Origin of the sequence: Vibrio sp. VP6 (genome assembly GCF_028823755.1) — a bacterium.
GTDB lineage: Bacteria > Pseudomonadota > Gammaproteobacteria > Enterobacterales > Vibrionaceae > Vibrio > Vibrio parahaemolyticus.
The window spans coordinates 1-57,671 of record NZ_JAPEID010000026.1 but is presented as its reverse complement, the minus strand read 5'-3'; the positions used below and the strand labels follow the sequence as shown (position 1 = coordinate 57,671).

Below are 57,671 nucleotides of genomic sequence, written 5' to 3'. Positions count from 1 at the left end.
CACTTATTGAATCAAGGCGTAGAAGAAGATCGGATTAGCCAATACTTTCAGCACTTAGCCAAGGCTCGTGCCGAAGTGATTGATGCCATCACCAAAACCACTCAAGAGTTGGCGCACAACAAAAACCAACTTGAGCTAGAGAAAGAGCAGATCGAAACCCTGCTCAAGCAGCAATCAGAAAAGCGTACCGCACTGGCCAGTACGCAGTCGAATCGTAAGCAAACGCTGAACAAAATTCAGAGCAGCATTAAAAACGACAAACGTTACCTTGCTGAGCTACAACGCAATGAAACCCGTCTAAAAGCCGAGATTGCAAAAGCCGCCAAACGAAATGCAGTACCAATGGACGGGCTCGGCAAACAGCGCGGCAAACTACCATGGCCACTCAAAGGCAGTGTGTTACATAACTTCGGTACGCGTCAAACCGGACAAGTAAACTGGAAAGGTATGGTACTTTCCGCTAACTATGGTCAACAAGTTAAAGCGGTTTACCCTGGCACAGTCGTATTTGCAGAGTATTTAAGAGGTTACGGTTTAGTGGTGCTGCTTGATCACGGTAAAGGTGACATGACGCTTTACGGCTACAATCAAGCGTTAACCAAAAAAGAAGGCGATAAAGTCACCGCAGGCGAAGTGATAGCACTCGCTGGTGATACAGGTGGTCAAGACCGACCATCACTGTATTTCGAAATCCGCCGTAATAGTGAAGCACAGAGCCCGAAATCTTGGTTAAAGCGCTGATTATCTAACTTATTTACTTGTAATAAAAACAAAGGAGCCACTCGGCTCCTTTGTTGTATTCATATTTTGGAAAATGCTATGCGTAGTACGTTTCGACCGCATCAATAAATGCATTCACATCTTCTTTGCGTAAGGCATTAATACCCGCAGCTGCCTCTCGCCCACCACCTGTCGGAAACTGCCCACACACGGCAACAGCACCTTGTTTATTGTTCAATGGTGCACGGAGTGAAACTGTGTAAGTACCATCTGCGTTTTCTGTGAGTACCGCATGCGCAGAGTCTGGATTTTGGTTTGCCAGCCAGTTGCCATACACACCGCTGATTCGACGTGATGCGGCCGTGTTTGGTAGCTCAAACAACTTCAATGTGTCGCTTTCATGTGTGGCTGGTACCGCTTGCGCGGCATCCATGTCTTGTTGGTAAGCCGATTGCAATTGATAGTAAGGCGAGGCTTTATCTTCAATGACTTCGAATGGCGAAATATATTGAACCAACGCTCGGTATAAATCCGCAGGATGGAAATGAAGATCGTCGACTTTCGAGCCATAACCGTTGTAGTTGATTAATGTACCGAGCTCTTTTAACTGCGCTTTTTGCTCGTTATTAAGTCCGGCTTGATCCGCCAGCGCATCCGCTTTAGCAATCAAGTTATCACCGTAAGCAGCGGTGATCGCCCAAGTATGAAAGCGTCCTTCCAGCAACTTATCGACAATCAAAGCGGTACACATATTAGCGTCAAGATCGATGTGGGCATCCAAATTACCGTGTTGAGGAATGTCACCAGCTTTGTGGTGATCGGCGTAAAACACGTGCACGCCTTGAGCCAATGCTTGCTCTAAACCAGCCATGTTCTTTTCCATCGAAATGTCTAACACAGTCAGCTCATCACCCGCTTGCACGTCCACTTTTTCCACCAGCTTAATATCGCGCTTTACGCCGGTAATTAATTGGGAATCGATAGGGTCAGCCAAACGCAGTTGTAGAAGTGCGATGATGCCGTCTGCATCACCATTGAAGATGTCGTAATTCATTGAGCGATAGTTCCTTTATCGAGAGTCAATCCCTTGAACTAATCGAGGGAGATAGTCGTCTTATTGTGCGTAGCAAGTATGACAAGTCAACTCAAGGCGCGACTCGAAAATGAGAGTGACTCTCGAAATATTGAAGCAAGTGACCGATCAGCCCTGCAGTGTGCTGACTGCTTCTTCCAACAGCTGTAGTTGCTCCAAACCTTGTTCAGTCGCGACAGGTTTCACAACATTCAGCATCTGCAGCATCCCCTGCTTCACCATTTGCTCGGTAATGCTGGTTTTCGATGCCATTGCAGATTGGTAAGCTAACCAACCACAAGCGATCAAATGCAGCGTGCACACCAGTGATTTCAACTGCTCTTCATTCACATCCAGCAACTTCAAAGAAACAAACTCCTGCATAATCGCAATGAGGTTGGCTTGCAGCTTCTCTTGCACATCGATGTACTGCTCGTGCAGCTGTTCATCTCGTGACAAGATTTCTGGTAGGTTTGCGTAGAAAAAGCGGTATTTCCACATCAAGGTAAAAATAGAGTCTAGGTAGCTCTTCAGCATAGTCAGGCTCTCTTGTGAGCCTTGAATAGGGGTAAATCTTTCTAAAAGTTCTGCTGAATAAAGCGCAAAGATCTCACGAACGATTTCTTGCTTATTGCGGAAGTGGTAATACAGATTACCAGGGCTAATTTCGATGTGATCGGCAATGTGATTGGTGGTGATGTTGCGCTCACCATGTTGGTTGAACAACTCCAGTGCCGCGTAGACGATTTTGTCGCGCGTTTTCATTGTTATCGTATTCCCTCTTCATTAACGAATCGAGTATAGCGACTTCACCAACCTAGGTCGATAGAGGCTCCAAATACGGTAACATAACAGACCAGTTAAGATGCCAATCGAGTTGGCGACAAGGTCTAACCAAGAGGTTTGTCTGCCGACATAGCCTTGTAGCCACTCAATGACGGCGCTAAATAGCAAAATACCCATCGCCACCGCCCAACGTTGACGCCAACGCCACACGCAAAAGCAACCTAAAAACGCAAAGCCGCTGTACGCCATGGCGTGCTGCATTTTGTCGAGGTACGCAATATTGCCCCAGTCTTGTAGTTCACCTGAACTCAGAGATAAAAAAGCGATCAATATGGCGTAGCTCAAGATGACGAAACGTGCAGCCGTCAAGTTCATTGGATGTCCTTATGCAATTGGAAATGGAAAGGCCGTGACTTGATCAATGTGGTCACAGCCTAGCGCCAGCATGATCAAACGATCGATACCCAGCGCAACCCCTGCACAGTCTGGCAACCCTGCTTCCAGTGCAGAAATCAGATGATAATCGATCGTCTGCGGTTTTAAACCCATTTCGATACGCTTTGCGTTATCTTGTTCAAAGCGCGCTAATTGCTCTTTCGGATTGTCCAGTTCATGGAATCCGTTCGCCAACTCTATCCCCTTAAAGTACACTTCAAAACGATCCGCGACGCGATGATCTTGAGGATTGATTTTTGCGAGCGCCGCCTGTGACGCAGGGAAGTCGTACACAAAAGCCGGCACATCCTGACCAATTTTGTTTTCTACTCCCACGCTAAATAACAGTTGCAGCAACGTATCGCGATCTTCTTCTGGCTCAGCAATGTCACTCAAGCCCAGCTTGCTTGCCGCCGCTTTCAGCTCAGTCATCGAGCCTTCTAGTGGACACACACCCAACACATCAATGAAGGCTTGTTGATACGTCATGCGCTGCGCTGCGCCACACTTCAATACCAGTTGCAACAGGTCATCCATTTCATCCATCAATTTATGATGGTCAAAGCCAACGCGATACCACTCCAACATCGTAAACTCGGGGTTGTGGTATCGACCATTTTCTTCGTTACGAAACGCTTTATTGATTTGATAAATACAACCACTGCCCGCTGCCAAAAGGCGCTTCATATGGAATTCTGGGCTGGTCATAAAGAACAGCTTACTGCCATCAGCGTAACCAGGGCCAACAAACTCGGTTTGAAAAGTATGCAAATGAATGTCCGTCACGGTCGCGTGGCTCATCGCTGGCGTGTCCACTTCCATCACCTGTCGCTCGGCAAAGAATTGACGAATGGCGGCGATTAACGTCGCACGTTGACGAAGTTGCTCAATGGAAGCGGTAGGTTGCCAGTTGGTTTGCATAATAAGTCTCTCAAAACTCTAATTTAGCGCGTAAAAAACCCATTCTACATGCTTTTCACGGTTCGACGAGAGGGGAATTTCCCTTCTCTATTTTCCCGCCACATTGTTTAAATTTGAAGCAAGCAATACTCGTGCTGCAGTACAAAAAACATTCGAAATAAAACCTATTATCAATGACAGTAATGTCGGGTAACACTCATTTAACATTCATGGATATGACGTTTGAGTTTCAAATGTTTCGTGCCGTGATAGCAGTCACATAACCTATAAATTCTATGCCCTTAAGTGCATTACCGAAGCAAAAACCCAATTACATCAATTTTTCTGCCATGTGGCTCATCTACACTAACCCTACTACTTTTGGGGAGTTCTTTTAAAAGAGCGCCTCGCAATCACAATAACAAGCGGATTTCCGCAATCACACACTGGAGGATAACTGTGCAAATTATCACCACAGATATCGCAGTCATCGGCGCAGGCGGCGCTGGTCTTCGTACTGCTATTGCAGCGGCTGAAGCAAACCCTGACTTAGAAGTCGCTCTGATTTCTAAAGTTTATCCAATGCGCTCCCACACGGTCGCTGCAGAGGGTGGCTCAGCAGCAGTTATCAAGGATGAAGATAGCTTAGACAACCACTTCAACGACACTGTTGGCGGTGGTGACTGGCTATGTGAACAGGATGTTGTTGAATACTTTGTAGAGAACGCGACTCGCGAAATGATCCAAATGGAGCAATGGGGTTGCCCATGGAGTCGTAAAGAGAACGGTGAAGTCAACGTACGCCGCTTTGGTGGTATGAAGGTTGAACGTACTTGGTTCGCTGCAGACAAAACTGGCTTCCACATGCTTCATACGCTATTCCAGACATCAATGAAGTACAGCAACATCAAACGTTTTGATGAGTACTTTGTGTTGGATCTGCTTGTTGATGAAGGCGAAGTTCAAGGTCTGATTGCTATTCACATGTCTGAAGGCGAGCTTGTTACTATCAAAGCAAAATCTGTTGTTCTAGCAACAGGTGGCGCGGGCCGTGTTTACCACTGTAACACCAACGGCGGTATCGTAACGGGCGATGGTATGGCAATGGCTTACCGTCACGGCGTTCCTCTACGTGATATGGAATTCGTTCAATACCACCCAACAGGTCTTCCTGGCACAGGTATCCTGATGACGGAAGGTTGTCGTGGTGAAGGCGGTATCATCGTTAACAAGAACGGCTACCGTTACCTACAAGATTACGGCATGGGCCCTGAAACTCCAGTTGGCCAACCGAAGAACAAATACATGGAACTGGGTCCTCGTGACAAAGTTTCTCAAGCTTTCTGGCACGAACAACAGAAAGGCAACACCATCAAACACCCACTGGGTGACGTGGTGCACCTAGACCTTCGCCACCTTGGTGAAGAGTACCTACAAGAGCGTCTACCGTTCATCTGTGAGCTAGCAAAAGCTTACGTAAACGTGGACCCTGCAAAAGAGCCGATTCCAATTCGTCCAACCGTTCACTACACCATGGGTGGTATTGAAACGGACGGCGGCTGTGAAACTCGCATTAAAGGCCTATTCGCGGTTGGTGAATGTGCGTCTGTTGGTCTTCACGGTGCAAACCGTCTAGGTTCTAACTCACTGGCTGAATTCGTGGTATTTGGCCGCGTAGCTGGTGAAAACGCAGTGAAACGTGCGGCAGAATTCAAAGGCTGGAACGACGCGGCAATTGACGCGCAAGTAAAAGCCGTTGAAGAACGCATCGCGAAACTGATGAACCAAGAAGGCGACGAAAACTGGGCAGAGATCCGCACAGAAATGGGTCACACCATGGAAGCGGGCTGTGGTATCTACCGCCAAGAAGATTTGATGCAAGCGACTATCGACAAAATCACTGAGTTGAAAGAACGCTACAAACGCATCAGCATCAAAGACAAAGGTAAAGTGTTCAACACAGACCTTCTATATGCAATCGAAGTGGGTTACGGCCTAGAAGTCGCTGAAGCGATGGTTCACTCTGCGATTCTACGTAAAGAATCTCGCGGCGCGCACCAACGTCTAGACGATGGTTGTACAGAGCGTGATGACGTGAACTTCCTAAAACACTCACTTGCTTTCTACAAACCAGATTCAGCACCAAGTATCGATTACAGCAATGTGACCATCACTAAGTCACAACCAAAAGCTCGTCTATACGGTGAAGCAGCAGAAAAAGCAGCGGCTGAAGAGAAGAACGCAGAGGAGCAAGCATAATGTCAGCAAATCGCATTCAAAAAGTAGACATCCTGCGTTACGACCCAGAAAAAGATGCAGAACCATACAAGCAAACATTCGAAGTACCATTCGATGAAACCATGTCTGTGCTTGACGCACTTGGCTACATCAAAGATCACCTAGACAAAGATCTGTCTTACCGTTGGTCTTGCCGTATGGCGATCTGTGGTTCTTGCGGCATCATGGTGAACAACGTACCGAAACTTGCTTGTAAGAGCTTCCTACGTGACTACCCAGACGGCGTGACTATCGAGCCTCTAGCAAACTTCCCAATCGAGAAAGACTTGATTGTTGATATGACACCGTTTATCGAACGTCTTGAAGCAATCAAACCATACATCATTGGTAACGACCGTAAACCAGAAGACGGTACGAACTTGCAAACGCCAGAACAGATGGCGAAATACAAGCAGTTCGCTGGCTGTATCAACTGTGGTCTGTGCTACGCAGCATGTCCTCAGTTTGGTCTAAACCCAGAGTTCATCGGTCCTGCGGCACTAACACTAGCGCACCGCTACAACCTAGACAGCCGTGACAACGGTAAAGATGAGCGTATGAAGCTTATCAACGGTGAAAACGGTGCTTGGGGTTGTACGTTTGTTGGTTACTGTTCTGAAGTTTGTCCGAAGAATGTTGACCCAGCAGCGGCAGTAAACCAAGGCAAAGTGGAGTCTTCTATGGACTTCGTGATTGCTATGTTGAAACCTCAGGAGGCATAAGGATGAGCAACCGTAAACCTTACGTTCGTGAAGTAAAACGCACTTGGTGGAAGAACCATCCTTTCTACCGCTTCTACATGCTACGTGAAGCGACTGTGCTTCCTTTGATCCTATTCACTCTGTTCCTAACTTTCGGTTTAGGTTGCTTGGTGAAAGGTCCTGAAGCTTGGCAAGGTTGGTTAGCGTTCATGGCGAACCCAATTGTAGTCGCAATCAACATCGTTGCACTGCTAGGTAGCCTATTCCACGCTCAAACTTTCTTCAGCATGATGCCACAAGTAATGCCAATTCGTTTGAAAGGCAAACCAGTGGACAAGAAAATCATCGTATTGACTCAGTGGGCCGCTGTTGCGTTCATCTCACTGATCGTTCTCATCGTGGTGTAAGGAGCTGAGCAATGAAACCGAATTATAGTGTAAACACATCACCAAAACGTTCTGATGAGCCAATCTGGTGGGGTCTGTTTGGTGCGGGCGGTACTTGGTTCGCGATGCTGACGCCAATCACTGTTCTTGTGCTAGGTATCTTGGTACCACTAGGCGTGATTGACGCAGAAGCGATGAGCTACGAGCGTGTCTCTGCATTCGCAACCAGCATCATCGGTGCGCTATTCATCATTGGCACGCTAGCATTGCCAATGTGGCATGCAATGCACCGTGTACACCACGGCATGCACGACCTTAAATTCCACACTGGTGTGATTGGTAAAGTAGCATGTTACGCATTTGCAGGCTTAATCACTGCACTAGCAGTTATCTTTATCTTCATGATTTAAGAGACTGACCCAAAAGAAAAAGCTGGCTCAATGCCAGCTTTTTTATTGCTTTGGGTTACCAATGATCTTTTTGCTTTTTAAGCTTTTGACCACCCATGATCTTATTGCTGTGTGACCTTCTTTGTTTGGTCCATAAGACCAAGAGCACCAAAGCCAGTAATCACATCTAAGTTCGTTTTCAAGCCCGTTTCGTCACTTCCACCGATGTAGTTTTGTGGCATCTGAACTTGGAAGTTTTGCAAGTTGTTGTACAACGAGTTCGCTACGTCTCGATTCAATTCCGCCAAGTAAACTTCACGGTTTGCTCCTAACGCCGCATACTTACCTTTTAGAACTTCAGATTCTGCGCGACCTTTCGCTAATATCGCTTTCGCTTCAAACTCTGCGGAAAGTGCGTTTGCTTTTTGAATCGCTAAGTTAGCCTCGGCAATTGCCAACTCTTTCTCTTTCTCAACTTCTGCAAGTCGTTTGGTTTTTTCCACTTCGACGATTTCACGTTCCGCGATTTGGCGCGCAACCTCGACCTCTTTTTGCTGTGAAATAATCGCCAACTCTTTCTGACGCTGTGCATCTTGCACTTCACGAGTACGTTGAATTTCTTTCCGTAACTGCTCCGTTTCCGCCTGTGCTTTCGACGTTTCTTGTTCCTGAATCGCACGAATGCGATCTGCCACTAAACGCTTTTTATCCGCCAGCAATTGGTCGAGCTGTTTCTCTGGTTGTGGATCACCAATGGTCACCTGCGTTACCTGAATACCGTATTGTTGCAACGGGTTATCTTGACGAATCGGTTGCCCGGTTTTGTCTACGACTGGCACCGTTTTCCAAACCAGCTGATTGGTACGTTGCAATTGGTTCGCGTTAGCCTGATTAGCCCCAACAGGCGCAAGGTCTAGTTCTTCCACTTCAACCTGACGTCGCTCTGTAAGATAAATTCCCTCTCGCAACTGATCGCCAAGTTTCGATTTGAACTGGTTCAAACCACCTTGGAAAAACTCTTCTCCGGTGTATTGCGTAGCGGTAATCACTGTCACGTTACGCGCATTTTTCACAAGCAGCGCGTCGATCAAGTTGTTGTTATTGCGAAACTCACGATGCATCTTTTTTAGAGCTTCTGGATCGTTACTCAATTTAAAGCGGAACGTCACCGGTATTTGACCAATATAGGTATCAGCGAAACGAACTTGAACCGAATCAAGACGTTGGTAAAAGTCTTCACCCTTGCTGTTACCAAAAGACACAGTGATCACTTGATCGTACTTAGTGATTTTGGATAGAAACGGCATCCGGAAATGAATACCAGGTTCAGTAAACACATCCAACTCACCAGTGATGTTGTTTTGATGCACATAACTATAGCCAGCATCTGTCATCAAAACCGAACTGTTGATCGTTAAACCTACAGCCAATAAAGGCACACCAATCAATGCCGCTTTTATCCCGCGATGAAGCAACTGACGTCGTTCTTCTACTTTTAAGCCTTGTCCTAAGCTTCTGCTTTCCATGTTTTTCTCCTTATTATTTCGGCTGTCATTGAGTTAAATCGATGAATATCAAGCTGCTATGCAACTCGCTGACAACAGGTGTTAATGTATCAAATTGTTACATTAAGAAATAATCGAAAGATTCATGAAATTAATGCGATTTTTACGAATAATACAAAATCAATAGGAATATGCGGTGAGCTTCGTATTTCGCTGAAAAGCAGTAGAAAAGGAAAATTGCGGGCAATAAAAAAGGCCGCCGAAGCGACCTTTCTCAGAGAAGTATTAATTACTTCACACGACCTACGTATTCACCAGTACGAGTGTCAACTTTGATCACTTCGCCAATTGCGATGAATAGTGGAACACGAACAACAGCGCCAGTTGCTAGTGTAGCTGGTTTACCACCAGTACCTTGAGTATCACCTTTCAGACCTGGATCAGTATCTGTAACTTCTAGCTCAACGAAGTTTGGTGGAGTAACGGTAATTGGGTTACCGTTCCAAAGAGTGATCATACAAGTGTTGTTTTCTACCAACCACTTAGCGTTTTCACCTACCGCTTTCGCGTCAGCTGCGATCTGTTCGAACGTTTCATTGTTCATAAAGTGGTAGAATTCGCCGTCTGAATATAGATAATCTAGGTCGATATCCATTACGTCTGCCACTTCACAAGTGTCACCAGACTTGAATGTTTTCTCTAGCACTTTACCAGAAAGAAGTTTACGAATTTTCACGCGGTTGAACGCTTGGCCTTTACCTGGTTTAACGTATTCGTTTTCCAGAATTACACAAGGCTCATTATCAAGCATTAACTTAAGACCGCCTTTAAATTCATTGGTGCTAACTGTAGCCATTTTTTCCTCTTACATTCTTAGAGCTAAATTCCAATGCCGCACATAATAACCCGAAAAGTCGATTCTGTTGAGCAAAACTGGCTCAAACAGTTGGCGAATGGGATCTCTGATCCTGCAAAATTGCTCGAAATACTGGAAATAGATCCCTCACCGTGGCAAGACGGGTTTGCCGCACGCAAGCTGTTTGCACAGCGTGTACCGCAAAGTTTTGTCGATAGGATGGAAAAAGGCAATCCTAAAGACCCTCTTTTGCGTCAGGTTTTACCCTTGAGTGACGAGTTTGAAGTGCATGCAGGCTATTCCAATGATCCTCTTGACGAACAGGACAATGCGATCCCGGGATTGCTGCATAAATACAAAAACCGAGTGCTGATGATCGTCAAAGGCGGCTGTGCGGTGAATTGCCGTTATTGCTTCCGTCGTCACTTCCCATATCAAGAGAACAAGAGCGGCAAACAAGCTTGGAGCCAGTGCATCGAATACATGTCGGAAAAACCAGAGCTCAATGAGGTGATTTTCTCTGGCGGTGATCCATTAATGGCAAAAGACGATGAGATTCATTGGCTGCTGGAACACATTGCTAAGATTCCGCACATCAAACGTCTGCGCATTCACAGCCGTTTGCCTGTAGTGATCCCAGCTCGAATCACAGATGAGCTGTGTCAGTTGCTAAAAGCGTCACGCTTGCAAATTATCCTTGTTACGCACATCAACCATGCTAATGAGATTAACGATGAGCTGCGCCAGGCAATGAAAAAACTAAAAGAAGCCAATGTCACCCTGCTAAACCAGGGAGTTTTACTAAGAGGCGTTAATGATTCCGTTGATGCCCTGAGCCAGCTCAGCGAGGCCCTGTTCGATGCTGGGATCCTGCCGTATTACTTGCACGTGCTAGACAAAGTCCAGGGAGCGGCCCACTTTATGGTCGATGACGAACGAGCCCGACAACTAATGGCAGGCTTATTAGAAAACGTCTCTGGCTACCTGATCCCGACCCTCACCCGTGAAATCGGCGGCCGAAAAAGCAAAACGCCGCTCGACCTACACCTCGCATAACCATCTATAACCCCTACAAATCATGAGATTTTGTGTCGGTCGAGGCACAAAATCTTACGATTTCTCTCTAATTTTTGTTTATTTTCAGAAAACTCAATAAAAAAGACACCAAACCGTTCTAAAACATTTAAGTCTCATGTAGTCTCTGCCGCCTAGATTATTTGCGACACAAAATATGGAATAAGAATCACACTATTGTGATGAAAAATGGTCGAGTTTACGACATCCATATTCAACCAAACTGAAGATGAAAGACGTTAAGAACGGTAGCCAGTAAACGTGAAGTCTACGCAATGGTAAATGCCTTCATCGCCTTTAAGACAGCCCTGCGGAAAGTTAACCAGTCCACCAGAAAGTATTGCAGCAACCATTACCTAGCTGAAACCGATGATTCGGGACATAACCAAGCATTCTGTCGACCAGGCCAACGCCTCACTTAACGGTTTACGCAGCGAAATCTCAACCGTTACCAAAGCATGGAAGAAAGGACTGAATCGGTCAAAGAGAGACCTTTTCCTGCGAACACTTATCATTCAATCTTGCCGCACTGAGCAACAGTGCCGAAGAAAACCGATTATCTACTAAGGACGCACAACAAGGGGTTGAAGAGCGGAAACGCAAGGCTACTGCGCTACGCGACGTTGTGCATCTATTTACACTTTAACTTCAACCAACAAGAAGAAAAAACTCATAACAGGAGATATCCTTTGAAACTGAAACTTAGCCTAACTGCACTGGCTCTGATGGGCCAAACAGCCGCACATGCCGCTCCTCTGCTAGTTGATTTTGATGACAGCGAGCGCGAAGAGCGCGTTCAGGCGAGCAACGCTTGGCTGGAAATTGATACTCAGGCATTTTCAAATAATATTCAGTTGCTTCAGAAGGATCTAAAGGGCAACACTCAGATCTGTGCCATCATGAAGGCTGACGCATACGGTAACGGTATCGCAGGCTTGATGCCTAGCATCATCGCAAACAACGTTGCATGTGTGGGTATCACCAGTAATGAAGAAGCTCGCGTAGTGCGTGAGCATGGCTTCGAAGGCAAGATCATGCGTGTCCGTGCGGCTAGCCGCAACGAAATTGAAAACGGCGTACAGTACGAAATCGAAGAGCTGATTGGCACTAAGATGCAGGCGGATCAAATCATCGAGATTGCATACAACTACAATACCGTTATTCCTGTTCACCTTGCTCTGAATACTTCAGGCATGGGTCGTAATGGTCTGGATCTGACAACGTATGAAGGTCAGGTTGAAGGTGTGGAAATCGCAAGCGATCCTAACCTAAAAATCGTAGGTATGATGACCCACTTCCCGAATGAAGGTCTTGATGAAATCCGCCGCAAGGTTGACCGTTTCAAAGTAGAAACAAAGTGGCTAATGGACAGCGCAGGTCTGAAACGTAAAGACATCACACTGCACGTGGCTAACTCTTACATCACGCTAAATCTGCCTGAAGCACATCTGGATATGGTTCGTCCTGGCGGCATGCTGTACGGTGATTACCCTGCAACCCTACCTTACGAGCGCATCGTGTCTTTCAAAACACGCGTAGCATCACTGCACTTCTTCCCTGCAGGCAGCACAATCGGCTACGGCAGCACTAAAGTTTTAGAGCGTGACTCTATCCTGGCTAACCTGCCTATCGGCTACTCAGACGGTTTCGCCCGTTCACTAAGCAACAAAGCTGACGTTCTGATCAACGGTCAGCGTGCTCGCGTAATGGGTAAAGCGTCAATGAACACTACTATGGTTGATGTCACTGACATCATTGGTGTTCAGGCAAACGACGAAGTAGTTGTATTTGGCCGCCAAGGCTTTGAAGAAATCACAGCAGAAGAAACCGAAGAGAAAAGCGGTCGTATTCTGCCTGAGCACTACACTATCTGGGGTGCAACTAACCCTCGCATTTACCGTTAAACGGCAAGTGCAATAATCACCAAGGCCAGTCTCATACTGGCCTTTTTTATGTCTATTGTTTAATAAAGTCATTCCATCAAAACGATAAAATAAGATCATCGCCAATTTGATCGTTTTTGCTCACCATTTGGCTCATCGTCGCGCTCCAAACCAGAAGCAGATGTTCAATGTAAATTTGTCGACACGAACGATCCTTTTTGTTCGCTTTGCAGGATAAGTCTATGCATACTCCGCTGCTTTGGAGGTCAAGATGCATACAACATTCGAACAAATTTTCGATCTTGGCCCATTCAGTTGGCCTGCCCTATTTTGCTGTGCCATCAATGGGTTAATGATTGGCATAGAACGCCAAACCCGTGGTAAACCAGTAGGTATTCGCACAGCAATTCTCATTATTTCAGGCACCTACCTGTTTATGTCGATGGCAGTGTCGTTATCACCAAACACGCTCGACCAAGCTCGTGTGCTTGGTCAGATAATTACTGGCGTCGGCTTCTTGGGTGCAGGCGTGATGATGACGCTGGATGGCAAAATCCATGGCGTCACTTCGGCAGCCGTCATTTGGGTACTGGCAGGGCTCGGTTTGATGATCGGCCTCGGTTACTTAATGCAATCGGTCGTGATTACCTTGCTTGCGTTGAGCGTTCTGCTTGGCGTGGATAAAGCCGAAAACCGTATAAAGGCGTTACGTCGCGGTGTTCATCAAAAAATTCAGCAGCGCAAAACCTCCTCTCGCTTGATCAAATAAGAGAATGGTTGGCCTGTTTCAATTTCCCAATAAAAAAGCCCGCGAACATCGCGGGCTTTTTGGTATCTGGCTTTCGCTAAGATTATTTAGCGAAGTTGATGATAGGGAAACATTTGAAGAAGCCGTTATCCGCACAGTTCAGCAGACCAATTTGCACGCCATCGATTTGGTCTGTCATGTTGAAGAAGCCAAGTTGGAAGTTAGACTTTTTAGAAATACTCGCCAGACCAACGTCTGCCATGGTGTAACCTTCTGAGTAGTTCACCGCACTCCAGTTTAGGCCTTTCACGTTGTTCGTGATGTTTACCGCACCAAAGTTCACACCGGTTGTTTGGCCTTGGTTCCAGTTAACCAAACCAAGTGACGCACCTTTCATTTCTTGGTTTACTTTCGCTGCCCCAAAGAACAGACCGAAGTTCACACCCGTAGTACGGTCAGTTTCAGACATACCTAGAACTGAGAAGTCGACGCCTTTTACTTCGTTTACTTGGCCATGCAGTACCGCCAAACGAACACCACCAACAGCAGAGTTTGATGGAGCGTTAGTATGGTCGATCGTTGAAAACATCACAGGGGTGCTGTTCGCAAGAGCAACAGGTGATGCGATAGTGGCTGCAACAGCCAATGACGTCATAAGCTTTTTCATTTTTATCTCCATGATGGTAAGCAGTAATTTACAACATAGTGTAATGTTCAGATTTTGCGCTATTCGGACACAAAAAGTGTTAGCAATAGGTCATATTTAACAATCTGACTATCCTAGAAAAAATTCATCTCAGTTATTTTTCTGTTTTTCCACTGACGCTGCCGGAACGCATCCCTCACAATTCACATCTTCTTTTACCTGCCCTGAAAAATGCACAGTGGGCAAACACCAGACGCAAAAAAGCCGAGGTTCACACCTCGGCTTTTTGTTCTACTCGGCTTGGAATAGCGCGGGATGATTACATCATGCCCATGCCACCCATACCGCCCATACCACCCATGTCAGGCATGCCTGCACTTTCTTTTTGTGGTAGGTCAGTTACCATCGCTTCTGTTGTGATCATTAGACCAGCGACAGACGCTGCAAATTGTAGAGCGCTACGAGTTACTTTAGTTGGGTCTAGGATACCCATCTCTAGCATGTCGCCGTATTCACCCGTCGCGGCGTTGTAGCCGTAAGAACCTTCACCCGCTTTCACGTTGTTCGCAACAACAGAGTCTTCGTCACCTGCGTTCTTCGTGATTTGACGGATTGGCGCTTCCATTGCGCGAAGCGCAACGCGGATACCAACGTTTTGTTCTTCGTTGTCGCCTTCTAGGTCAACAATCTTAGATGCAGCGCGGATTAGTGCAACACCACCACCAGCAACTACGCCTTCTTCAACCGCTGCGCGAGTCGCGTGTAGCGCGTCTTCTACGCGGTCTTTTTTCTCTTTCATTTCAACTTCAGTCGCTGCACCCACTTTGATTACTGCAACACCGCCAGCCAGTTTAGCAACACGCTCTTGTAGTTTCTCTTTGTCGTAGTCTGAAGTTGCGTCTTCGATTTGTTGACGAATTTGAGCAACGCGGCCTTGGATCATCGCTTCTTCACCCGCACCATCGATGATGGTTGAGTTTTCTTTCGTGATGCTTACGCGCTTAGCCTGACCTAGATCTTCAAGCGTTACTTTTTCTAGTTCTAGACCGATTTCTTCAGAAATCACAGTACCGCCAGTTAGGATAGCGATGTCTTGTAGCATTGCTTTACGACGGTCACCAAAACCAGGCGCTTTAACCGCAGCAACTTTCACGATGCCACGCATGTTGTTCACAACCAATGTCGCTAGTGCTTCGCCTTCTACGTCTTCTGCGATGATTAGCAGTGGACGAGATGCTTTTGCTACTGCTTCTAGAGTTGGTAGAAGCTCACGGATGTTTGAGATCTTCTTATCAACTAGAAGGATGAATGGGTTTTCTAGCTCAACGCTGCCCGCTTCTTGGTTGTTGATGAAGTAAGGAGATAGGTAACCGCGGTCGAACTGCATACCTTCTACTACGTCTAGCTCGTCTTGTAGAGCCTGACCTTCTTCAACAGTGATAACACCGTCGCGGCCAACGCGTTCCATTGCTTCAGCAATGATGTTACCTACGCTTGCGTCAGAGTTCGCAGAGATAGTACCAACCTGTGCGATTGCTTTGGTGTCGTTACACTCAACAGAAAGCTCTTTTAGTTGCTCTACTGCCGCTGCAACAGCTTTGTCGATACCGCGCTTAAGATCCATTGGGTTCATACCCGCTGCAACTGCTTTTAGACCTTCATTTACGATTGCTTGCGCTAGTACGGTTGCTGTTGTTGTACCGTCACCCGCAGCGTCGTTTGCTTTAGACGCTACTTCTTTAACCATTTGCGCGCCCATGTTCTGGAACTTGTCTTCCAGCTCAATTTCACGCGCTACAGATACACCGTCTTTAGTGATGGTTGGAGCACCGAAAGATTTATCTAGAACTACGTTACGACCTTTAGGACCCAGTGTTACTTTCACTGCGTCAGCCAGAACGTTTACACCTTCTAGCATCTTAACTCGTGCGTCATTACCAAATTTAACGTCTTTAGCAGCCATCTTTGATTTCCTTTCTAAAATTCTTTGTGTTTGATTTTCAATTTGAATCTGAGCAAAAAATTACTCAATGATTGCTATTATTCAACGATCGCCATGATGTCGTTTTCAGACATGACAAGCACTTCTTTACCGTCGATTTTTTCAGTTTTAGTGCCGTAACCTTCAGCGAAGATAACGGTGTCACCAACTTTTACGTCTAGCGGTAGTACTGTGCCGTTTTCTAGGATGCGGCCTTTACCTACAGCTAGAACAACACCGCGAGTTGATTTTTCCGCAGCAGAACCAGTAAGAACGATGCCACCAGCAGACTTAGATTCAACTTCTTTACGTTCAACGATAACTCGGTCATGTAATGGACGAATGTTCATCGGTCGTCTCTCCTGAAAATTTCCATGTTTATTTGATAATTACCCGCGTTGGGGCACGTGATCCCTATATAAGGGGTCAAACGAGTAATCCCAAGGGGGAGACGTATTTTTTTTGTGACTTAGTTAAAATAACGAACAGCTAAGCAACGGTTTGCGTGCGAAATGCTCACTCGCCCAGCTTCTCGCTTTCTTGTATCCTTGCAGTTTGCCCACCAGATAGATGTTCAACATGCTGGAAAAGAACAAGCCAGAAAACCACGCGACAGATAAGCATGGTTTGCTGAGCGCGCCCATTCCCGAAACGCTGCGCAAGATGACCGTCCCCATGACCATGGGCATGATCGCAATTTTGATGTTTAACTTGGTGGATACGTTTTTTATCTCGTTGTTGGGGACGCACGCCCTGGCGGCAATCAGCTACACGTTTCCTGTCACCTTTGCGGTTAACTGCATCACGATGGGGATCGGGATGGGGCTATCGACCAACATTGGACGCTTACTTGGTCAAGGTCATGCTCCACAAGCGGCGCGATTTACGACTCACGGTTTGCTGTTGGCGGTGTTGCTCGTCGCTATCGCTTCTTCTATTGGCTTTGCTACCATTGCGCCACTGTTTCGTTTCCTTGGCGCGGCTGACGATCTGATTCCGCTCATCGAACAATACATGCAGGTGTGGTACCTCACCATTCCGCTGTTGGTGATCCCAATGGCGGGCAACAGTGCGATCCGTGCCACTGGCGACACTAAGACACCCGCTAAGATCATGATGTTGGCCGGTCTGATCAACGGCATGCTCGATCCACTACTGATTTTCGGTTATGGCCCCTTCCCAGAACTTGGCATTCAAGGCGCTGCTATAGCGAGTGCCTTTAGTTGGCTAGGCGCTTTGTGCGGCTCTTTCTATGTGTTGGTGAAACGCGAAAAACTGCTCGCACAACCTCAATGGGCCTCATTGAAACAAGATTGGCAACAGACGTTAAAAATTGGCACCCCTGCAGCGCTATCCAATGCGATGAATCCGTTGTCGGGTGCGATTTTGATGATGCTGCTATCTAGCCACGGCACGGCAGCGGTGGCAGCTTACGGCGCTGCGCAGCGTATTGAGTCGATTCTGATCTTAGTGTTGATGTCGCTGACCTCCGCACTCACGCCATTTATGGCGCAGAACTTAGGGGCAAAAAATCCTCAGCGCGCTTTCTCTGGTTTGTTTCTCAGCATGCGTTTTGCTGTGGTGTTCCAAGGTTTTATCTTCTTGATGATGGTGCCATTGAGCATTCCTTTAGCGGCGTTATTTTCACAAGAAGAAACAGTAAAGAATCTACTTTGGCACTATCTACTCGTGGTTCCATTTAGCTATGGTTTCCAAGGTATTGTGATGATGTTGGTGAGTGGGCTGAATGCGATGCACAAGCCGCTACGCGCTTTCCAATGGAGCTTCATGCGCCTGTTTGTGTTTACGCTGCCTGCTGCATGGGTTGGCAGCCAAGTGTACAGCATTGAAGGCTTGTTCATCGGTATTGCGCTGGGCAACACACTAGGTGGGCTGTTGGGTTACATGTTCGCGTTGCGCGAACGTAAATTGACGCTGATTGAACAAAACAGCGCTTCGTAAGATTCTACCCAATACATCAGCTTCCTTTCGCTGATACTCAAATACAAAAAAACCGCGGAAAGCCGCGGTTTTTCTTTATCTATTTCAAGCTTGCTTAGAACAGTTCTTCAGCAACTTTGTATAGATCGTTACGCACTGGACGCTTCATGTTTTCGATCGCGTCGATGATGTCGTGGTGAACAAGTTGCTCTTTCACGATACCGACACAGCGACCGCCATGACCTTCAAGCAGTAGGTGAACAGCGTAGTTACCCATGCGAGATGCTAGTACGCGGTCAAATGCAGTTGGACGACCACCACGTTGGATGTGACCAAGTACTGTTGCACGAGTTTCACGACCTGTAGCCGCTTCAATGTCACGAGCCAGTTCATTTGCATCCATCATTAGCTCAGTAAGCGCGATGATTGCGTGTTTCTTACCTTTTGCGATGCCGTCTTGGATGTTGCTGATCAGCTTGTCTTTGTCTAGACCAGTTTCTGGAGTGATGATGTACTCACAACCACCCGCGATTGCAGACATCAGAGTTAGGTCACCACAGTGACGGCCCATGATTTCTACAATTGAAATACGTTGGTGAGAAGAAGAAGTATCACGTAGACGGTCGATTGCATCGATAACTGTGTTTAGTGCACTTAGGTAGCCCACTGTGTAGTCAGTACCAGCGATATCGTTATCGATTGTGCCTGGAAGACCGATACATGGGTAACCCATTTCAGTCAGTTTCTTCGCACCCATGTACGAACCGTCGCCACCGATCACGACTAGCGCATCAATACCATGTTTCTTTAGGTTCTCGATCGCTTTTTCACGCACTTCCACTTGTTTAAATTCAGGGAAACGTGCAGAACCTAGGAACGTACCACCTTTGTTGATCACATCTGAAACGCTAGAACGATCTAGCTTCTCGATGCGGCCTTCGTATAGGCCTAGGTAGCCGTCGTACACACCGAAAACTTCCAATCCCTCGGATAGTGCTGTACGTACTACGCCGCGTATAGCAGCGTTCATACCAGGTGCGTCACCGCCACTTGTTAAAACACCGATCTTCTTAATCATGCTCACCCTCGATCTTTGGCAATCAATTATTTAATTTTCTTTTAGGCCCCTTGTTACCAAGCAACCTGCATAATCCAGAACTGTGCGTTATGTTACATTTCCTCTACAGGAATACCAATTAAAACGCACTTTTTTATGTAACTTTTCTACTTATGTAAGAGTATTACAGTTTCTCTTTGAAACTTTGTTGATTCACATCAGGATCACGAATCTTAATAAGCATTGATGGAAAGATAGTCAATAAGCGCTTGTTTGTCGTTAAGATCAAAACGTTTTTTCGACTCTTACCAATCTTGTGCTTTTTGCTCTTTTTCTGGCCCAAATACCACCGACAATGGATCTTGATGGATCAATACATCCGCCTCTGGGAACAATGCCAACAAATTATCTTCCACTTTATCGGCAATATAATGCGCCTCAATTAAACGCAAGTTGTCATCCAATTCCAAATGCAATTGAATAAAACGTGTTGGACCAGACATACGGGTACGCAACTGATGTACGCCCAGCACGCCTTTCACGCTCAAACAAGCTTGGTTAATTTGCTCAAGCTCTTCATCGGGCAGCTTTCTGTCGAGCAACGTTTGAATCGCTTCGCTGACCATTTTGAAGGCGCTGTAAAGAATGAAGATACCAATACCAATCGCGAAGACCGCATCCGCTTGCGTTACACCAAAATAGCTGAGCCCAAGCGCGACCATGATCGCCCCGTTCATGTATAAATCCGTTTGGTAGTGCAACGAATCTGCCGCGATTGCTTGGCTGCCCGTGATGCGCACCACGCGTTTCTGGAACATGACCAAACCAAACGTCACCATCATCGCAAACAAGGAGACATACACACCCAGCTCCGGCGCGTTCAGTTCGTGTGGCCTGAAGAAACGATCGATACCGTTTAGGATCAAAAATACCGCAGAGCCGGAGATAAACATCGCCTGTGCCAACGCAGCGAGAGACTCGGCCTTACCGTGCCCAAAAGTGTGTTCTCTGTCGGCTGGTTGCAGCGAATAGCGAACCACCACCAAATTCACCACTGAAGCGGCGATGTCCAGCATCGAATCAATAAGCGATGCCAATAGGCTGACCGATCCCGTCACCCACCATGTGATGACTTTTACAATGAGAAGAAGCGTCGCCACTATGGTTGCTGTCCAAGCTGCCGTCGTGACTAAGCGTGCATATTGCTGTTTCATAATCAAAGAGTTAACTCAAACCGTATTTTGAGTATACGTTGAATGCGCGTGAAATCGCCAGATCAAAAAGAGGCAACCTGTGGCTGCCTCTTCATATATATCATCGGATCATGACTTAATTATTGCGGTGTTTTCCCATGCGTTGTTGCATTTGGTCACCACATTCTTGCATGCGCTCGTTTTGCAGTTTTACAAATTCAGCTTTTTGCTCTGGAGTCAGCACGCTCAACATTTGGTGTTTTCTCTCCAGCATTTTCACGCGGTGCTCAGTTTGGCGCTCAACCATCTCTTTAGCTAGAGCAGTGGCTTGCGCTTCATCGAACGTATCCGCTAGCAATAGAGACTGCATTTTCGCGTGATGCGCTTGGCGCTCTGCCATGCGTGCTTCGCGGTTTTGTGAATATTTGCCTTTCATTTCCGCACGGTTTGCATCGCGGAAAGATTGCAGTTGGTCTTTTTGTGCATCAGTTAAGTTCAAATCGCGCATGATGCCACGGTCCATACCCATACCACATTCATCACGTGGGCCTTTGTGGTGATCTTTACCGCCAAATGCGAATGCACTCGCAGTGCCTAAAGTTAGAGGTAGAACAACAGCAGCTAACACAAGTTTTTTTGCAGATTTCATAATTCGATTCCTTACACAAGTGAGTGATTCTTCTGGGCTGTTCTCACAGCGCTTGAGTATAGAATACGACTCGCTAGGTAAAGCGGCGTATAGGGAGCGTAAAGAATCGTAAAGAGTGATTTTTGCCCTCTTCGTCGCACATCAATCCAATGTAATATTAAGTAAACGGTAACTGACCAAAGGTGCCCTGATGGCAAACATTCTTTTAATTGATGACGACATAGAACTGACAAGCCTATTAAAAGAGGTGCTCAGCTTCGAAGGATTCGAAGTCAGTGAAGCAAACGACGGTGAAGCCGGCCTTGCCGCAATCAACAGCGATATCGACCTCATCCTACTGGATGTAATGATGCCAAAATTGAATGGTATGGAAACGCTGAAGCGTCTGCGAGAGAACTGGGAAACCCCCGTGTTGATGTTGACCGCCAAAGGTGAAGAGATTGATCGAGTGATCGGTTTAGAGCTCGGCGCAGATGACTACTTACCAAAACCTTTCAGCGACCGAGAGCTGCTCGCTCGTATTCGTGCGATTTTACGTCGCACCAATAACACGCAGAAAAACGGCAAAAACAGCGATTGTATTGAGTACCAAGAGTTGCGCCTGTATCCGGGCAAGCAAGAGGCTTACTGCGATCAACAATTGCTGGATCTAACCGCAACCGAGTTCGCGCTGTTGACCCACTTTGTCCAAAACCCAGGACACGTACTCACCAAAGAGACGTTGAGCCTCGACGTACTAGGTAAAAGACTGGCGGCCTTTGACCGCGCAATCGATATGCACGTGTCGAACTTACGCAAAAAGCTGCCCGACCAAAGCAATGGCAAACCGCGCATCAAAACCCTACGTGGTCGCGGCTATATGCTGCTTGAGGAGGATTAATGCGCCTATCACGCATCAAACTGCCAAAGATTAATAGCTTGTATGGACGCATCTTTGCCATCTTTTGGTTCACTATGCTGTTGGTATTGATAGCCGTGCTATCACTGCCACATTTGGATCCAAGGAAAGCACGCGACATTCCCGACGAGCATTATCAGCGGATCATTGAAACGCGTGATGCCATTCAAAACAAATACCGCAAAGAAACCGATCTAGGACGCATTTTATTCCGCGTAGAGGGTAATCGCGCAGGTAAACATGACCCACGACCACGAGTGTTCTTTTCGGATTACAACGGCAACGTCTTAACCACCGATAAGCGCAGCAACTTTCAACTGCGTGCGATGCAAAACTTTGTCACCAGTATTGAAGATTACAACAAGCCAAAACAGAGACTTTATGGCCGCTATATGATTGCCGGCCCTGTGCCAATCGTACTGGCCGACTCTGAACTGCTGATGTACGTTGGCTTTAAATGGAACGAGCCACCACCGCTGCTACTGCGTCTCTTCGACCACCCATTCCAGTTACTGTTGGCAGTCATGTTGGTGAGCACACCATTACTGCTGTGGCTTGCTTGGGCGCTGAGCCAACCCGCACGACGCCTTGAAGCCGCCGCGCAGCGAGTCGCAAAAGGTGAGTTCGTCATCGATCCGAATCTTGAAAAAGGCACCGCAGAATTTCGTCAAGCGGGCAGCAGCTTCAACCAAATGGTCGAAGCGGTGAATCAGATGATTTCAGGTCAGCAGCGTTTACTGTCGGACATTTCTCACGAATTACGCTCGCCACTCACTCGATTGCGCATGGCCAGTGCATTAGCGACGCGCAAACAGGGTGACAGCCCTGAGTTGGTTCGCATTGATACCGAAGCGCAGCGCCTTGAGCAGATGATCAGCGAATTGCTTGAGCTCTCGCGCATGCAGGTGAACAGCCACATGACACGCGAGACACAGCCAATAGAAAGTTTGTGGGAAGAGATCATTAAAGATGCGCAGTTTGAAGCCGAGCAAATGGGTAAAACACTCCGCTATTCAGAGATCCCTGAGCGACATATCTCAGGCAACCCAAAACTGTTGATGAGCGCGGTAGAAAACATCATCCGCAACGCGATTTATTACGGAAAAGATGAAGTGCAGATCGACATTCAAGACAAGACTGACACACTGACGATTACCGTCGATGACAACGGTGATGGTGTGCCGGATGAAGAGTTAGATGCGATTTTCCGTCCATTCTATCGTGTGTCTACCGCTCGTGATCGTCACTCTGGCGGCACAGGATTAGGGTTAACCATCACCGAAAGTGCGATTCGTCAGCACAGCGGTACGATTGTCGCAAGCCGCAGCCCACTGGGAGGTTTGCGCGTCTCCATCACGCTGCCTTTAGTCAAAGTGGGCAAATAACCCTACAAGACTTCAGTTGATAATGATTTTCATTAACATTAGAGTAAATCCTCCGATTTAAGGAGGATTTACTATGTCGCATACATTTCCTGCTCTGCCTTACCCATACGATGCGTTAGAGCCATACATCGACGCAAAAACCATGGAAGTGCATTACAGCAAACACCACAAAACTTACTTCGATAAATTCGTCACCGCCGTGCAAGGCAGTGAGCTTGAAACACAATCGCTAGACGAAATCTTCGCAGCCGTTTCGCAACATAGCCCAGCCATTCGCAACAATGGCGGCGGCTACTACAACCACATCCTTTACTGGAATTGCATGTCGCCAGAAGGCGGCGGTGAACCACAAGGCGCACTTGCGCAAGCCATCAACGACAAGTTTGGTCACTTCGAAAAGTTCAAAGACGAATTCGCTCAAGCAGCCGTTAATACGTTTGGATCTGGCTTTGCATGGTTAGTTGTGAAAGATGGCGACATCCACATCACCTCCACCAGCAATCAGGATAACCCGTTAATGGACGTGGCCGATGTACGCGGCGAACCTATCCTTGCATTAGATGTGTGGGAGCACGCGTACTACATCAGTTATCAGAACCGTCGACCAGAATACATCGACGCTTGGTGGAATGTGGTGAACTGGCGCGCCGTCGAAGAAAACTACGCTCGCGCGCTCGTGTAACCGCTAACGATAAAGGGGGAAGGTTGGTAAGCGCCAAGCCCTCTTTTGTACCCAAGTCGCTGCACTTGGGTATATACTGCCCCTCTCTTTGACCAACTCTATTTCAATACCATGTTTGATATCGCTTTATACGAACCAGAAATCGCGCCGAATACCGGCAACATCATTCGACTTTGTGCCAACTGCGGTGCAAACCTGCATTTGATTGAACCGCTGGGTTTCGATCTGGAAGAGAAAAAAGTCCGTCGCGCAGGATTGGATTATCACGATTTGGCTCGCGTAACGCGTCATAAGAACTATCAAGCATTCTTGGAATATCTCGATAAAGAAAAGCAAGGCAATTACCGTCTGTTTGCTTGCACCACCAAAACCACAGGTCACCACGTTGATGCGCAATACAAAGCAGGTGATGTGTTGATGTTTGGCCCTGAAACTCGCGGCCTACCCGCAGAGATCATTGAAGGCTTGCCAATGGAACAGCGTATTCGCATCCCAATGATGCCAGACGCACGCAGCCTGAACCTTTCGAATGCCGTTGCGATCATTGCTTTTGAAGCCTGGCGTCAAATGGGCTTTGAAGGGGCGTTGTAAGCTCAACGAATTCCAGACACAAAAAAGGGCGCGGAATGCGCCCTTTTGTTTTCTTGATTCACTGATTCAATCAGTTGAGCTTGTTACGATCATCGTCGTCTTTACGCTCGTATTCACCTTCGAAGGTGTTGCCGTTGTCCGAGCGAGAATCAAACGGGTCACGATGAAACGGATCTTGCTCAAATGGCCCTTGGTTTGAGAAACCACCTTGGAAGCCACCACCATGCATGGTTTTGACGACCATCTTGCTCATCAAGTATTTCGCAATCGCGGCACGCGGCGCAGGCAGCAATACCACCATACCCAACGCGTCGGTCATAAAGCCGGGAGTCAGCAATAGCACACCGGCAACCGCTAGCATCACACCTTCAAAAATTTGCTGTGCTGGAATTTCGCCTTGTCCAAGACGGCCCTGAACAGACATCAAGGTTTGAATACCTTGGCTGCGCACTAATGACGCGCCGACAAATGCCGTGATCAGCACTAATGCGATGGTTGGCCAGAGACCTAAAAAGCCCCCCACCTGAATAAATAAGCCAATTTCAATGATTGGGACGAAAATAAACGCCAATAATAAGATAGGAAACACACGCCCTCCTTTGTTTAATTCAGTGTAATGGTAAAAGCCAAGTAACCTCAAACGAATCGTTGTAAAAAAGCGTGTTCATACTCATGGCTTTTTTATTCAAGCGAACACACAGGCAAACTTTGCGAAAACACGCTATACATTTATGCGTTGCATTTGTGCGCATACCGATTTTTTCGTGCTTGAAAAGTGCCAATTTCGAACTCTAAAAAACCATGTTTGTCGAGGAAAATTGAATACCCACAAAGGGTTATTAATAACCCGTTCATACTTTGCAAATTATTGACTCATGAAAAGCGAAAAAGGTGATCTAGTTACTATTTTTATGCGCTAGGTGCAGTATGATGTGCCACATAAGTCAGGACGGATTTTCCAGCCAAAAATTCTGATGAATGGATTCTAGATTGCAGAAATGGCTAATAAATAACTTTATTATCAGAATTATCATCTAAGGATCCTGCTATGGCTACCCTATCTGATGCTCCAAAAACAGCAAACCAAGCCACTCGTATTGAAGAAGATCTATTAGGTCAACGTCATGTCCCTGCTGATGCGTACTACGGCATTCATACCCTACGTGCGATCGAAAACTTCAACATCTCTAACGTAACTATTTCTGACGTACCTGAGTTCGTACGCGGCATGGTGATGACGAAGAAAGCAGCGGCGTTGGCGAACAAAGAACTTGGCGCTATTCCTAAAGAAGTTGCTAACTACATCCTAGAAGCGTGTGATTTGATCCTAGAAACAGGCAAGTGTATGGATCAGTTCCCTTCAGACGTATTCCAAGGCGGCGCGGGTACTTCCGTTAACATGAACACTAACGAAGTTATCGCGAACGTTGCACTTGAACTGATGGGCAAAGAAAAAGGCCAATACGAGTTCATCAACCCGAACGACCACGTTAACAAGAGCCAATCTACTAACTGTGCGTACCCAACTGGTTTCCGTATCGCGGTTTACAACAGCGTACACAAACTAATGGAAGCGATTGAATACCTAAAAGGCGCATTCGATCTTAAAGCAACTGAATTCAAAGACGTATTGAAGATGGGTCGTACTCAGCTTCAAGACGCGGTACCAATGACTGTTGGTCAAGAGTTCCACGCTTGGGCTGTAACGCTAAACGAAGAGATTCGTGCTCTAGATTACACATCTAAACTCCTACTAGAAATCAACCTAGGTGCAACCGCAATCGGTACTGGTCTTAACACACCAACTGGTTACCAAGCTCTAGCAGTGAAACACCTAGCGGAAGTAACTGGCCTTGACGTTGTACCTGCAGAAGACCTAATCGAAGCGACTTCTGACTGTGGTGCATACGTAATGACTCACAGTGCGCTAAAACGTCTAGCAGTGAAACTATCGAAGATCTGTAACGACCTTCGTCTACTTTCTTCTGGTCCTCGCGCGGGTCTAAACGAATTGAACCTACCTGAAATGCAAGCAGGTTCTTCAATCATGCCAGCGAAAGTAAACCCAGTTATCCCAGAAGTAGTAAACCAAGTTTGCTTCAAAGTTCTAGGTAACGACAACACGGTTTCTTTCGCAGCAGAAGGCGGTCAGCTACAGCTAAACGTAATGGAACCGGTTATCGCACAAAGCATGTTTGAGTCTATCTCTCTACTACACAATGCGTGTGTGAACCTACGTGATAAATGTATCGACGGCATCACTGTAAACAAAGAAATCTGTGAGAACTACGTTTACAACTCAATCGGTATCGTAACTTACCTAAACCCATACATTGGCCACCACGAAGGTGACATTGTCGGTAAGATTTGTGCAGAAACTGGTAAGAGTGTTCGTGAAGTCGTACTTGAGCGCGGCCTGCTAACTGCAGAAGAACTTGATGAAATCTTAACAGTTGAAAACTTCATGCATCCTACTTACAAAGCGAAACGCTACGAGTAAGCATTGAAGCTAAGGGGGGCCATCCAGGCCCCTTTTTTAGGCTTTTTCACGGTAACCACATTTTTAATAAGCTTTTATTGCCGTAGGCCGCTGGGTTCTGATTCTCTGAACATTTACTCCTGTTCCTGAGTGTTCAAAAAATCAGAATCAAATAAAAAACTAAAGAGGTATCAATATGGTCATGGTCGAACTCTTCGTGGTTCTGCTCTTCATCTATTTGGGGGCAAGAATCGGCGGTATCGGCATTGGTTTTGCCGGTGGTGCTGGGGTCATTGCGTTGTCTTTGATCTTGGGTGTCCCGACAAGCCAAGCGTACATTCCTGTTGACGTAATTTTGATCATCATGTCTGTAATCACGGCTATCGCAGCAATGCAAGTGGCTGGTGGTTTGGATTGGATGGTACAAGTTGCGGAAGACTTTTTGCGTAAACATCCTGAGCGCATCACCTTTTATGCGCCAATCGTAACATTCCTAATGACACTAATGGCGGGTACAGGTCACACAGCATTCTCTACTCTACCGGTTATTGCAGAAGTAGCGAAAGGCCAAGGCGTTCGCCCTTCTCGTCCACTGTCTATCGCAGTTGTGGCATCGCAAATCGCTATCACAGCTTCTCCAATTTCAGCGGCAGTTGTGGCGTTTGCTGCAATGTTGCATCCGTTTGGTGTGGATTACCTAACGCTACTTGCGATCTGTATTCCAACCACGTTCATCGCTTGTATGATCGGTGCATTCGTTGCGAACTTCATGGGCTGTGAGCTAAAAGACGATCCTGAATACCAAGAGCGTCTAGAGAAAGGCCTAATCAAGCTAAACACAGAAGCAAAACGCGAAATCCTACCAACTGCAAAAAAAGCGACGTTCATCTTCCTTGGCGCTATCGCTTTCGTCGTGTGCTACGCAGCGGCTATCTCTGGTTCAGTGGGTCTAATCGAGAACCCAGCACTGGGTCGTAACGAAGCAATCATGACGGTCATGCTGGCAGCAGCCGCGGCGATCGTAATGAGCTGTAAAATTGATGCTGGCAAAATCCCAGCAGCAGCAACATTCCGTTCTGGTATGACAGCGTGTGTGTGTGTTCTTGGTGTGGCATGGCTGGGCTCTACGTTTGTAAACGCGCACGTTGATGGCATCAAAGAAGTGGCTGGTGCACTACTAGCTGACTACCCATGGATGCTAGCACTTGTTCTATTCTTCGCGTCTATGCTGCTTTACTCTCAAGGTGCAACTACCGTTGCGCTTATGCCTGCAGCACTTGCAATCGGTGTAGCGCCACTAACAGCGGTTGCGTCTTTCGCAGCAGTAAGTGCGCTATTCGTACTACCAACTTACCCAACGCTACTAGCTGCGGTTGAGATGGATGACACGGGTTCAACTCGTATCGGTAAGTACGTATTTAACCACCCGTTCTTCGTTCCAGGCGTGGTCACCATCGCATCAGCGGTAGCACTTGGCTTCGCATTCGGTGGTCTACTGATCTAGTAGAAACAGAGTCTTACTCGGGGAGCTTCGGCTCCCTTTTTTCTTTTCTGCGCCTTGAGTATTGCTTAACAAATCTTCACTTGGATGAAACTTATTAACTCGCCTGCGGGTCTGATTGAGTTACACTAACGGCAATTATCTAAGATGAATTGAACCTTTTATGCGCGCATTACTTTCCGTTTTACTCTTAGGGCTCATTACCTTTTCCACTCCGTCTTTGGCTTTATTTGGCAAAGACCAGTTTAACAATAGCCAGAACAACAGCTTTGGTAGCAGCAACGACAGCTTTGTTCCGGTCGACCAAGCGTTCCCATTTAACTTCTACCAACAAGACGACAAATTGATGCTCGATTGGCAGGTACGAGACGGCTACTACCTGTATCAAGAGCGCTTGTCTGTGTCTGGTGAAAACATCTCTCTTGGCGAACTGCAAATGGAAAACGGCACGCCACATAAAGATGAATTTTTCGGTGATGTGCACATCTACACCACGCCTTTATTTGTGAATGTACCGCTTGATGAGTGGCAAGAAGGTGCACGCGTAATCGTGCAATATCAAGGCTGTGCAAAGGCTGGATTCTGCTACCCGCCAGAAACTCGCATCATTCCAATAGACGCTTTTATGGCTTCCATTGCTGATTCTGCAGTCGCAACAAAACCAACTCAATCGACAGCAAACAACAACCAAACAAGCGCGACATCACCAACGGTGAGCACGTCAGTGTCATCAAACAACGCTCCAGCACCAGTCACTGAGCAAGACAGCCTCGCGGCGAACCTTGCTGACAATTGGTGGACTCCGCTGCTGTTTTTAGCTCTTGGTGTAGGCTTAGCGTTTACGCCATGTGTTCTGCCAATGTACCCAATTTTGACCAGCATCGTACTTGGCAGCGGGAAACTCAGCCAACGCCGCGCTCTGGGTTTATCCCTAGTTTACGTGCAAGGCATGGCGCTGACTTACACTCTTCTCGGCTTAGTGGTGGCATCAGCAGGCATGCAGTTCCAAGCGGCAATGCAACACCCATATGTGTTGATTGGTTTGAGTATCTTATTCGTCACGTTGGCACTCTCCATGTTTGGTGTGTACACCCTGCAATTGCCAAGCAGTGTACAAACGTGGCTAAACAACCTAAGCAACAAACAACAAGGCGGCAGCAGCGCAGGCGTATTCGCGATGGGTGCGATCTCAGGTCTGGTGTGCTCACCGTGTACCACGGCACCTCTGTCGGGCGCACTACTCTACGTTGCACAAAGTGGTGACTTGCTGACTGGTGGTATTGCGCTTTACGCACTGGCGATGGGTATGGGTATTCCGCTGATTCTCGTGGCGGTATTTGGCAACAAACTGCTGCCAAAAGCCGGCGGTTGGATGGACCGCGTGAAGACACTATTTGGTTTCATTCTGCTGGCAGCACCAATCTTCTTGCTTGAGCGTATCTTGCCAGAAATGTGGTCGACGGCGTTGTGGTCTGCGCTCGGTATCGCGGCATTTGGTTGGTTGTATCACATCAAAAACAGCTTGGAGTTTGGTGGCTGGAAGCAAAGCGCAATTGGCATTATTGCCGTCCTCGGTTTGTTCGCCTCCGCGCAACCAGCACTGAATTATTGGTTTGGCAATCACGAAACCCAAGCACAACAAACAACGGTTAGCTTTACTCCCATTGCTAATGTGGCCGAGCTTGAAGAGCAACTGGCGCTGGCGAAAGCCGCAGGTAAACCTGTCATGCTCGACTTCTACGCCGACTGGTGTGTAGCGTGCAAAGAGTTTGAGAAGTACACCTTCCACGATCCAAAAGTCGAAGCCAAGCTGCAAGACTTTGTGTTGCTGCAAGCGGATGTCACCAAAAACCAAGTGCAAGATATTGAGCTACTCAAACACATGAACGTGCTGGGTTTGCCGACCATCGAATTCTGGGATGCGAAAGGCGAACACGTTTCAAACGCTCGTTTAACTGGCTTTATGCAAGCCGAGCCTTTCTTAGAGCACATCAATCGATTCTGATATCACATCATTCAAACGCCAGCGATTTTCGCTGGCGTTTTTTGTTGCACAGATTTGAATGAGAAAAATGCGGCTATATGCAATTTTCCTAATAAAAGTCGATTTGGTTCAGACTTTTAGCGAATAAATATTGTCCACCTTCTCAAAGCTGGACAATAATTCATTTAACGAAATAGTCAAAAGTGTTTAACGTCATGGATTCGACCTACACCATCATCATCGCCGATGATCACCCTCTCTTCCGTAATGCATTGTTCCAATCGGTACACATGGCTGTCAGTGGTGCCAATCTGCTTGAAGCAGACTCTCTTGATGCCCTGCTTGCATTACTCGCCAAAGAGGAAGAGCCGGATTTGGTGCTGTTGGATCTCAAAATGCCTGGGGCTAATGGAATGTCGGGGCTTATCCACTTAAGAGCGGAATACCCAGATTTGCCTATCGTTGTGGTATCCGCCAGCGAAGAGCCAACGGTGGTGAGTCAAGTGAAGAGCCATGGTGCGTTTGGCTTTATTCCGAAATCGAGTGATATGCGTGAACTGGTCAATGCACTCAACCAAGTGCTCAATGGCGACCCATACTTCCCTGAAGGGCTGATCACCAATAACGCAGCGTGTAATGATTTAGCAGAGAAGATTGCCGCGCTAACGCCACAGCAATACAAAGTGTTGGGGATGTTGTCTGATGGCTTGCTGAACAAACAAATCGCTTACGAGTTGAATGTATCAGAAGCCACCATCAAAGCACACATGACGGCGATTTTCCGCAAGCTCGGCGTGAAGAACCGCACGCAAGCCGTCATCATGTTAACGGAAATGAATGATTAGGACTTAGTCCTCCTCTTCCCCTTCCTCTTCTTCATTGGGTAAACGTAAACCAACCTTAGTCACTTGGTGATCCACCACGTCCGCGATTACCCATTGCAATCCTTGCCATTCAAACTGGTCGCCCAAAACAGGCGTGCTACCCAGTTGTTCCTCAACAATATTGCTCAAGGTTTTATCTTGCAGTTCATCGCCCAAATTCAAACCGTACATCATCGCCACGTCGGCCAGCTTCACTTCAATATCTAAGAAGAAATCACCAAAGAAACGAGTCAGAGAGGCTTTCTCCGGCGCTTCACTGAACAACAAGCTCAATGCAGCTAAGTCTTTCTCTTGAGCCAATACACATAGGGTATCGTCTTCTTCCAACCTGGTACTGCCCGATGGGTGAAGCAGTTCTTGATTACGGAAAACAGCCGCAATACGCGTGCCCTCAGGCATCGACAAACTACGCAGCGGTTCGCCAATGCACCATTTATCCGCTTTCAATCGGTAGATAAACAGTTCCCACTCACTGGTTGGGTAAATCTCCACACCAGTGCGAGAGATTGGCTCAGGCTTTGGTGGCAACTCAACCTTGGCAAGCGACATCGCTTTGGTCAGCGTACCGCCCTGAACGATCAGCGATACCATAACCACGAAGAAGGCCAAGTTGAAGTACAGCTGCGCGTCTGGCAAACCAGCCATCATAGGGAATACCGCAAGAATGATTGGCACCGCGCCGCGCAAACCAACCCAAGAGACAAACCACTTCTCACGTGGCGTGAAGCTCTTAAATGGCAGCAGTCCAATCCACACGGAAATAGGACGGGCAAACAAAATCATACCAAACGCAAGCGCCAAGCCTGGCACCGCAATACTCAGCAAGTTCGACGGCGTAACCAACAAACCAAGCACGAGGAACATGCCAATTTGCGCTAGCCACGTCATACCATCTAGCACATGCAGAATCGAATGACGGCTGCGCGTTGGACGGTTACCCAGCAATAAACCCACGAGGTAAATCGACAAAATACCGCTGCCGCCTAACGAGTTCGACAACGCGAAAATGATCAAGCCTCCGCTGACGGTCAAAATCGAGTACAAGCCATCCGGCAGTTGATTGCGATTGATGACTTTCCACAAGACCCAGCCACCAGCAAAACCAAGAAGCGCACCGATACCAAACTGCTTAACAAAACTGAGCACTAAAAAGCCGGCGCTTAACTCCGTACCCGTACTAGAAAGAATCGCAATTAACGTGACGGTCAAGAACACCGCCATTGGGTCGTTGGTGCCCGATTCAATTTCTAACGTCGAGCCAACACGTTCGTTCAGACTGCGCCCTTTCAATAAAGAGAAGACCGCGGCCGCATCCGTTGAACCGACAATCGCGCCAACCAAGATACCTTGCAATAAATCCAAATCGAACAGCCAGGTCGCCATCAAGCCAGTTAACAATGTCGTGATGGCTACGCCTATAGTTGCCAACGACACCGAAGGCCACAAGGCGACCCGAAAACTGGCGACTCTCGTTCGCATCCCGCCATCCAAAAGAATGATGGCGAGCGCTAAGTTACTGACTAAATAAGCGATGGAATAACTATCAAATAAGATTCCGCCAAGGCCATCTTCCCCAGCCAACATACCTACCGCAAGAAATACGAGAAGGATTGGAATCCCCAACTTTGAGGACACGGGGCTTAAAAGAACGCTCAGTGCAATCAGTAATGCACCAATCAGAAAAAAGCTGTTAATGGTGTCTGCGTCCATTCTCACCCTCCCTAAATGAAAAGCTACAAACAATCTCAACGAGTAAGCATATAAGTTCCTAAATCACCTCAACTTTAAGATGTAAGCGCGATGAGTTAAGCACAAGCTTTATTGTGCCTTAAAACCGTGCTCCGGTACGAAAACTTTATGTAAACAAATCACTTGAGAAGGTTGAATCTAGGTATAGATTCGGTGAAATCAATGAAGAAAAGATTAACCAATGCAACATATTGAAAATTTTATGCATCAAATCATTAGACCTTAGGATGATTTAACACCTTTTTAACATCGTCAAATCTTATCGATTTCGCCGTAAACGCCCATTATTCGGTCGTTTTTCCTTTTTTACGCCCCGACTAAAGTTGAAAAGAGTTATTGCCAACACCTTGCTAATGTACATTATGAAACATTTTTTTAACAACAATACCAATCGTAAGGAGACGGCAATGGCATTTGAAAGCGAAGAAAGAGCCAAAGCCTATTGGGACAAAAACGTGAAGCTCATGATCGGTCTAATGGTCATCTGGTTCGTCGTGTCTTTCGGCTGCGGCATTTTATTTGTCGACGTACTTAATCAATTTCAATTAGGTGGATACAAACTTGGTTTCTGGTTTGCTCAGCAGGGCTCCATCTATGCCTTCCTAGGTATTATTTTCTACTACGCGTGGAGAATGCGCCAAATCGACCGTGAATTCGGCGTGGATGAGTAAGGAGTCACTCAGATGGATTTGAAAACTATCACTTATCTGGTTGTTGGTGCGACGTTTGTCCTCTACATCGGTATTGCGATTTGGGCACGCGCTGGATCAACCAAAGAGTTCTACGTCGCGGGCGGTGGTGTAAACCCTATCGCTAACGGCATGGCAACCGCAGCAGACTGGATGTCTGCGGCATCGTTTATCTCGATGGCGGGTCTGATTGCCTTTATGGGTTACGGCGGCAGCGTATTCCTAATGGGCTGGACTGGTGGTTACGTGCTGCTTGCACTGTTGCTTGCCCCTTACCTACGTAAGTTCGGTAAATTTACCGTGCCTGAGTTTGTCGGCGAGCGTTTCTACTCCAAGACAGCGCGTATCGTAGCCGTAGTGTGTCTGATCATCGCGTCGGTCACTTATGTTATCGGTCAGATGAAAGGCGTTGGCGTTGCGTTTGGTCGCTTCCTTGAGGTGGATTACTCAACCGGTCTACTGATTGGTATGTGTATCGTATTCATGTACGCCGTTCTTGGGGGCATGAAAGGCATCACTTACACGCAGATTGCTCAGTATTGCGTACTCATTTTGGCTTACACTATTCCTGCAATCTTTATCTCTCTGCAGCTTACCGGCAATCCAATTCCACAAATAGGGCTCGGCAGTACCATGGCCGGCACCGATGTCTATCTGTTGGATCGGCTAGACCAAGTGGTGACGGAGCTCGGCTTTAGTGAATACACCACTCAAGTCCGCGGTGACACGCTAAACATGTTCGTTTACACCATGTCACTGATGATCGGTACTGCGGGTCTGCCACACGTAATCATCCGTTTCTTCACTGTACCGAAGGTGCGTGATGCTCGTACCTCTGCAGGTTGGGCACTTGTGTTCATCGCTATCCTATACACAACGGCTCCAGCAGTATCAGCAATGGCACGTCTAAACCTAATGGATACCGTTAACCCAGCGCCGGGCCAACACTTGGCTTATGACGAACGTCCTACTTGGTTCAAAAACTGGGAGAAAACGGGTCTGCTTGGCTTTGATGATAAGAACGGTGATGGCAACATCAACTACACATCAGATGCTGCAACTAACGAACTGAAAGTTGATAACGACATCATGGTACTGGCTAACCCTGAGATCGCGAAACTACCTAACTGGGTTATCGCACTGGTCGCAGCGGGTGGTCTAGCGGCGGCACTATCAACCGCAGCGGGTCTATTGCTGGCGATTTCGTCCGCGATTTCCCATGACTTAATCAAAGGGGTAATTAACCCGAATATCTCAGAGAAGAAAGAACTGCTCGCGAGTCGAATCTCGATGGCGGTGGCCATTGCAGTCGCAGGTTACTTGGGTCTGCATCCACCGGGCTTCGCGGCAGGTACGGTAGCACTGGCCTTCGGTCTGGCGGCGTCCTCCATCTTCCCGGCTCTGATGATGGGTATCTTCAGTAAGAACATCAACAAAGAAGGTGCTATCGCGGGTATGATTGCCGGTATCAGTATCACTCTGTTCTACGTGTTCCAACACAAAGGTATCCTATTCATCGCAGATTGGACTTACCTAGAAAGCTGGGGCAGCAACTGGTTCCTAGGCATTGAGCCAAACGCATTTGGTGCGATTGGTGCCTTATTCAACTTCATCGTCGCGTTCGCTGTATCGAAAGTAACAGCAGAAACACCACAAGAAGTGAAAGACCTAGTCGAACACGTTCGCGTACCGGTAGGTGCTGGTAGCGCAGTGGATCACTAAAATATAACCAAAACCACAAAAGCCCCGTTTGGAACCTGCCGTCCGGGGCTTTTTTATTCTCACTTTTCAGTTACCATATTCGCAGTATGTCGTTGCAAGGAAGCCAAGAGTTTATTCTCACTTTTCAGTTACCATATTCGCAGTATGTCGTTGCAAGGAAGCCAAGATGTTCAAAAACAAGCACTTTATTCTCGCCCTGTTAATCGCGCCCATCCTTTCTATCATTGCCTACTTTGGTACCGATATGGCACTGAGCGAAAAGCCTCATGCCGCTAAAGAAGGGGAAACTTACAAGCTCGCGAGTAAGTCCAACTGCCGTTACACCAGTGGACTATGTGACATGGAAAATGGCGATTTTAAAGTTAAGTTCCGTTCTGAAAAACTGACAAAAGATAGCCTAGAATTGTCTCTCAACACTGCCTATCCGCTGGAAGGCGTCAAGCTGTCCGTAGTCGATGACCAACAACAGAACGCTCAGCCGATTGATATGACACGCGCCGATCAAGCTGGCCAAAACTGGTACATCACTCTGCCAAAGCCAACCTCCGCAGAGAGCTGGTTACGAGTCGTTATCCAAGCCGAAGGCACGCTTTACTACGGCGAAACACAAACAGCATTTGTGAAATACGAAACCTTGTTTACTGAGTAACATTACGCTGCTTATCCTTCTAAACAACGGATAAGCTTTGCTGCGGGATGAAAACCCAACCATTTCTGCCGATGCGACTGCGTCGGCTTTTTTATATCTAATCTTGTCGAAAATAGAGGGTTGCTAATTTATTTTTAATTGATAATAATTATCATTATCCAATTAATTGAGGCAGATATGAAACGCAGAAAGGACATATTCAACGCCTTCTTCAAAGCGCAAGATCGCTTCCAACTTGCCGCGCCAAGTGGCTTTGAGCCCGACGTCATTCATGACTATATTCATTGGGGTATGGTGTTGTCATCCAGCTATGAGCATGAAGCAGAAGACGAAAACTTACTCTTGTGCGAACTGTTTTTGCGCCAAGTGTATTTCCACCTTCTCGAAGCGATTCAAGACCCAACTCGCACTCGTACATTTCGCCGAGTCTGCCTTGATTCGGTTCACACGCCCTTATTCTGCCTCAAACGTTACTACTATCAGTTTGAACATGGCGACGTAAAGTTTCTCCAATTACAACAACAATTACGCCTCATTCAGACTTCTCTTGATTAAACGAAAGGAACCCTACTATGACCACCGAATTTCGTATTGAAACCGACAGCATGGGCGAAGTAAAAGTCCCGGCGAATGCCTTGTATCAAGCGCAAACTCAGCGCGCTATCGATAACTTCGCATTCAGCCAGCACACCATGCCAAGCGGTTTCATCCAAGCTTTAGCCCACATCAAACAGACGGCAGCACTGACCAACGCACAACTAGGGTTACTGGAAGGTGATATCGCTAATGCGATTGCAGACGCTGCGCAAGCCATTATTGATGGCCAACATCTCGATCAGTTCCCTATCGACCTATTCCAAACCGGTTCTGGGACAAGCTCCAACATGAACGCTAATGAAGTGATTGCCACGCTCGCGTCTGAATTGCTTGGCGGCAACGTCAATCCGAATGACCACGTTAACATGGGTCAAAGCAGTAACGATGTGGTGCCGACGGCGATTCAAGTCAGCTCAGCACTTGCTATTGAACACAAGTTGTTGCCTGCACTGGCTCATCTTAGCCAAAGCCTAGAAACCAAGAAGCAAGCTTTGCAAGGCGTCGTAAAAACAGGCCGAACTCATTTGATGGACGCCATGCCAATCACTTTCGCGCAAGAGCTGGGCGGCTGGCAATTCCAGATTGAACACGCTAAACAAGCCATTGAACAAACACTGCCGATGGTGAAAGCCCTTGCCCAAGGCGGCACTGCCGTTGGCACAGGGATCAACGCCGATTCGCGTTTTGCCTCTCTGTTTGCAGACAACCTCACTCAGTCCACTCGAGTCACCTTTACTTCAAGCGACAATTTCTTCTTCAACCTCAGCAGCCAGGATGCGATCGTCGCACTGTCTGGACAGCTCAAAACAGCAGCAGTTGCGATCATGAAGATCGCAAACGATCTTCGCTGGATGAACTCTGGCCCATTGGCTGGCTTGGGTGAAATCGAACTGCAAGGCTTACAGCCGGGTTCATCAATCATGCCGGGCAAAGTAAACCCGGTTATTCCTGAAGCCGCAGCCATGGCGTCAGCGCAAGTGATTGGCAACGACGCAACCATCACCATCGCGGGTCAGTCTGGCAACTTCCAGTTGAATGTTATGCTACCCGTGATTGCACATAATATTTTGGAGAGCATTGAGCTCGTTGCGAACAGTGCGACCGCCCTTGCCGATAAGGCGATTGCGACCTTTGATGTTCGACAAGATAACCTCGATATTGCTTTGGCCAAGAATCCGATTTTAGTCACCGCACTAAATCCGGTGATCGGGTATTTGAAAGCGGCAGAAGTGGCGAAGAAAGCCTACAAACAAGGACGAGCCATCATTGATGTGGCCGAAGAGGAAACGGATTTAGACCGCGAAACGCTTGAAAGGCTGCTTAATCCAGCCAAATTGACTCAAGGTGGCGTGGCAGAGTAAAGCACTGCTTTGAATATCCGCAGAATACAAAGAGACCTCTCATTGGAGGTCTCTTACTATCTGGCTCATGCGCTCAACTTACCTAAGCTACGCGACTCGATTGAGCACCGAGCGCAATTTGAGTGGCTTAACTGGTTTGGCAATAAAGCTGAAACCGTTCGCTTTGATGCCTTCCATCATATCGTCAGTACGGTCAGCACTGATGATCACCCCTTCAAAACGATTCCCCAGACGCAAACGACACTGTTGCAACACTTCTAACCCCGTACGTCCATTATCCAATCGATAATCAGAGAAAATGACGTCTGGCACCCAATCGCCTTCGAGCGCTTGTAAGCTTTCGACGAGATCCGTCGCAACCCGTATGTCACACCCCCAACGAGAGAGCAGATTTTCCATTCCGACCAAAATGTCAGGTTCGTTATCGACACACAGAATTCGCAAGTGGCACAACTCCGATTGAGGACTGGTATCGACTTTCGCAGGGTGTGGCTGAACGTGATGAGCCTTATCCAAGGTTATTGAGAACACGCTGCCTTTACCAAACCACGAACGCATTGAAATTTCGTGCCCCAACACCTGCGCAATCCCTTTGGAAATCGCCAAGCCTAATCCCAAACCTTGATCGGAGCGCACTTGCGTTCCGCGATTAAACTCTTCGAAAATTTCCTGCTGTTTTTCTTCCTCGATGCCCATGCCGTTATCCCACACATCAATGCGAACACGTCCTTGAACTCGGCGCACTCCCAGAGCGACTTTACCATTTGGGCTGTAACGGAAGGCATTGGTGAGGAAATTCTGCACTACACGGCGCAGTAATTTAGGGTCCGATTTCACCATTAGAGAAGATGGGATCATAGTGAACTCGATCCCCTGTTGTTTGGCTAATGCGCTGAATTCCGCATTGAGGTTCGCCAGAACATCGTTGACCGCGAAGCCATGCACATTGACTTCCAACTTACCCGATTCCAAACGCGAAATATCCAGCAAATCTCCGATCAAATCTTCTGCCGCGCCTAACGCACTTTCGATGTGTGCCGACAACTTGCGAGTTTCGCTGTCTTTGGCTACTTCAGAAAGTGAAGACGCAAACAAACGGGCGGCATTGAGCGGCTGCATCAAGTCGTGACTCACGGCCGCTAAAAAACGCGATTTCGATTTCGATTCCAAATCCGAACGCTGCGTCGCTGCCACCAACTGCTTGTTGAGTTGCTCCAACTCTCTGGTGCGCGCGCGTACTCGTTCTTCTAACGTTTCATTGGCGTCTTTCAGCGCTTGCTCAGCATCGCGGAATACGGTGATGTCCGTAAAGCTCATTACAAAACCACCGCCGGGCATCGGGTTACCTTGCACTTCAATCACTCGTCCATCAGGGCGCACACGGGAAGAGGTATGTCGCGTGCCTTGCTCAAGATGATACACGCGGCGGCGTACGTGGTCTTCTGGATCGCCGGGGCCACATAAACCTTGCTCAGCATTGTGGCGAATCACATCAGCAATCGGTCGGCCGACTTGAATCAATCCGGGCGGGAATACAAACAGTTCTAGGTAACGCTGGTTCCACGCCACCAGCCGCAGTTGTTTGTCGACCACCGCAATCCCTTGGCCGATATGTTCTATCGCCCCTTGGAGTAACCCGCGGCTAAAGTCGTACAGCTCGGAAGCTTCATCAACAATGGTTGCGACTTCTTCAAGCTGCATATTCCTGCCTTGCAACGCAGAAGTGAGTACTAACTTAGCGGAAGAGGCACCAAACACCCCAGCCAATACGCGTTCAGTGTGACGAATCAACGAAGACGGCGCTTGTTGGTTCGGTAACAACTCCTCTCGCTGCTGGCTCCAATAGGCTTGGAAAGCCACTTTCACCCGAGTGCGGCCAACAAAGCGCGAGGCAAGCATTTCCAGCTCAGCCACGGTAACACGACTTTGATACAAGCTGATGTTTTCGCTTTCAGGCAGCGGTGTTCCGACAAAAGACGCCGACTGTAAGCGCTCACTTAGGCTTGGACGCGTCGCCAGAGACACCGCGACAAAACACACCGCGTTCGCCACCACACTCATGATCATGCCCCAATCCGAAATCGCAATGTCGAAGCTCGACAGCACCTCTGGCGGCGTGATTAACCAAATCAAAAAGTTGTTGCTGGCATTACCAGCTAACATGTCGGTTTGGCTCATTAAGGTAATCAACCAAATCGTAAAACCGACCGCGAGGCCAACATAAACGCCTTTCTTGTTACCCTGACACCAATACATACCGCCAATCAATGCAGGGGCAAACTGGGTAATGGCTGCAAACGAGAGAAAACCTATCGCAGAGAGTGAGTGGATACTATCTAAGGCCTGATAAAATCCCCATGCACCAATCAACAAAATCAGAATTAGAGCGCGGCGAATACGCAACAAAAGCTCCGAGAAATGGTGATGGTTGCGCTGCGCCAAGCGCATTCGGCGTAATATCAGCGGCATCACCAAGTCGTTCGATACCATGATCGCCAAAGCAATGGTTGATACAATCACCATACCGCTCGCCGCCGAAGTACCGCCCAAAAACGCCAGTAGCGCAATCTCGCTTGCCCCCACCGCCATCGGCACACTGATCACGTAAGTATCGGCAGATGTTCCGCTCAATAACCCTTGCCCGACCCACGCGATTGGCAACACAAATACGCCCATCAAAATCAGATACAACGGGAACAACCAACGCGCAACGTGCAAGTCTTGCGCACGTTCATTTTCCACCACCATGGTGTGAAACTGGCGCGGCAAACAGACAATTGCCAACATGGTCAGCACAGTATGAATCAATAAGGTTGGAATGTTTGGCGACTGGTAGGTTTCAGAAGCCACTTCAATCAGGCTCAAGTTTTCCGTGCTCATCGCCAGCCAGACAATGAAAATCCCCACCACCAAAAACGCCAGTAATTTGATGATGGATTCGAACGCGATCGCCATCATCATCCCACGGTGATGCTCGGTGTTATCAATATGGCGAGTACCAAACAACATGGTAAAAATGGCCAGTGCCACCACGACAAACCAAGACACGCTGTCATTCTGATAACCAAAATCGGTCGCCAATTCCGGGGCGATGATCTCCAACCCCATGGTGATGCCACGTAACTGCAAGGCGATGTAAGGTAAGATCCCCGCCACCGCAATCAATGTGACGACCACCGCCAAACCTTGCGATTTTCCGTAACGGGCACCAATAAAATCAGCGATGGAAGTGATGTGTTCGCGCTTCGCGATCAGAATGAGTCGAGCCAGAACTCGCCATCCGATGGTAAACACCAAAATCGGCGCGATATAGATGGGCAAGAAAGACCAAGGATTGCTGCTCGCCTGCCCAACCGTGCCGTAGAAGGTCCACGAGGTACAGTACACCGCAATCGAGAGGCTATAAATCCACGGTCGCCAACGGGCGAGCCAGCGCTTCTGTATGTCTCCGTACCACGCGATTATAAATAGGGCTCCCAAGTACGCCAAAGAAACGGGAACCACCAGCCATCCTTGCATCCGATATCCTTTCTAGCTTTTCTTACAGAAAATAAAAAAACCTCTCCTTGAGGGAGAGGTTTCATTTAACACTGCTTTCACAATGGAGACAAAGATTAGTTTTTAACCTTTGTCACAGAAGTCTAATTCTGTGTTTCAAGTGCCTTTTCAGACACATCCACCACGTTGTGGCTAGGCTCTTGAGGGTCCAATTTGATGAACAGCGCCAATAGGCCCATTGCCGCCATACCCCAGAACACCAGCGCGCCCCAGTGCTCGTAACCCCAACCACTGAGCACCGTCATCAGCGCGATAAATGCGCCAAGCGGGATCGCGTTGTATAGCGCTTGCAGCGCCACCATTTTGTGCTCTTCAGAGTTTTGGATGTATTGAATGGCCGCAATGTGCGCCGTCGCGAATGTCACACCGTGCAGAAGTTGCACGATAACCAACGCAACGATAGACGTTGTTGCAGCGGTCATTCCCCAACGCATCATCACACCACAAGCTGCAACAATAAACAGCGTGCGCAGAGCCCAGCCAGCAAACAGACGCTTACTCAATGCAAACACAGCCACTTCTGCCGCAACGCCCAGACTCCACAAGTAGCCGATCACGTCTTCTGAGTGACCCGCCGCTTTCCAGTGAATGGCACTAAAGCCGTAGTACGCCGCATGACTACCTTGGATAAGTGACACCAAAACCAAGAACTTCACCACTGATTTATCGGTAAGCAGTGCGGATAATTTCGGACGTTCAGTATGCTGGTCACCGCGAGTGACAGGCATTGGATTGATGCTGCGCATCGCGAAAAGCAATGAAAAGAACACCCCCACCATCGCGGTGTACAGAATCATATCCGAGCCAAATTCTGCGACAAGGAAACCCACCACCGTTGAACCCGCAATGAAGGCTATAGACCCCCACAAACGCGTGCGACCGTAATCCAACATTTTCAAGCGAGCGTAGTAGTTTGCCATCGCGTCTGATAGCGGAACTACCGGACCACAACACAAGTTAAACAACACCGTTGCCAATGCCATGAGCCAAAAACTGCCGCCCGTAAAAAAGTGGAAACCAACAAAAATGAGGGCTGCAAAGCTCAACCAACGCAACGTTGGCATTAGATGTTCAACTCGGTGTACACGCGGGGTAATGACGAGGTTAGCCACGCAGCGTGTCGCCAAACCTAAACCAACCAGTAAACCAATGTCCGTGGAAGAAACGCCCTGTTCTTTAAACCACAACGACCAAAATGGCAGGTAAACGCCATACGCAAAAAAGAATCCGAGAAAGTACTGGGAAATCCAGCCATACGGAGAAGGTTTCAACATTACTAATATCCTAAAACGGGAACACCATCGCTCGAACCGTGGATTATGGATCGCTATGCGTATTAGAAAAAGGGAAGAATAGGCAACTTACCGTTTCCTCGATGTCATTCTGACTTTTGATGCGCCAAATTCGCCCATCAATGTCCAGCGGTTTAGACCAAAGTCGTCTGGCTTACGGCAAGAAATTTGTCAGACTTATACTGTGTTCCTCCCAATTTTAGGTGTCTCCATGCCTGACAAATTTAATATGCAATCTCCCCCGTTCGATCGTCTGACCGATGCTCAGCAAACTCGGCTGCGCTCGTCCTTAGATGTGGCGTACTATCGAACTCGAGATGTCATTTTATCTAGCGGGCAGACCAACCCTCACTTGCATATATTGATCAAAGGCGCAGTCGAAGAACGTTCCAAAGACCAATCCGAAGTGTTCGCTCATTACGCCAATGACGACATGTTTGATGTGCGTTCACTGTTTGAAGAATGCGTTCGACATCAATACATCGCGCTGGAAGACACCCTTTCGTACTTACTGCCAAAAGACGTTTTTCTCGAGCTTTATAACGAGAATGGCCAGTTCGCGGCTTACTTCGACAACAACTTATCCAAACGACAAGAACTCATCGAAGCCGCGCAGCAACAGCAAAACTTGGCCGAATTCATTCTGACCAAAGTCGATAACAGCATTTATCATCCGCCGATGATCCTCGCGCCAGAAACGCCAATCAACGAGGTAACTCGAACTCTAAAAGATAACGGCATCGATGCTGCATTGGTTCAGCTCCATGACGACGACCCGCGATTAGAAAAATGGCCGTCAGCTCACCCGTACGCCATCGTGACTCGTACCAACATGCTGCACTCGGTTATGTTGTATAATTGCGCCGTGGACACACCTGTAGGTGAGATCGCAACTTTCCCTGTCTACCATGTTGATGACGGGGATTTTCTGTTTAACGCCATGATCACCATGACACGTAATCGCATGAAGCGTTTGATGGTCTGCGAAGGTAATCGCGCGGTGGGCATGCTCGACATGACACAAATTCTCAGCGCGTTTTCGACGCACTCCCACGTGTTAACACTCAGCATTGCACGAGCAAGCAGCGTAGAAGAACTGGCGTTGGCCTCAAACCGTCAACGTCAACTGGTAGAAAGCTTGCTGAGAAACGGTATCCGTACTCGCTTCATCATGGAGCTCATCTCTGCGGTAAACGAACAAATTATCGAAAAAGCCTTTGAACTGGTGGTACCACCCGCTTTGCACGACCACTGTTGTTTGATCGTGCTGGGCTCAGAAGGGCGTGGCGAGCAAATTCTTAAGACCGACCAAGACAACGCGCTCATTATTGAAGACGGGCTAGAATGGCCGCATTGCGAACAAGTAATGCAATCATTTACCCATACTCTGCAGCAGCTTGGTTACCCACTCTGCCCCGGCAAAGTGATGGTCAACAACCCGAAATGGGTCAAAACGCAGCAAGAGTGGATCCACACCTTAGATCATTGGATTACGAAGGCGGAGCCTGAACCAATCATGGACTTGGCGATTTTCAGTGACGCACATGCAGTAGCAGGAAATCGAGAGCTTCTCACCCCAATAGCAAATCACCTCAGAGACAGCATGAAAGATCGCATGCTGGTTTTGTCGGATTTCACGCGCCCTGCTTTGCAATTTTCCGTGCCCCTTACTCTGTTTGGCAACGTAAAAAGTGCCAAGGATGGTTTGGATATCAAACGTGGTGGCATCTTCCCTATCGTGCATGGTATTCGCACCTTGTCGTTGGAATACGCGATTGAAGAAAAAAATACCTTTGAACGCATCGAAGCACTAAGAAAAAAACGCATCTTAGAACCTGAGACCGCAGACAACTTAAACGAAGCGTTGAAGCTGTTCTTTAAGATTCGCCTTCATCAGCAACTGAGTAAACAAGAAACACTTAACAATATTGATATCAAACAGTTAGACCGAACCGAGCGTGACTTGCTGCGTCATAGCTTGCATGTGGTGAAGAAGTTTAAGCAGTTCTTGGGCTTCCACTATCAAATCCGCGATTAAGCGCTTACACAAGTCAAAATGAGGCGTAGAGGATGAACTGGTTACAACGCAAATATTGGCATTACAAACTGAAAGGCTCGCCTTATCAGTCGCTGTTTTGTGCGCCACACAAAACCGAGTTTGTCTCTTTAGATTGTGAGACCACCAGCCTTGATCCGAACCGTGCTGAGTTGGTAACCATCGCGGCAACCAAGATCATCGACAACCGCATCCTCACCAGTCAGCCTTTTGAAGTACGCTTACGTGCGCCCCAATCGTTAGATTCTGGGTCAGTGAAAATTCATAAAATTCGCCACCAAGATCTGGCTGATGGTATCAGCGAGAAAGAAGCGTTGCTGAAACTGCTCGCGTTCATCGGCAACCGTCCTTTAGTCGGATATCACATTCGCTATGACAAAAAAATTCTCGACCTTGCCTGCCAAAGGCAACTCGGCTTCCCACTGCCAAACCCATTGATTGAAGTCAGCCAGATTTATCACGACAAATTAGAACGGCATTTACCCAATGCCTACTTCGACTTAAGTCTGGATGCGATTTGCAAGCACCTTGAACTACCCATTCAAGATAAACACGACGCACTGCAAGATGCGATTTCTGCCGCCTTGGTTTTTGTGCGCCTCACCAAGGGCGATCTGCCAAATCTCACCGCGCCATACACATAAATCCTGTTGACCTAGCTCCCATAATTACTTTTATTTCAAGCATTTTCCGGCACACCCCTCTGTCTCATCCTAAAGTCTAATTGTGGAAATACGCGCTGTGACTGACAGTTATAGGCACAACGTCGTTCTAGGACGACTGAGTATTTAAGAACCAAAAGACAGCCCTACAAAAATACATATTCAGAATCTTAAGTAGATTGGTGTAAGGCCGAGAATTAAGGCACAAGGAGAGAAGCCATGAGCGAAGCCCACGTTTATCCGGTAAAAGAAAATATTAAAACTCATACACACGCGGATAATGATACCTACCTAGCCATGTATCAGCAGTCGGTCACCGATCCAGAGGGCTTCTGGAACGAGCACGGCAAAATCGTTGATTGGATCAAACCTTTCACCAAAGTAAAAAGCACCTCATTCGACACCGGCCACGTTGACATTCGCTGGTTTGAAGATGGCACACTGAACGTATCTGCAAACTGTATCGACCGTCATCTCGCAGAACACGGCGACGACGTAGCGATCATCTGGGAAGGCGATGATCCAGCAGACGACAAAACGCTGACTTTCAACGAACTGCACAAAGAAGTGTGTAAGTTCTCCAATGCATTAAAAGACCAAGGCGTGCGCAAAGGCGACGTAGTATGTTTGTACATGCCAATGGTGCCAGAAGCGGCTATCGCTATGCTGGCGTGTACACGCATCGGCGCGGTGCATACCGTGGTGTTTGGTGGTTTCTCACCAGAAGCACTGTCTGGTCGTATCATCGACTCTGACGCGAAAGTTGTGATTACTGCGGACGAAGGTGTGCGCGGTGGACGTGCCGTTCCGCTGAAAAAGAACGTGGACGAAGCACTCACTAATCCAGAAGTAAAAACCATCAGCAAGGTTGTGGTACTAAAACGCACAGGCGGCAATGTAGATTGGCATGAGCATCGTGACGTTTGGTGGCACGAAGCAACCGCAAAAGTCTCTGATGTTTGTCCACCAGAAGAGATGAAAGCCGAAGACCCACTGTTCATCCTCTACACATCAGGCTCGACAGGCAAACCAAAAGGCGTACTTCACACAACAGGTGGCTACCTTGTTTATGCTGCCATGACGTTTAAATACGTCTTCGATTACCAACCAGGTGAAACGTTCTGGTGTACCGCAGACGTAGGCTGGATTACTGGCCACACGTACCTTATCTACGGACCACTTGCGAACGGTGCGAAAACCATCCTGTTCGAAGGTGTACCAAACTACCCAAACACAAGCCGTATGAGCGAAGTGGTCGATAAGCATCAAGTGAACATTCTGTACACCGCACCAACGGCTATTCGTGCGCTGATGGCAAAAGGCAACGAAGCGGTTGCTGGCACGTCTCGCTCAAGCCTTCGCATCATGGGCTCAGTGGGCGAACCAATCAACCCAGAGGCATGGGAGTGGTACTACAAAACGATCGGTAACGAAAATTCACCTATCGTCGACACTTGGTGGCAAACGGAAACCGGCGGCATCTTGATCGCTCCACTTCCGGGCGCGACAGATCTCAAACCAGGTTCAGCAACTCGCCCATTCTTCGGCGTACAACCTGCGCTGGTTGATAACATGGGTAATATCCTTGAAGACACCGTGGCTGAAGGTAACTTGGTAATTCTTGATTCTTGGCCAGGTCAAATGCGTACGGTTTACGGCGACCATGAACGCTTCGAACAAACCTACTTCTCAACCTTTAAGGGCATGTACTTCACCAGTGACGGCGCGCGTCGTGACGAAGACGGCTACTACTGGATCACTGGCCGCGTCGATGACGTACTGAACGTGTCTGGACACCGTATGGGCACCGCTGAAATTGAATCTGCGCTAGTCGCGCATCACAAAATTGCCGAAGCCGCGATTGTTGGTATTCCACACGACATCAAAGGCCAAGCGATCTACGCCTACATCACGCTCAACGATGGCGAGTTCCCATCCGCAGAGCTGCACAAAGAAGTGAAGGATTGGGTGCGTAAAGAGATTGGTCCAATTGCAACGCCTGACGTACTGCACTGGACAGACTCTCTACCAAAGACTCGTTCAGGTAAGATCATGCGTCGTATTCTGCGTAAGATTGCGACAGGTGATACAAGCAACCTAGGCGATACTTCAACGCTTGCCGATCCAAGTGTAGTAGACAAACTCATCGCCGAAAAAGCAGAACTGGTATAAGCTCGCCAGCCTGTTTTAAACAGTGAACGAAAACCGCCATCTTTGCATGGCGGTTTTTTGCTTTTGGGCGCAAATTAACCACAACATAGATATGGTGATTATGTTGTTTTTGTTAACTTGGTTACAGAAACGAAGCGGGCAATTGGGAGATTAGACCAGTAAATTGCTGCTAATTGCTATGAATTAGCTATAATCTTGGTCGATTTTTTAAAATTTGCTCGGTTTTAACAAAAAAATCGTGCTGAATTATCGTATATTTGGGAATATAAACGTTCCACTCACGATAAGGGAAGATAGCAACATAATGTCTGCAAAGTCACGGATTCTTGTTCTAAACGGACCAAATCTTAACCTATTAGGTCTGCGTGAACCGACACACTATGGTAACAACACCCTAGCACAAATTGTGGACGCTTTGACTGAACAAGCGCACAACGCAGGGGTGGAACTGGAACACCTACAATCAAATCGTGAGTACGAACTGATTGAAGCCATTCATGCCGCTTACGGCAAGATTGATTTCATCATCATCAATCCAGCTGCTTTCACTCACACCAGTGTAGCACTGCGAGATGCATTACTTGGCGTGGCCATCCCATTTATCGAGGTGCACCTATCACCGTTTCGTCATCACTCTTACCTGTCTGATAAGGCAGAAGGCGTGATCTGCGGTTTAGGCGCACAAGGTTATGAATTCGCTCTGTCTGCCGCGATTAAAAAGCTACAGGCAAAGTAACCCTAACACTCTGCAACCCCACAGGGGTTGTCTTAATCACAAGATAAAAGAGAAAGAAAAGATGGATATTCGTAAAATCAAGAAGCTAATCGAGTTAGTTGAAGAGTCTGGCATTGCTGAGCTAGAGATTTCTGAAGGTGAAGAGTCAGTACGCATCAGTCGTCACGGCACAGCAGCTCCAGCACCAGTTCACTACGCAGCGGCTCCAGTAGCAGCACCTGCGCCAGTAGCAGCACCTGTAGCAGAAGCGCCAGCAGCTGAAGCTCCAGCAGCAGCGGTACCTGCAGGTCACCAAGTTCTTTCTCCAATGGTTGGTACTTTCTACCGCTCTCCAAGTCCTGATGCGAAATCATTCGTAGAAGTGGGCCAAAAAGTTAACGCTGGCGACACGCTATGTATCGTTGAAGCAATGAAGATGATGAACCAAATCGAAGCGGACAAATCTGGCGTTGTTACTGCAATCCTAGTTGAAGACGGCCAACCAGTTGAATTCGACCAACCTCTAGTTGTAATCGAATAAGCGAGGCTTGCCTTATGCTAGACAAAGTAGTCATCGCGAACCGAGGTGAAATTGCACTTCGTATTCTTCGCGCTTGTAAAGAATTAGGTATTAAGACCGTTGCTGTTCACTCAACAGCTGACCGCGATCTTAAGCACGTACTACTTGCAGATGAAACCGTGTGTATCGGCCCTGCTCGTGGTATCGACAGCTACCTAAACATCCCACGCATCATTTCTGCAGCAGAAGTAACTGGCGCGGTAGCTATCCACCCAGGTTACGGCTTCTTGTCAGAAAACGCTGACTTCGCAGAGCAAGTTGAGCGCAGTGGTTTCATCTTCGTTGGTCCAAAAGCGGACACTATCCGCATGATGGGCGACAAAGTATCAGCGATCACCGCAATGAAAAAAGCGGGCGTTCCATGTGTACCTGGCTCAGACGGTCCACTAGATAACGACGAAGACAAGAACAAAGCTCACGCTAAGCGTATCGGCTACCCTGTTATCATCAAAGCATCTGGCGGCGGCGGCGGTCGTGGTATGCGCGTAGTTCGTGCAGAAAAAGACCTCGTTCAAGCTATTGCTATGACTCGTGCAGAAGCAAAAGCAGCATTCAACAACGACATAGTTTACATGGAGAAATTCCTAGAAAACCCACGTCACGTTGAAGTACAAGTTATTGCTGATGGTCAAGGCGGTGCAATCCACCTAGGTGAACGTGACTGCTCTATGCAGCGTCGTCACCAAAAAGTAGTGGAAGAAGCTCCAGCTCCTGGCATCACTGAAGAGATGCGTAAGTACATCGGCGAACGTTGTACTCGTGCATGTGTTGAAATCGGTTACCGCGGCGCAGGTACATTCGAATTCCTATACGAGAACGGTGAATTCTACTTCATCGAAATGAACACTCGTATTCAGGTAGAACACCCAGTAACAGAAATGGTTACCGGTATCGACCTAATCAAAGAACAGCTTCGCGTAGCAGCAGGTCAACCACTGTCATTCACTCAAGATGACATCAAGATCCGCGGCCATGCGATTGAGTGTCGTATCAACGCAGAAGACCCAGAGCGCTTCCTACCGTCTCCAGGTAAGATTCAACGCTTCCACGCGCCAGGCGGCATGGGTGTTCGTTGGGAATCGCACATCTACTCTGGTTACACAGTGCCACCTCACTACGATTCAATGATCGGTAAGCTGATCACTTACGGTGAAAACCGTGACGTAGCGATTGCACGTATGAAAAATGCACTGGGTGAGATGATCATCGAAGGCATTAAAACTAACGTGCCACTGCAAGTGTCAATCATGAATGATGAAAGCTTCCAACACGGCGGTGCGAACATTCACTACCTAGAGAAGAAACTAGGCCTACAATAAGCCTCAGCGAACCTCTAAATAAATGCCCACATCTGTGGGCATTTTTGTTTTGTATAAAGTCTATACTCAAACAAATCGCAGAGTTCTGGTAAACTCTGCGCCACTTCATTCACTTTAAGAGCAAAAACAAATGCCTTGGATTCAAATCAAACTCAACGCGACCAATGAAAACGCCGAGCAAATCGGCGACATGCTAATGGAAGAGACTGGTGCGCTGTCTGTAACTTTCTTAGACGCGCAGGATACACCTGTATTCGAACCTCTACCTGGCGAGACTCGCTTATGGGGCGATACTGACATTCTGGCACTGTACGATGCAGAAGCCGATACCAACTTCATCATCGACCAAATCAAAGCTAGCAATATGCTAGCAGAAAATTTTGCTTACAAAGTTGAACAGCTTGAAGACAAAGACTGGGAACGCGAGTGGATGGAAAACTTCCACCCAATGAAATTTGGTGAGCGCCTATGGATTTGCCCAAGCTGGCGTGAAGTGCCAGAACCAGACGCTGTCAACGTAATGCTGGATCCAGGTCTTGCATTCGGTACTGGTACTCACCCAACAACCGCACTTTGTCTTGAGTGGCTAGAAAGCATGGACTTAAGCGGTAAAACCGTTATCGACTTCGGCTGTGGCTCAGGCATTCTTGCGATCGCTGCGATCAAACTGGGCGCAGAAAAAGTTATCGGGATCGACATTGATCCTCAAGCGCTACTTGCATCAAAAGACAACGCAGAGCGTAACGGCGTTGCCGACAAACTAGAAGTATACCTTCCTCAAAACCAACCAGAAGGTCTGATTGCAGACGTGGTTGTTGCTAACATTCTTGCTGGCCCACTACGTGAACTTGCACCAATCATTAAAGGCCTAGTTAAGCCAAATGGCGCCCTAGCAATGTCTGGTGTTTTGGACACGCAAGCGGAAGATGTTGCAAGCTATTACCGTGATGAGCTTCACATTGACCCTATCGTTGAGCAAAGCGAATGGTGTCGCATCTCTGGTCGTAAGCAAGGCTAGACAAGGTTTTCAGGGCTAATTGTTTGAAATTCATACAATTTACAAAAACAATTTGTAAATGCTCAAATATTAGTCTTTTCACGCAGTGAAAAAATGCGTAAAATGCGCGCCCTTGCTGGCACAGAACTGTGATGACGTTTTGAAAATCGGAAACTACCAACTTAAGAACAATCTAATCGTAGCCCCTATGGCTGGTGTAACGGATAGACCGTTCCGCGAGTTGTGTCTTCGTTATGGTGCGGGCATGGCCGTCAGTGAAATGATGTCCGCCAACCCAAAACTATGGAAAACGTCGAAGTCGAAACAGCGCATGGTACATGAAGGCGAATCGGGCATTCGCTCTGTACAAATTGCCGGTTCCGATCCACAGCTTATGGCAGATGCAGCTCAATTCAGTGTTGAAAACGGTGCGCAAATCATCGACATCAACATGGGCTGCCCGGCAAAAAAAGTGAATAAGAAGCTGGCGGGCTCTGCACTGCTTCAATACCCAACCATTATCGAAGAGATTTTGAAAGCGGTAGTGAATGCGGTAGACGTTCCTGTAACGTTAAAGACCCGAACAGGCTGGGATACAGACAACAAAAACTGTGTCCAAATCGCTAAATTAGCCGAAGACTGCGGCATACAAGCTCTTGCCCTGCATGGCAGAACAAAAGCGTGTATGTACAAAGGTGAGGCCGAATACGACAGCATTAAAGCGGTAAAAGAGGCGATTTCAATTCCGGTTATCGCGAACGGTGATATCGATAGCCCGGAGAAAGCCAAATTTGTACTGGAGTACACCGGTGCGGACGCTTTAATGATTGGACGCCCTGCCCAGGGTCGTCCTTGGATTTTCCAGGAAATCCATCACTATTTGGAAAACGGCACCACAATGGATGAGCTTCCCACTCAGGAAGTGAAAGCCATTATGCTTGGTCATGTGAATGCTCTTCATGAATTTTATGGTGAGTATTTAGGTCCACGTATCGCGCGTAAGCACGTAGGTTGGTATCTGAAAGAACATGAACAGGCGAGTGAGTTTCGCCGTACCTTCAACGCTATCGACGCAGCTCCGCTGCAAATTGAAGCGCTAGAAGGTTATTTTGATAACGTTGCATCATAATTAAGAGAAGAGCTAGACCGAATATGTTCGAACAAAATCTGACTTCAGAAGCATTAACAGTAACTACAGTAACGTCACAAGACCAGATTACTCAAAAGCCTTTACGTGACTCTGTTAAAGCGTCTCTTAAAAACTACCTTGCTCAACTAAATGGCCAGGAAGTAACAGAACTATACGAATTAGTTCTAGCTGAAGTTGAACAGCCACTATTAGATACTATCATGCAGTACACTCGCGGTAACCAAACTCGCGCAGCAACTATGATGGGTATCAACCGCGGTACTCTTCGCAAGAAACTTAAGAAATACGGCATGAACTAAGACCGGATTTCAAAAGTATTTGGAACAAGCCGTTACCTTCGGGTAGCGGCTTTTCTTTATCTACTGATCTAAAAATATTAGTGAAGAAACACGCGTGACACTTTCGCATCACGCGATTCACACTCTTTTATGAGTAGCGCTGGAGTTGCTCCGTTTCCTGAATGGGCTTCAATGCTGCGATAGCGAAGCCAAAGAGTAATACGGCCAATACAGCGACCCATTCACTCCCTACATCATAGGCAAATCCAGCAAGCGCAGACCAAATTGCGACGCCAAAGTGCATCATGCTCATCGCAGATGACATTAGAACTCCTCGATATTCATCCGATAAGCTCGCTATATAAGCCTGTAGAGCCGGAGAGCCTATACCGCCTGCCAACGACCAAATTGCCAATATGGGAAGATAGGCCACGAATTGGCTCGCACCACACGCAAATACCCAGATGCTACATGGCATGCACACCACAAGCGCAATACGCATTACAGCTCGCCCACTTCCAAGGCGATGAGAAGCTCGAGTCGTGAGTAGATTTCCAAGAACACTCACGATTCCTAAAGCTGCGTACATCATGCCAATCCAACTTATCGACACTCCCGCGACATCTCGCATATTGAGCCCAATGAGATTGAACACACCAATACCACCACCTAAGCCAAAACACATAGCAGCAATCGCACCCAACGCTCCAGGAAGGCGAAATGCCTCTATAACGGGAGGTAATGTCATTAACCGCTCGTTCTGATCGTGAGGCTCTCTCATGCATCCCCAAACTAAGGCCCCAACAGCAAGTGCCGCCATCCCTAAAATGATAAAAGCAGCTCGCCATGATAAGAGTTGAGTGATCAGTGCGCCGATAGCAGGGCTGGTTATCATGCCTAATGTCAATCCAGCTTGCACCATCACAATCTGCCGCATCGAGCGCCCACCTTTTGCATCACCAGCCAACGCAAATGCGATTGGCAGCATTCCTGCACTAGCAATACCTGTAACAACACGAGTGACTAGAGCCCATTCAAAGTGGCTAACCAAGCCAGTCAGAATCGAGGAGATGCCAAAAACGAAACAAGCAGGCAGCATAAGGCGAAGACGCCCTACTCGATCCGACCAACGCCCTAAATAAGGCGCACAAAACGCAATCGCTAGACTATACGCCGTAATAAAGAGTGTCACCTGGCTCGGTGGAACACCAAGATCATCTCCGATAGGTTCTAAAATAGAGCCAAGCAGCAATTCGTCAGCACCTACCAGAAATGCAATAAGGAACAACGCTATCGACTGAATCATGCTTCAACCTCCGCTTGCAACGAAAGCTCCACTAAGGTCGCGATATCGACGATTCTGTCTGGCCAATCTTGGATAAATGCCTTCTCGTGTGAAACCAAGATGACACTGCCCGCAAAACGTTGTAGCGCCAGCTTCAACGCATCTTTACTGCTGGTATCAAGATGCGTAGTTGGCTCATCGAGAATGAGTACATTGCAGCCTCGTGTTGCTAAACAACAAAGCTTAACGCGAGTTTGCTCCCCACCACTCAACGCCTCTAAGCGACGTTGTGCTTTATCACCCTTTATCCCGAAGCGTGCTAACAGCTTACGAGCCGATTTACTATTGATTGAAGAATCGACCGCACACACCTCTTGCTCCGGTGTATGATCCGGATGACGCCAAGATAGGTCTTGAGCGAAATAACCGATCTTAAGACCTTGTGCAAACGTCATTTCACCAGAGAGTGGCAGCACCTCCCCCATTAGCGTTTTGAGCAATGTCGACTTCCCTACGCCATTAAAGCCCTCAATCACTAACTTTTCTCCTCGTACGATAGTGATATCAATCGGTGACAGTAAAGGCGTTTGATAGCCAATGCTCAACGCTTCGGCACTAACAACACTTTGATGTCCAATAGGCGCATAAGAAAAATCAAATTCAGTCACGGCATCTATTCTATGCAACTGAATCCTTTCAATTTTATCTAATTGTTTCTTACGGCCCTTCGCAATGCTCGCATTCACACCTGCGCCATTTTTCGCAATAAACTGTTCCAGTTTCTTAATCTCAGCTTGCTGTGAGTGGTACTCTTTTTCCAACAGCGAATTGTTGTGTCGCTTTTGCGCCATTGCTTTGTGGTATGAGCCGGTGTATTTCTGGATTTTTTGATAGTCGATATCACAGATGCAGGTAGTAACCGCATTCAGGAAACTCACATCATGAGACACCAACAGTACGGTTCCTACATAAGCATTGAGATAACTCTTCAACCACTCAATATGAGTTGCATCAAGATAGTTAGTCGGCTCATCTAACAATAAGACGTCTGGTTCACGCAACAATAAGCGCGCTAATAAAACCTTATGGCGTTGCCCACCACTTAACGCACTCATTAGAGTATCCAGTCCCAACTGCTGTATACCAAGCCCTGCGGATACACTTTCAATTTGGGCATGTAAGGCGTAAAAGCCTTGGGCTTCCAATTCCGTTTGTAACTTAGCAACTCGGCGAAGCAAAGAAGGCGATGCAGATTCAGCCATCTCTTGATACAAAGAAAATAATTCACGTTCAGCTTCAAACAACTCATTAAATGCCGATTGTAAACATCCTCTAATCGTTTGAGTTTTATCTACCACAAGATGTTGATCAAGATAGCCAATCTCTAAGTTTGGCTGCCAATGAATATCTCCCTCATCGGCAGAAATTTCACCAACAAGCAACTTTAACAATGTACTTTTTCCTACTCCGTTTGCACCGGTGATTCCTACATGCTCTCCAGCATGAATAGTGAAGTGGGAATGGCAATATAGGTGATGATCAACAACCTGATAGGACATATTTTTAACGTGTAACACACTCATGTTTTTTACCAAATAAAAAGGGCCGGTACTTACATACCGGCCCCTATTTTAACTATGGGTAACTTCATATCTGATTTCAAACTTCAGATACAAAAAAGCCGGTGATGAAATATCACCGGCGGTCTCTTGTCTTTACTCAGATGTAATACAACCTACGCATTTTCCAGCTTAGCTGTGCACGTATTTCCACATCTGATGAAGATAATTTATGACTCCGAGCAACACTTCATCGCGTTTTATGCACGGAGTTCAGCCTTCTTACGAAGTTTTTAAACAAGAGATATAACATGAATTTTTTGTCTCAAAAATATACAGGCAAGAGCCTACACCCGGACGAAACAAAGTGCTATAAAAATTTCACTCAAACAGCTCAAAAGCTAACACACAGATTAGCTGAATCGATAAACCATTATGTGATCCATATTGATTGTGTCATCAATACAAACCTATATAATCGGCTACTTGCCGAGAAGAAGGAAAGTAACCACATGATTTATAAAGAAAGGGAAACATGGTTAGAAGCCATTTTAAACACCCTACCGGATCATGTGTTTATCCTAGACGAAAGCGGGCGCTATATTGAAAGCTTTGGTGGTACCCACCACTCAAAAACGTTCAACGCAGAACGCTACATCGGCTTACAGCTTAGCGATGTCCTTTCCCCAACCAAAGCAGACGAACTCATGGGGTTCATTTTTGACGTTATGCAAGATAACGAAACGAAGGTCGTGAAATACAACCTTTCTCTGCATGACCACCTACTCCTGCCTATAGAGGAGCTAGAAGCGTTAGAAAATCCAGAAGAAATGTGGTTTGAGGCGATTATCAAACCAGTTAACGCTCCTGAAAATGCAAACAAACTGGTGATCTGGTCTGTACGTGATATCACCAAGACTCATTTGCTAGAACAACGCCTTAAACAATTATCAGAAACTGATGCACTTACTGGTCTTCTCAACCGTCGGGCGTTTATCTCCAATTTAGATAATGCGATCATTCAACATACAAAACGTTCTCAAACGCTTTCATGCTTGATGATCGATATTGATCACTTCAAAGATATTAATGATAGCGTTGGCCACTTTTCTGGTGATCATGTTATCACTCGCATTGCTCACGTTTGCCAAGGAGTCATTCGTGGCAGCGACTTTATAGGTCGATTGGGAGGAGAAGAGTTCGCAGTAATCTTAACAGATACGAATGCGATTCAAGCGTATGAAGTAGCTGAACGCATCCGCCAAGCTATACAAGCAACGATCTGTCATGTCGATGACGTTGAAATTACGACCACTGTTAGTATCGGTGTAGCAGAGTTGAATTCACAACAATCCAACTCAAAAGAGCTTCTAATCGAGGCCGATAAAGCGATGTACTATTCAAAGCACTCAGGACGCAATCAAGTCACCCTAGCTTACGAAAACCTGCCAGATCTTAAGCTTTATCAAGCCGGTCACTTAAAAATACAAAGGGTTTCCTAAAAATAAATAACCCATTTCTTACCACGATAGCCTCTTTACTAAGAAACCTCCGTCCTACGCATTCCCCACAATAACATCGCTAAAAACTCGCTTATCTAAAAACCTTATAACTATTAGTAAAAAGTGCTCTATATGTGTTTGTAGTGGCATAGTGAATTTGGCCACCTGATTAGAGG

50 protein-coding genes (1 of these 50 running past the window's edge) are annotated in these 57,671 nt (G+C 47.3%); 32 read left to right on the top strand and 18 right to left on the bottom strand.

Annotated elements, in window-relative coordinates; genetic code table 11:
• Positions 1 to 741 carry the 3' portion of a murein hydrolase activator EnvC gene (locus OU793_RS16375; RefSeq protein WP_193237446.1) on the top strand. 405 nt of this gene lie to the left of the window's left edge, so 741 of the gene's 1,146 nt are visible here — the last part of the coding sequence; its start codon lies beyond the left edge, outside the window; the stop codon is at positions 739 to 741.
• 76 nt (positions 742 to 817) lie between these two features.
• Here the strand turns inward: OU793_RS16375 and OU793_RS16370 are convergent, their stop codons facing one another.
• The 4 genes from OU793_RS16370 to epmA all read right to left on the bottom strand — a co-directional run bounded on the left by OU793_RS16370 (position 818) and on the right by epmA (position 3,934).
• Entirely contained in the window at positions 818 to 1,774 is a 957-nt protein-coding gene (locus tag OU793_RS16370) for an acetyltransferase (protein WP_025521616.1), read from the bottom strand.
• A gap of 147 nt (positions 1,775 to 1,921) precedes the next feature.
• Positions 1,922 to 2,557, bottom strand: coding sequence for a TetR/AcrR family transcriptional regulator (locus OU793_RS16365; protein WP_140103665.1), 636 nt, complete (start codon positions 2,555 to 2,557; stop codon positions 1,922 to 1,924).
• A gap of 21 nt (positions 2,558 to 2,578) precedes the next feature.
• A complete protein-coding gene (locus tag OU793_RS16360; protein WP_020904523.1) occupies positions 2,579 to 2,953 on the bottom strand; it encodes a VanZ family protein in 375 nt (124 codons plus the stop codon).
• 9 nt (positions 2,954 to 2,962) lie between these two features.
• Complete coding sequence (epmA, locus tag OU793_RS16355) at positions 2,963 to 3,934, bottom strand: elongation factor P--(R)-beta-lysine ligase (protein ID WP_140103664.1); 972 nt, start codon at positions 3,932 to 3,934, stop codon at positions 2,963 to 2,965.
• A 438-nt stretch (positions 3,935 to 4,372) separates the two neighbouring features.
• Here epmA and frdA point away from each other — a divergent pair, with 438 nt between their 5' ends.
• Genes frdA through frdD form a run of 4 tightly spaced genes read left to right on the top strand, consistent with a single transcriptional unit; the run spans position 4,373 to position 7,687 of the window.
• The gene (gene frdA / locus OU793_RS16350; protein ID WP_005496469.1) at positions 4,373 to 6,172 is read left to right on the top strand and encodes a fumarate reductase (quinol) flavoprotein subunit; all 1,800 of its coding nucleotides are present in this window, start codon (positions 4,373 to 4,375) and stop codon (positions 6,170 to 6,172) included.
• Positions 6,172 to 6,912 (top strand): succinate dehydrogenase/fumarate reductase iron-sulfur subunit, encoded by a 741-nt coding sequence (locus OU793_RS16345; RefSeq protein WP_005456956.1) that lies wholly within the window; start codon positions 6,172 to 6,174, stop codon positions 6,910 to 6,912. Before frdA ends, OU793_RS16345 begins: the two co-directional genes overlap by 1 nt.
• Positions 6,913 to 6,914: 2 nt before the next feature.
• Positions 6,915 to 7,298, top strand: coding sequence for a fumarate reductase subunit FrdC (frdC, locus tag OU793_RS16340; protein ID WP_005381491.1), 384 nt, complete (start codon positions 6,915 to 6,917; stop codon positions 7,296 to 7,298).
• A gap of 11 nt (positions 7,299 to 7,309) precedes the next feature.
• Positions 7,310 to 7,687 carry a fumarate reductase subunit FrdD gene (frdD, locus tag OU793_RS16335; protein WP_005456924.1) on the top strand — a complete coding sequence of 126 codons (378 nt, stop codon included), beginning with the start codon at positions 7,310 to 7,312 and terminating at the stop codon, positions 7,685 to 7,687.
• Positions 7,688 to 7,788: 101 nt separating this feature from the next.
• On the opposite strand, the gene OU793_RS16330 is transcribed toward frdD, so the two are convergent.
• Complete coding sequence (locus tag OU793_RS16330) at positions 7,789 to 9,192, bottom strand: SPFH domain-containing protein (RefSeq protein WP_005456928.1); 1,404 nt, start codon at positions 9,190 to 9,192, stop codon at positions 7,789 to 7,791.
• A 268-nt stretch (positions 9,193 to 9,460) separates the two neighbouring features.
• Entirely contained in the window at positions 9,461 to 10,027 is a 567-nt protein-coding gene (gene efp, locus OU793_RS16325) for an elongation factor P (protein WP_005456976.1), read from the bottom strand.
• Positions 10,028 to 10,060: 33 nt separating this feature from the next.
• Here efp and epmB point away from each other — a divergent pair, with 33 nt between their 5' ends.
• From epmB to OU793_RS16310, 3 genes are all read left to right on the top strand, one after another.
• Positions 10,061 to 11,083, top strand: a complete 1,023-nt coding sequence (gene epmB / locus OU793_RS16320; protein ID WP_159404018.1) for an EF-P beta-lysylation protein EpmB — start codon at positions 10,061 to 10,063, stop codon at positions 11,081 to 11,083.
• A 707-nt stretch (positions 11,084 to 11,790) separates the two neighbouring features.
• The gene (alr, locus tag OU793_RS16315) at positions 11,791 to 13,005 is read left to right on the top strand and encodes an alanine racemase (RefSeq protein ID WP_025578418.1); all 1,215 of its coding nucleotides are present in this window, start codon (positions 11,791 to 11,793) and stop codon (positions 13,003 to 13,005) included.
• Between the two features lie 250 nt (positions 13,006 to 13,255).
• Positions 13,256 to 13,753 carry an MgtC/SapB family protein gene (locus OU793_RS16310; RefSeq protein WP_005482203.1) on the top strand — a complete coding sequence of 166 codons (498 nt, stop codon included), beginning with the start codon at positions 13,256 to 13,258 and terminating at the stop codon, positions 13,751 to 13,753.
• An 82-nt stretch (positions 13,754 to 13,835) separates the two neighbouring features.
• Here the strand turns inward: OU793_RS16310 and OU793_RS16305 are convergent, their stop codons facing one another.
• The 3 genes from OU793_RS16305 to OU793_RS16295 all read right to left on the bottom strand — a co-directional run bounded on the left by OU793_RS16305 (position 13,836) and on the right by OU793_RS16295 (position 16,709).
• A complete protein-coding gene (locus OU793_RS16305; RefSeq protein WP_005457036.1) occupies positions 13,836 to 14,399 on the bottom strand; it encodes a hypothetical protein in 564 nt (187 codons plus the stop codon).
• 298 nt (positions 14,400 to 14,697) lie between these two features.
• Positions 14,698 to 16,341, bottom strand: coding sequence for a chaperonin GroEL (gene groL / locus OU793_RS16300; RefSeq protein WP_005482180.1), 1,644 nt, complete (start codon positions 16,339 to 16,341; stop codon positions 14,698 to 14,700).
• Positions 16,342 to 16,418: 77 nt separating this feature from the next.
• Positions 16,419 to 16,709: a co-chaperone GroES gene (locus tag OU793_RS16295; protein ID WP_005381516.1), complete on the bottom strand. Its 291-nt coding sequence runs from the start codon at positions 16,707 to 16,709 to the stop codon at positions 16,419 to 16,421.
• Positions 16,710 to 16,938: 229 nt separating this feature from the next.
• Between OU793_RS16295 and OU793_RS16290 the strand changes: the two genes are divergently transcribed.
• Positions 16,939 to 18,321, top strand: a complete 1,383-nt coding sequence (locus OU793_RS16290; protein WP_021453404.1) for an MATE family efflux transporter — start codon at positions 16,939 to 16,941, stop codon at positions 18,319 to 18,321.
• A gap of 94 nt (positions 18,322 to 18,415) precedes the next feature.
• On the opposite strand, the gene pfkA is transcribed toward OU793_RS16290, so the two are convergent.
• The 3 genes from pfkA to OU793_RS16275 form a co-directional block, all read right to left on the bottom strand.
• Complete coding sequence (gene pfkA / locus OU793_RS16285) at positions 18,416 to 19,378, bottom strand: 6-phosphofructokinase (protein ID WP_005460467.1); 963 nt, start codon at positions 19,376 to 19,378, stop codon at positions 18,416 to 18,418.
• Between the two features lie 284 nt (positions 19,379 to 19,662).
• Entirely contained in the window at positions 19,663 to 20,571 is a 909-nt protein-coding gene (gene fieF, locus OU793_RS16280; protein WP_005482190.1) for a CDF family cation-efflux transporter FieF, read from the bottom strand.
• A 115-nt stretch (positions 20,572 to 20,686) separates the two neighbouring features.
• Positions 20,687 to 21,199 carry a CpxP family protein gene (locus OU793_RS16275; protein WP_005487153.1) on the bottom strand — a complete coding sequence of 171 codons (513 nt, stop codon included), beginning with the start codon at positions 21,197 to 21,199 and terminating at the stop codon, positions 20,687 to 20,689.
• Positions 21,200 to 21,389: 190 nt separating this feature from the next.
• On the opposite strand from OU793_RS16275, the gene OU793_RS16270 reads away from it, so the two are divergent.
• The 4 genes from OU793_RS16270 to trmL all read left to right on the top strand — a co-directional run bounded on the left by OU793_RS16270 (position 21,390) and on the right by trmL (position 24,755).
• Entirely contained in the window at positions 21,390 to 22,079 is a 690-nt protein-coding gene (locus OU793_RS16270) for a response regulator (RefSeq protein WP_023583865.1), read from the top strand.
• On the top strand, positions 22,079 to 23,482 hold the full coding sequence (gene cpxA / locus OU793_RS16265) for an envelope stress sensor histidine kinase CpxA (protein WP_159404017.1): 1,404 nt from the start codon (positions 22,079 to 22,081) through the stop codon (positions 23,480 to 23,482). The genes OU793_RS16270 and cpxA overlap by 1 nt, the downstream gene beginning before the upstream one ends.
• Positions 23,483 to 23,555: 73 nt before the next feature.
• The gene (locus tag OU793_RS16260) at positions 23,556 to 24,164 is read left to right on the top strand and encodes a superoxide dismutase (protein ID WP_005478593.1); all 609 of its coding nucleotides are present in this window, start codon (positions 23,556 to 23,558) and stop codon (positions 24,162 to 24,164) included.
• A gap of 111 nt (positions 24,165 to 24,275) precedes the next feature.
• Positions 24,276 to 24,755, top strand: coding sequence for a tRNA (uridine(34)/cytosine(34)/5-carboxymethylaminomethyluridine(34)-2'-O)-methyltransferase TrmL (gene trmL / locus OU793_RS16255; RefSeq protein WP_005478594.1), 480 nt, complete (start codon positions 24,276 to 24,278; stop codon positions 24,753 to 24,755).
• Between the two features lie 70 nt (positions 24,756 to 24,825).
• Here trmL and OU793_RS16250 read toward each other — a convergent pair whose 3' ends face one another.
• Positions 24,826 to 25,344 carry an FxsA family protein gene (locus OU793_RS16250; RefSeq protein WP_159404016.1) on the bottom strand — a complete coding sequence of 173 codons (519 nt, stop codon included), beginning with the start codon at positions 25,342 to 25,344 and terminating at the stop codon, positions 24,826 to 24,828.
• Positions 25,345 to 25,803: 459 nt separating this feature from the next.
• On the opposite strand from OU793_RS16250, the gene aspA reads away from it, so the two are divergent.
• From aspA to OU793_RS16230, 4 genes are all read left to right on the top strand, one after another.
• On the top strand, positions 25,804 to 27,255 hold the full coding sequence (gene aspA / locus OU793_RS16245) for an aspartate ammonia-lyase (RefSeq protein WP_021453437.1): 1,452 nt from the start codon (positions 25,804 to 25,806) through the stop codon (positions 27,253 to 27,255).
• Between the two features lie 175 nt (positions 27,256 to 27,430).
• Positions 27,431 to 28,738, top strand: coding sequence for an anaerobic C4-dicarboxylate transporter (locus tag OU793_RS16240; RefSeq protein WP_005457503.1), 1,308 nt, complete (start codon positions 27,431 to 27,433; stop codon positions 28,736 to 28,738).
• Between the two features lie 160 nt (positions 28,739 to 28,898).
• The gene (locus tag OU793_RS16235) at positions 28,899 to 30,740 is read left to right on the top strand and encodes a protein-disulfide reductase DsbD (protein ID WP_159404015.1); all 1,842 of its coding nucleotides are present in this window, start codon (positions 28,899 to 28,901) and stop codon (positions 30,738 to 30,740) included.
• 194 nt (positions 30,741 to 30,934) lie between these two features.
• Positions 30,935 to 31,564 carry a response regulator transcription factor gene (locus OU793_RS16230; RefSeq protein ID WP_005465748.1) on the top strand — a complete coding sequence of 210 codons (630 nt, stop codon included), beginning with the start codon at positions 30,935 to 30,937 and terminating at the stop codon, positions 31,562 to 31,564.
• A 3-nt stretch (positions 31,565 to 31,567) separates the two neighbouring features.
• On the opposite strand, the gene OU793_RS16225 is transcribed toward OU793_RS16230, so the two are convergent.
• Positions 31,568 to 33,313 (bottom strand): potassium/proton antiporter, encoded by a 1,746-nt coding sequence (locus tag OU793_RS16225; RefSeq protein WP_140103583.1) that lies wholly within the window; start codon positions 33,311 to 33,313, stop codon positions 31,568 to 31,570.
• A gap of 446 nt (positions 33,314 to 33,759) precedes the next feature.
• On the opposite strand from OU793_RS16225, the gene OU793_RS16220 reads away from it, so the two are divergent.
• From OU793_RS16220 to OU793_RS16200, 5 genes are all read left to right on the top strand, one after another.
• Entirely contained in the window at positions 33,760 to 34,023 is a 264-nt protein-coding gene (locus tag OU793_RS16220) for a DUF4212 domain-containing protein (RefSeq protein ID WP_005458022.1), read from the top strand.
• A gap of 12 nt (positions 34,024 to 34,035) precedes the next feature.
• Positions 34,036 to 35,763, top strand: a complete 1,728-nt coding sequence (locus tag OU793_RS16215; protein ID WP_005458020.1) for a sodium:solute symporter family protein — start codon at positions 34,036 to 34,038, stop codon at positions 35,761 to 35,763.
• 166 nt (positions 35,764 to 35,929) lie between these two features.
• On the top strand, positions 35,930 to 36,412 hold the full coding sequence (locus OU793_RS16210) for a hypothetical protein (protein WP_140103582.1): 483 nt from the start codon (positions 35,930 to 35,932) through the stop codon (positions 36,410 to 36,412).
• A 177-nt stretch (positions 36,413 to 36,589) separates the two neighbouring features.
• Positions 36,590 to 36,967 (top strand): hypothetical protein, encoded by a 378-nt coding sequence (locus OU793_RS16205; RefSeq protein ID WP_005458016.1) that lies wholly within the window; start codon positions 36,590 to 36,592, stop codon positions 36,965 to 36,967.
• 17 nt (positions 36,968 to 36,984) lie between these two features.
• Positions 36,985 to 38,370, top strand: coding sequence for a lyase family protein (locus OU793_RS16200; RefSeq protein WP_159404014.1), 1,386 nt, complete (start codon positions 36,985 to 36,987; stop codon positions 38,368 to 38,370).
• A gap of 87 nt (positions 38,371 to 38,457) precedes the next feature.
• Here the strand turns inward: OU793_RS16200 and OU793_RS16195 are convergent, their stop codons facing one another.
• Together OU793_RS16195 and OU793_RS16190 are read right to left on the bottom strand one after the other, a co-directional pair.
• Positions 38,458 to 41,889 carry a hybrid sensor histidine kinase/response regulator gene (locus OU793_RS16195; protein WP_274647806.1) on the bottom strand — a complete coding sequence of 1,144 codons (3,432 nt, stop codon included), beginning with the start codon at positions 41,887 to 41,889 and terminating at the stop codon, positions 38,458 to 38,460.
• Positions 41,890 to 42,011: 122 nt separating this feature from the next.
• The gene (locus OU793_RS16190) at positions 42,012 to 43,202 is read right to left on the bottom strand and encodes a 3-phenylpropionate MFS transporter (RefSeq protein WP_020904515.1); all 1,191 of its coding nucleotides are present in this window, start codon (positions 43,200 to 43,202) and stop codon (positions 42,012 to 42,014) included.
• A 229-nt stretch (positions 43,203 to 43,431) separates the two neighbouring features.
• On the opposite strand from OU793_RS16190, the gene OU793_RS16185 reads away from it, so the two are divergent.
• The 9 genes from OU793_RS16185 to fis all read left to right on the top strand — a co-directional run bounded on the left by OU793_RS16185 (position 43,432) and on the right by fis (position 53,170).
• Positions 43,432 to 45,258, top strand: coding sequence for a DUF294 nucleotidyltransferase-like domain-containing protein (locus OU793_RS16185; protein ID WP_140103580.1), 1,827 nt, complete (start codon positions 43,432 to 43,434; stop codon positions 45,256 to 45,258).
• 32 nt (positions 45,259 to 45,290) lie between these two features.
• On the top strand, positions 45,291 to 45,920 hold the full coding sequence (locus tag OU793_RS16180; protein ID WP_005478580.1) for a 3'-5' exonuclease: 630 nt from the start codon (positions 45,291 to 45,293) through the stop codon (positions 45,918 to 45,920).
• Positions 45,921 to 46,157: 237 nt separating this feature from the next.
• The gene (gene acs / locus OU793_RS16175) at positions 46,158 to 48,110 is read left to right on the top strand and encodes an acetate--CoA ligase (protein WP_005458005.1); all 1,953 of its coding nucleotides are present in this window, start codon (positions 46,158 to 46,160) and stop codon (positions 48,108 to 48,110) included.
• A 304-nt stretch (positions 48,111 to 48,414) separates the two neighbouring features.
• Positions 48,415 to 48,846, top strand: coding sequence for a type II 3-dehydroquinate dehydratase (gene aroQ, locus OU793_RS16170; protein ID WP_274647805.1), 432 nt, complete (start codon positions 48,415 to 48,417; stop codon positions 48,844 to 48,846).
• A 61-nt stretch (positions 48,847 to 48,907) separates the two neighbouring features.
• The gene (gene accB / locus OU793_RS16165) at positions 48,908 to 49,366 is read left to right on the top strand and encodes an acetyl-CoA carboxylase biotin carboxyl carrier protein (RefSeq protein ID WP_025506365.1); all 459 of its coding nucleotides are present in this window, start codon (positions 48,908 to 48,910) and stop codon (positions 49,364 to 49,366) included.
• Between the two features lie 14 nt (positions 49,367 to 49,380).
• The gene (gene accC, locus OU793_RS16160) at positions 49,381 to 50,724 is read left to right on the top strand and encodes an acetyl-CoA carboxylase biotin carboxylase subunit (protein ID WP_025533959.1); all 1,344 of its coding nucleotides are present in this window, start codon (positions 49,381 to 49,383) and stop codon (positions 50,722 to 50,724) included.
• Positions 50,725 to 50,854: 130 nt separating this feature from the next.
• The gene (prmA, locus tag OU793_RS16155) at positions 50,855 to 51,742 is read left to right on the top strand and encodes a 50S ribosomal protein L11 methyltransferase (protein ID WP_005459549.1); all 888 of its coding nucleotides are present in this window, start codon (positions 50,855 to 50,857) and stop codon (positions 51,740 to 51,742) included.
• Between the two features lie 139 nt (positions 51,743 to 51,881).
• Positions 51,882 to 52,850, top strand: coding sequence for a tRNA dihydrouridine synthase DusB (gene dusB / locus OU793_RS16150; protein ID WP_005496441.1), 969 nt, complete (start codon positions 51,882 to 51,884; stop codon positions 52,848 to 52,850).
• 23 nt (positions 52,851 to 52,873) lie between these two features.
• Positions 52,874 to 53,170 (top strand): DNA-binding transcriptional regulator Fis, encoded by a 297-nt coding sequence (fis, locus tag OU793_RS16145; protein ID WP_000462885.1) that lies wholly within the window; start codon positions 52,874 to 52,876, stop codon positions 53,168 to 53,170.
• A gap of 127 nt (positions 53,171 to 53,297) precedes the next feature.
• Here the strand turns inward: fis and OU793_RS16140 are convergent, their stop codons facing one another.
• Both OU793_RS16140 and OU793_RS16135 read right to left on the bottom strand, forming a co-directional pair.
• Positions 53,298 to 54,455 carry an MFS transporter gene (locus OU793_RS16140; protein ID WP_140103579.1) on the bottom strand — a complete coding sequence of 386 codons (1,158 nt, stop codon included), beginning with the start codon at positions 54,453 to 54,455 and terminating at the stop codon, positions 53,298 to 53,300.
• Positions 54,452 to 56,017 carry an ABC-F family ATP-binding cassette domain-containing protein gene (locus tag OU793_RS16135; RefSeq protein WP_140103578.1) on the bottom strand — a complete coding sequence of 522 codons (1,566 nt, stop codon included), beginning with the start codon at positions 56,015 to 56,017 and terminating at the stop codon, positions 54,452 to 54,454. The genes OU793_RS16140 and OU793_RS16135 overlap by 4 nt, the downstream gene beginning before the upstream one ends.
• 488 nt (positions 56,018 to 56,505) lie before the next feature.
• Here OU793_RS16135 and OU793_RS16130 point away from each other — a divergent pair, with 488 nt between their 5' ends.
• Complete coding sequence (locus tag OU793_RS16130; protein ID WP_180774982.1) at positions 56,506 to 57,495, top strand: sensor domain-containing diguanylate cyclase; 990 nt, start codon at positions 56,506 to 56,508, stop codon at positions 57,493 to 57,495.
• Positions 57,496 to 57,671: the final 176 nt, after the last annotated feature.

Coding starts and splice junctions, on each gene's coding strand:
- OU793_RS16370 (WP_025521616.1), bottom strand. CDS start 1,774: ATGAATTACGACATCTTCAATGGTGATGCAGACGGCATCATCGCACTT.
- OU793_RS16365 (WP_140103665.1), bottom strand. CDS start 2,557: ATGAAAACGCGCGACAAAATCGTCTACGCGGCACTGGAGTTGTTCAAC.
- OU793_RS16360 (WP_020904523.1), bottom strand. CDS start 2,953: ATGAACTTGACGGCTGCACGTTTCGTCATCTTGAGCTACGCCATATTG.
- epmA (WP_140103664.1), bottom strand. CDS start 3,934: ATGCAAACCAACTGGCAACCTACCGCTTCCATTGAGCAACTTCGTCAA.
- OU793_RS16345 (WP_005456956.1), top strand. CDS start 6,172: ATGTCAGCAAATCGCATTCAAAAAGTAGACATCCTGCGTTACGACCCA.
- frdC (WP_005381491.1), top strand. CDS start 6,915: ATGAGCAACCGTAAACCTTACGTTCGTGAAGTAAAACGCACTTGGTGG.
- frdD (WP_005456924.1), top strand. CDS start 7,310: ATGAAACCGAATTATAGTGTAAACACATCACCAAAACGTTCTGATGAG.
- OU793_RS16330 (WP_005456928.1), bottom strand. CDS start 9,192: ATGGAAAGCAGAAGCTTAGGACAAGGCTTAAAAGTAGAAGAACGACGT.
- efp (WP_005456976.1), bottom strand. CDS start 10,027: ATGGCTACAGTTAGCACCAATGAATTTAAAGGCGGTCTTAAGTTAATG.
- epmB (WP_159404018.1), top strand. CDS start 10,061: ATGCCGCACATAATAACCCGAAAAGTCGATTCTGTTGAGCAAAACTGG.
- OU793_RS16310 (WP_005482203.1), top strand. CDS start 13,256: ATGCATACAACATTCGAACAAATTTTCGATCTTGGCCCATTCAGTTGG.
- OU793_RS16305 (WP_005457036.1), bottom strand. CDS start 14,399: ATGAAAAAGCTTATGACGTCATTGGCTGTTGCAGCCACTATCGCATCA.
- groL (WP_005482180.1), bottom strand. CDS start 16,341: ATGGCTGCTAAAGACGTTAAATTTGGTAATGACGCACGAGTTAAGATG.
- OU793_RS16295 (WP_005381516.1), bottom strand. CDS start 16,709: ATGAACATTCGTCCATTACATGACCGAGTTATCGTTGAACGTAAAGAA.
- OU793_RS16290 (WP_021453404.1), top strand. CDS start 16,939: ATGCTGGAAAAGAACAAGCCAGAAAACCACGCGACAGATAAGCATGGT.
- pfkA (WP_005460467.1), bottom strand. CDS start 19,378: ATGATTAAGAAGATCGGTGTTTTAACAAGTGGCGGTGACGCACCTGGT.
- fieF (WP_005482190.1), bottom strand. CDS start 20,571: ATGAAACAGCAATATGCACGCTTAGTCACGACGGCAGCTTGGACAGCA.
- OU793_RS16275 (WP_005487153.1), bottom strand. CDS start 21,199: ATGAAATCTGCAAAAAAACTTGTGTTAGCTGCTGTTGTTCTACCTCTA.
- OU793_RS16270 (WP_023583865.1), top strand. CDS start 21,390: ATGGCAAACATTCTTTTAATTGATGACGACATAGAACTGACAAGCCTA.
- cpxA (WP_159404017.1), top strand. CDS start 22,079: ATGCGCCTATCACGCATCAAACTGCCAAAGATTAATAGCTTGTATGGA.
- OU793_RS16260 (WP_005478593.1), top strand. CDS start 23,556: ATGTCGCATACATTTCCTGCTCTGCCTTACCCATACGATGCGTTAGAG.
- trmL (WP_005478594.1), top strand. CDS start 24,276: ATGTTTGATATCGCTTTATACGAACCAGAAATCGCGCCGAATACCGGC.
- aspA (WP_021453437.1), top strand. CDS start 25,804: ATGGCTACCCTATCTGATGCTCCAAAAACAGCAAACCAAGCCACTCGT.
- OU793_RS16240 (WP_005457503.1), top strand. CDS start 27,431: ATGGTCATGGTCGAACTCTTCGTGGTTCTGCTCTTCATCTATTTGGGG.
- OU793_RS16235 (WP_159404015.1), top strand. CDS start 28,899: ATGCGCGCATTACTTTCCGTTTTACTCTTAGGGCTCATTACCTTTTCC.
- OU793_RS16230 (WP_005465748.1), top strand. CDS start 30,935: ATGGATTCGACCTACACCATCATCATCGCCGATGATCACCCTCTCTTC.
- OU793_RS16225 (WP_140103583.1), bottom strand. CDS start 33,313: ATGGACGCAGACACCATTAACAGCTTTTTTCTGATTGGTGCATTACTG.
- OU793_RS16220 (WP_005458022.1), top strand. CDS start 33,760: ATGGCATTTGAAAGCGAAGAAAGAGCCAAAGCCTATTGGGACAAAAAC.
- OU793_RS16215 (WP_005458020.1), top strand. CDS start 34,036: ATGGATTTGAAAACTATCACTTATCTGGTTGTTGGTGCGACGTTTGTC.
- OU793_RS16210 (WP_140103582.1), top strand. CDS start 35,930: ATGTTCAAAAACAAGCACTTTATTCTCGCCCTGTTAATCGCGCCCATC.
- OU793_RS16205 (WP_005458016.1), top strand. CDS start 36,590: ATGAAACGCAGAAAGGACATATTCAACGCCTTCTTCAAAGCGCAAGAT.
- OU793_RS16200 (WP_159404014.1), top strand. CDS start 36,985: ATGACCACCGAATTTCGTATTGAAACCGACAGCATGGGCGAAGTAAAA.
- OU793_RS16195 (WP_274647806.1), bottom strand. CDS start 41,889: ATGCAAGGATGGCTGGTGGTTCCCGTTTCTTTGGCGTACTTGGGAGCC.
- OU793_RS16190 (WP_020904515.1), bottom strand. CDS start 43,202: ATGTTGAAACCTTCTCCGTATGGCTGGATTTCCCAGTACTTTCTCGGA.
- OU793_RS16185 (WP_140103580.1), top strand. CDS start 43,432: ATGCCTGACAAATTTAATATGCAATCTCCCCCGTTCGATCGTCTGACC.
- OU793_RS16180 (WP_005478580.1), top strand. CDS start 45,291: ATGAACTGGTTACAACGCAAATATTGGCATTACAAACTGAAAGGCTCG.
- acs (WP_005458005.1), top strand. CDS start 46,158: ATGAGCGAAGCCCACGTTTATCCGGTAAAAGAAAATATTAAAACTCAT.
- aroQ (WP_274647805.1), top strand. CDS start 48,415: ATGTCTGCAAAGTCACGGATTCTTGTTCTAAACGGACCAAATCTTAAC.
- accB (WP_025506365.1), top strand. CDS start 48,908: ATGGATATTCGTAAAATCAAGAAGCTAATCGAGTTAGTTGAAGAGTCT.
- accC (WP_025533959.1), top strand. CDS start 49,381: ATGCTAGACAAAGTAGTCATCGCGAACCGAGGTGAAATTGCACTTCGT.
- prmA (WP_005459549.1), top strand. CDS start 50,855: ATGCCTTGGATTCAAATCAAACTCAACGCGACCAATGAAAACGCCGAG.
- fis (WP_000462885.1), top strand. CDS start 52,874: ATGTTCGAACAAAATCTGACTTCAGAAGCATTAACAGTAACTACAGTA.
- OU793_RS16140 (WP_140103579.1), bottom strand. CDS start 54,455: ATGATTCAGTCGATAGCGTTGTTCCTTATTGCATTTCTGGTAGGTGCT.
- OU793_RS16135 (WP_140103578.1), bottom strand. CDS start 56,017: ATGAGTGTGTTACACGTTAAAAATATGTCCTATCAGGTTGTTGATCAT.
- OU793_RS16130 (WP_180774982.1), top strand. CDS start 56,506: ATGATTTATAAAGAAAGGGAAACATGGTTAGAAGCCATTTTAAACACC.